This window comes from Citrobacter sp. CK194, from assembly GCF_030333395.1.
GTDB classification, from domain to species: domain Bacteria; phylum Pseudomonadota; class Gammaproteobacteria; order Enterobacterales; family Enterobacteriaceae; genus Citrobacter_B; species Citrobacter_B koseri.
In genome coordinates this window covers 1-56,625 of sequence record NZ_JAOWGA010000017.1, presented here as the reverse complement: position 1 = coordinate 56,625, position 56,625 = coordinate 1, and the positions used below count along the sequence as shown (strand labels likewise).

Genomic DNA, 56,625 nt, shown 5'->3' with positions numbered 1-56,625 from the left:
AAAAGGAAGATGTATGAAATCGGGCCGTTTTATCGGCGTTATGTCTGGAACCAGCCTTGATGGCGTCGATGTTGTGCTGGCGGCAATTGATGAAACGATGGTCGCACAGCAGGCGAGCCTGACCTGGCCCATCCCCGTTCATCTTAAACAAGCCATTCTGGATATTTGCCAGGGGCAACAACTCACGCTTTCCCAGTTTGGCCAGTTGGATACGCAGCTCGGGCAGCTTTTTGCCGACGCGGTGAACGCGCTACTGGCGCAGGAAAAACTGCGGCCGCGGGATATTGTCGCCATCGGCTGTCATGGTCAGACGGTCTGGCATGAACCTACCGGCGCTGCGCCGCATACCTTACAAATCGGTGATAACAACCAAATTGTCGCGCGAACCGGGATAACGGTTGTCGGTGATTTTCGTCGTCGCGATATTGCGCTGGGCGGGCAAGGCGCGCCGTTGGTTCCCGCGTTTCACCAGGCGTTGCTGGCGCACCCGACAGAGCGTCGGATGGTGCTGAACATTGGCGGTATCGCCAACCTGTCTTTGCTCATACCGGGTCAACCGGTAAGAGGATACGATACCGGGCCAGGCAATATGCTCATGGATGCCTGGATCTGGCGGCAGTGCGGTAAGCCTTATGATAAAGACGCGCAATGGGCCAGCGAAGGAAAAGTGATAATTCCGCTGCTGCAAAATATGTTGAGCGATCCCTATTTTTCAGCGCCCGCGCCGAAAAGCACCGGGCGTGAGTATTTCAACTACGGCTGGATAGAACGCCACCTTTCGGCCTTTCCTGGCCTCGCTCCCCGTGATATTCAGGTAACGCTGGCTGAGCTGACCGCAGTGACAATTTCTGAACAGGTTCTGTTAAGCGGCGGCTGCGAGCGGCTGATGGTGTGCGGCGGCGGGAGTCGTAACCCTTTGCTGATGGCGCGTCTGGCCGGGTTGCTGCCGGGTACGGAAGTTACCAGCACGGATGAAGCCGGGATCAGTGGCGATGATATGGAAGCGCTGGCGTTTGCCTGGCTGGCGTGGCGCACGCTCGCCGGGTTGCCGGGGAACCTCCCTTCGGTGACGGGGGCCACAGAATCCAGCATTCTGGGGGCCATTTTCCCGGCGAACCCACGAACTCAGAGTTAACTGAATTTTTCCGGGCCTGTCTGCCGTTAAACTGAAAGGGTTAGGAAGGGCGTATTTGCCCTTCGGACCAGGAAAGTCTTCGGGATATGTCTATGAAAAAACTGCTCATTGTATGTCTGCCTGTGCTCCTGAGCGGTTGTAGCGTCTACAACCAATTGCTTGAGCGTATGCAAACGGACACGCTGGAATATCAGTGTGATGAAAAACCGCTTACCGTAAAAATGAACAATACCCGGCAAGAGGTGAATTTTGTTTACGACAATAAACTGCTGAACCTCAAACAGGGCATGTCTGCGTCGGGAGCACGTTACACGGACGGCATCTACGTCTTTTGGTCAAAAGGCGATGGCGCAACGGTCTATAAACGCGACAGAATTGTGCTGAATAACTGCCAGTTACAAAACCCGAAGCGTTGAGATTTTCACCTGGGCGGCGCACAATAGCGCCACCCACTGACAATCCGTAGCGAACACCATGTCTGATAACGACGAATTGCAGCAAATCGCGCATCTGCGCCGTGAATACACCAGAGGCGGCCTGCGTCGCCACGATCTTCCCGCTGAACCGTTAACCCTTTTCGAACGCTGGCTGGGTCAGGCATGTGATGCCAGACTGGCGGACCCGACCGCGATGGTGGTCGCCACCGTCGATGAAAACGGCCAGCCTTATCAACGCATTGTGCTGCTTAAACATTACGATGAAAAAGGGATGGTGTTTTACACCAACCTGGGCAGCCGTAAGGCGCATCACCTCGAAAATAATCCGCGTATCAGTCTGTTGTTCCCGTGGCATATGCTGGAACGGCAGGTGATGGTGACTGGCAAAGCGGAACGCCTTTCCACGCTTGAAGTGGTGAAATACTTCCACAGCCGCCCGCGCGACAGCCAGATTGGCGCCTGGGTGTCTAAACAATCCAGCCGAATCTCTGCGCGCGGCATTCTGGAAAGCAAGTTCCTTGAGCTGAAGCAGAAGTTCCAGCAAGGGGAAGTCCCGTTGCCCAGCTTCTGGGGCGGATTCCGCGTCAATATTGAACAGATGGAGTTCTGGCAGGGCGGCGAACACCGTTTACACGACCGCTTTTTATACCAGCGCGAAAACAACGCGTGGAAAATTGACCGGCTTGCTCCTTAAACCCCGAAATTTGTTGTGTTAAGCGCTAGCGCTGCGTGCGTCAGCGCTTTATTCTATATACCTTTCGCGTCTGGCGAAAAGTCGTGTACCGGCAAAGGTGCAGTCGTTTTATACATGGAGATTTTGATGGCAAGCAGTAACTTGATTAAACAATTGCAAGAGCGGGGGCTGGTGGCCCAGGTAACGGACGAGGAAGCGTTAGCAGAGCGACTGGCGCAAGGCCCGATCGCGCTCTATTGCGGCTTCGACCCTACCGCTGACAGCTTGCATTTGGGGCATCTTGTTCCATTGTTATGCCTGAAACGCTTCCAGCAGGCGGGTCACAAGCCTGTTGCGCTGGTAGGCGGCGCGACCGGTCTGATTGGCGACCCGAGCTTTAAAGCCGCTGAGCGTAAACTGAACACCGAAGATACTGTGCAGGAGTGGGTGGATAAAATCCGCAAGCAGGTTGCACCGTTCCTCGATTTTGACTGTGGTGACAATTCCGCCATTGCCGCGAATAACTACGACTGGTTTGGCGGCATGAATGTGCTGACCTTCCTGCGCGACATCGGCAAGCACTTCTCCGTCAATCAGATGATCAACAAAGAAGCGGTGAAGCAACGTCTGAACCGTGACGATCAGGGCATCTCCTTTACCGAGTTCTCCTATAACCTGTTGCAGGGTTATGACTTTGCCTGCCTGAATAAACTGCACGGCGTTACGCTGCAAATCGGCGGCTCTGACCAGTGGGGCAACATCACCTCCGGTATCGATCTGACCCGTCGTCTGCATCAGAACCAGGTGTTCGGCCTGACCGTACCGCTGATCACCAAAGCGGATGGCACCAAGTTCGGTAAAACCGAAGGCGGCGCGGTATGGCTGGATCCGAAAAAGACCAGTCCGTACAAGTTCTACCAGTTCTGGATCAACACCGCAGATGCTGACGTGTACCGCTTCCTGAAATTCTTCACCTTCATGGACATTGCCGAGATCAATGCGCTGGAAGAAGAAGATAAGAACAGCGGTAAAGCGCCGCGTGCCCAGTATGTGCTGGCAGAGCAGGTCACGCGCCTGGTGCATGGCGAAGAAGGTCTGGTTGCGGCGAAACGTATCACTGAAAGCCTGTTCAACGGTAATCTGAGCGATCTCAGCGAAGCCGATTTCGAACAACTGGCTCAGGATGGCGTGCCGATGATCGAGATGGAAAAAGGTGCCGATCTGATGCAGGCGCTGGTGGATTCCGAACTGCAACCGTCTCGTGGTCAGGCGCGTAAAACCATCGCCTCTAATGCGGTGACCATCAACGGTGAAAAACAGTCAGACCCGGAATATTTCTTCCAGGACAGCGACATTTTATTCGGGCGCTACACGCTGTTGCGCCGCGGTAAAAAGAATTACTGTCTGATTTGCTGGAAATAATAAAAAGTCAGCAGGGGCGTGGGAAACCACGCCCCTTTATTATTTTAGGGTTATGGTAAACATGAAGAATATCCTCGCCATCCAGTCGCATGTTGTGTTCGGCCATGCGGGCAACAGTGCTGCTGAATTTCCGATGCGCCGTCTTGGCGCGAATGTCTGGCCGCTCAACACCGTTCAGTTTTCTAACCACACGCAGTATGGCAAATGGACAGGGTGTGTTATGCCGCCCGAACATTTGACTGAAATTGTTCAGGGTATTGCGGATATCGATAAACTTCAGACGTGCGATGCGGTTCTTAGCGGCTATCTGGGTTCCGCAGAGCAGGGTGAGCATATTCTGGGGATTGTTCGTAAAGTAAAAGCGGCGAATCCACAGGCGAAATATTTCTGCGATCCGGTCATGGGGCATCCTGAAAAAGGGTGCATCGTGGCGCCTGGCGTCGCTGAGTTCCACGTTCGCCATGCGCTCCCGGCCAGCGACATTATCGCGCCCAATCTGGTGGAGCTGGAAATTCTCTGTGAACATGCGGTCAATAATGTTAATGAAGCTGTACTGGCTGCCAGGGAACTGATTGTGGAAGGGCCGCAAGTCGTGCTGGTTAAACATCTTGCCCGGGCAGGATACAGCCCCGACCGCTTTGAGATGTTGCTGGTGACGGCGGATGAAGCCTGGCATATTAGCCGTCCGCTTGTTGATTTCGGGATGCGTCAGCCGGTGGGTGTCGGGGATGTGACCAGCGGTTTGTTGCTGGTAAAACTGTTGCAGGGCGCAACGTTGCAGCAAGCGCTTGAACACGTTACTGCGGCGGTATATGAAATTATGATCGCCACGAAAAATATGCAGGAATACGAGTTGCAGGTGGTGGCCGCGCAGGATCGCATTGCTAAACCTGAACACTATTTCAGCGCGACGCAGCTGTGAGTTTTACCGAAACGCCAGGTGGCGCTAACGCTTACCGGGCCTACGGGGTGTTTTACAGGCCGGATAAGGCGTAGCTGCCATCCGGCAAAGCGCCCGGTGGCGCTAACGCTTACCGGGCCTACGGGCTGTTTTACAGGCCGGATAAGGCGCAGCCGCCATCCGGCGCAACAACCATTAATTCAAACCTTCCGCCTTCAGCGCCGCCGCCACGCAGGGGCGTTCAGCGACCCGCGCCATATAAACGTCGATATGGCTTAATCCTTCCATATTCAGCTTCACTGCTTTCGCCCAACGCAACACGGTAAAAAGGTAGGCATCTGCGATCGTGAAACGCTGGCCGCAAAGACACTGGCCTTCCTGGAGCGCGTCATTCACATAGCGCAATTTTTTCTCCAGCTGTGCACGGACAATCGGTTTATATTCCTCTGGCGTATCCGGGCGGAAGAGTGGCGTAAAACCTTTGTGTAGCTCCGTGGCAATATAGTTGAGCCATTCCAGCGTTTTGTAGCGGGAGATGGTGCCTGTCGGTGCCAACAGCTGACGATCGGGCACGCTATCCGCCAGATATTGCATAATCGCAACGCCTTCGGTCAGTAAGGTGCCATCGTCCAGCAGCAGAGCCGGAACCTGTCCTTTTGGGTTTACCGCGAAATAATCATCGCCGTTTTCCAGACGCTTTTTCGCCAGATCAACGCCATCCAGCGTGAAATCAATACCGCTTTCCCGCAGGGTGATGTGAGAAGCAAGAGAACAGGCGCCCGGTTTGTAGAACAGTTTCATCGGTAACTCCTTTTTGCTGAGGTTTAACGTATGGTAGTGCGGCATCAGGCAAAAAAAAAGCCGCTAACGCACGTTAGCGGCCTGAATATCAGTTTCCCTGAAAATTACGCGGTAGCGGTTTTGGCTGCCTTCGCGTTTTCTTCATCATCCTGAGTCATACGATTCAGTTTCGGCGCGGTGATAAGCATCAGCGCGGCGATAACCGCAGTGGCGACACCGATTTGCAGGAATACGCGACCGTAAACTTCCAGAGACATCAGCGGGTCAGTAACGTTTTCCGGCACCGCCATCATGCCAGCCACGTAGCCACCAATCAGGTTGGCGCCCGCCGTAGTCAGGAACCAGCTACCCATGATGAAGCCCATCAGACGCTGCGGAACCAGTTGGGCAACCATTGCCAGACCCAGACCGGAGATCATCAGTTCACCGATACTTTGCAGACCGTAGCTGAGGATGAGCCAGTTAACAGACACAATGCCTGCATCTGTAGCGAATTTCGCGCCCAGCGGCAGAACGAGGAACGCGCCAGAGCACAGAACCATACCGATAGCGAATTTGGTCGGCATCGGCAGCGTATCACCCATCTTGTTATAGATGGCCGCCAGAATCGGGCTACCAATGATGATCCAGAACGGGTTCAGCGCCTGATACTGCTCCGGTTCAACCGCGATACCGAGGATAGTGTGTTCAACGTTACGGATTGCGAAGAAGTTCAGTGACGTCGGCATCTGGCTGTACAGCACAAAGAAGATAATCGCTTCCAGCATCAGGATGAATGCGACGATCATTTTACGACGTGCCGCGCCCTGCATCGCGAACGCTTCTTTACCAAAGATAATCACGATACCCAGAGCGATCACGCCCAGAACCATACGTGCAATGCCCTGGTTGTGCAGCAGCCAGGTCGCGATAGCGATCAGCACGATAACGCCTGCGATAGTCGCCAGCAATTTACCGAAATGTACCGCTTCGAAGTCTGGTTTTGAGCCGTAATCTTTAACCCAACTGCGGCAGAACAGGAAGTTAACCACCGTGATGAGCATACCGACGAAGCTCAGGGCAAACGCCACGCTCCAGCCGAATTTTGCGGCAAGCCACGGCGTCGCCAGCATAGAGAAGAAGGAACCGATGTTGATGGACATGTAGTACATGGTGAATGCACCGTCCAGACGCGGGTCATCTTTGGCATAGCAGGTCGACAGCAGAGAAGACGGGTTCGCTTTGAACAGACCGTTACCTACGGCGATGGTCGCCATACCCATATAGACGATCGCAACATCATGACCGGACCAGGCGACCAGGCCATAACCAATCGCCAGTACGATAGCACCCAGCAGAATGACGCGTTTGGTGCCCAGAACTTTATCCCCTAACCAGCCGCCAATGGCGACCAGACCATACACCAGGGCGCTAAAGGAAGAGAAAAGGGTGATGGAATCCGCTTCTGACATACCCAGTTGTTTAACCAGGTAGACGGCCATAATTCCTTGCAGGCCGTAATAACCAAAACGCTCCCATAACTCAATAGAGAAAATGAGATAGAACGATTTCGGTTGTTTGAAAGCGTTCAAACTGACGCTTTCAGTTGGTTTATTGTTTGCAGTAGACACTTTTACCTCTTTTTTTACATCCCATATTAACGGGGGTGTTCTGGCGCGTGATGAGTCAAGTTCATCCGTCCGATTGTTATAGTGGGAGGGGAAACGGCAAGTAATGTTCACTATCTTTCCCTTCCATACAAGGGGTTTGTAATACTCTGTTACATATATCTTGCATGGTGGAATCATCGGGACTGAGAAATGTTATGTAGCGTTAAATTTCTTCATTTGTAAAATGGCAGTTTTTTACACTACAGGGAGGGGCGATAAAGCGGATGGTGGCGATATGTTCTGCTATTTTAGGTTTAAAGTAGTGATATAGGCCATTATCTGAAAAATAGCCAGTGTAATGTTTTGTATTGAAAAGGCATCATCAGGTCATCTGGTTGTAATTTTAACCGTATTTGATAAAAAATTTTACACGAAGTTATCAACGTGATCTGGATCACGTATAGATAGAAATTTCAGTTTCTAAAAAAACGATTAACCTGGTGAAGTGTTAAATCAAAAGAACATTGCATTAAGAAAGCGAAGCGGGCCGGTATCATAGTCGGGTAAACAGGTGAGCCGAAGTGGATAACAAATTGTTATGCGTCGGGGCGTACGGCGTCGCCCCTGGCGCATCAGATATCGACTTTCTCTTTGTATTCGCAAAGATCTTCAATAATGCAGGAGCCGCAGCGTGGTTTACGGGCAATGCAGGTGTAGCGGCCATGCAGAATTAACCAGTGGTGGCAATCGACTTTAAATTCCGCTGGAACGACCTTGAGCAGTTTTTCTTCCACCTGCTCGACGTTTTTACCGGGGGCGAACTGTGTCCGGTTACAGACGCGGAAAATATGCGTATCGACGGCGATAGTTGGCCAGCCAAATGCGGTATTGAGCACCACGTTGGCTGTTTTACGCCCGACGCCGGGCAGCGCTTCCAGAGCCGCCCGATCCTCTGGAACCTCGCCATTGTGCAGTTCAAGCAACATCCGGCAGGTCTTAATCACATTCTCCGCTTTGCTGTTGAACAGGCCGATAGTCTTGATATACGACTTTACGCCCTCGACGCCAAGCTCCAGCATGGCCGCCGGGGTATTGGCGACGGGATAAAGCTTTGCGGTCGCTTTATTCACGCTGACGTCCGTGGCCTGTGCTGACAGCAATACGGCGATGAGTAACTCAAACGGCGAGGTGAAATTTAACTCCGTTGTGGGGTGCGGATTGTTGTCACGCAGGCGCGTTAATATTTCCAGTCGTTTTGTTTTGTTCATCACACATTCCCTGTTTCACCTGACGGAAGCTCCGCGGCAACGGCTTCGGCGCGGCGTTTTTTCATTTTCTCGTCAATAAGGTACTTCACGGCCAGCATCAGCCCCAGGCCAATAAAAGCGCCGGGCGGCAGCATCGCCAGCAGGAAAGGCGAGTCGGTATGAAAAATCTCCACGCGCAGCACTTTCGCCCAGTCGCCCAGCAGACCGTCAGCGCCATCAAACAACGTGCCATTGCCGATGATTTCACGCATGGAGCCGAGGACAAACATGGCGCCGGTCGCTCCCATGCCAATGGAAAAACCGTCCAGCGCGGACAGCGCCGGGCCTTTTTTCGCGGCAAAAGCCTCTGCGCGCCCCACAACGATGCAGTTGGTCACAATCAGCGGAATGAAGATCCCCAGCGACTGATACAAACCGAAGGCATAAGCGTTGATTAGCATCTGTACTGCACTGACCACGGACGCGATGATCATTACGTAGATTGGGATGCGGATTTCCGCTGGCGTCCAGCGGCGCAGGGCGGAAATTGTCAGGTTGGTCAGCGTCAACACCAGCGTGGTGGCGAGGCCGAGGCCTAATGCGTTCGTGGCGGTGGAGGTCACTGCCAGTAGCGGGCACATACCAAGCAGCTGTACAAGCGCTGAGTTGTTTTTCCACAAGCCCTGAACGATAACGTCTTTAATTTCGCTCATGGTTTATTCTCCACAGGCGGTAAGTTGAGGAAGTTGCGCCGGTAAGGTCTGCGCGTACAGGCCCGCACGTTTCACCGCGTTGACCACTGCCCGAGGGGTAATGGTTGCGCCGGTAAACTGGTCAAAATCACCGCCGTCTTTTTTCACGGCCCAGTGAGCATCGTTCTCAGCGCCGATCGTCTTCCCGCTGAAGTGGGTGATCCAGTCGGATAAGCGCAGCTCAATTTTATCGCCCAGGCCAGGCGTCTCATGATGTTCTGTCACGCGTGTACCCAGCACTGTACCGCTGAAATCAGCGCCAACCAGGAGCTGTATGGCGCCAGAATAGCCGTCCGGCGCCGTGGCTTCAAGAATGGCGGCGACGGGCTTATCGTCCTGACGGGCGATATAGATGCGGTGCGTACCTTTGCCCAGCGCCGGAGCATTCACCAGAAAGCAGCTGTCCTGCAAGGTATTATTGTAGCGATCGGCAGGCAGAACCTGATCAAATAACGCTTTTTGCTGGAGAACCGCCTGCTCGGCAATCGTCGATTTAGTGACCAGGTTAATGGCCGCCGTCAGTCCCGTCGAGCCTGCGGCAAACAGCGCCAGCGTGATACCGTGTTTACGAATCGTTTTCAGCATGGGGTGTCCTTAGCGATGCCCGTAGACGCGAGGTCGGGTGTAGTAATCAATCAAAGGCACCGTGATATTCGCCAACAGTACGGCGAACGCCACACCGTCCGGGTATCCCCCGAAACTGCGAATCAACCACACTAACAAACCCGCCAGCGCGCCAAAAATCAGACGACCACGATTGGTTGTCGAGGCGGTGACAGGATCGGTCAGAATAAAGAACGCGCCCAGCATTGTCGCGCCAGAGAGCAGATGCAACTGCGGAGACGCCAGTGAATCCCCGGCGAATGCCCATCCCAGAGTGGAGCAGACAGCCAGCGTCACTAAAAAGCTGACCGGAATGTGCCAGCGGATCGCTTTTTGCCAGAGCAGCCACACGCCGCCAATAAGCCAGGCGATGTTTACCCACTGCCAGCCCGCACCGGCCAGCATGCCGCTGTAGATGGGGTACTGCATAATCTGTTCAACAGCGTGCCCGGCATGTAACGAGGTTTTGAACGTATCGAGCGGCGTAGCCTGGCTGATGCCGTCAATGCCCATGCGTAACGTATTCATGTCGCCACCGCTGGCGGTGTGTCCGGTGAAGATGACCTGCAACGCATCCAGAAGGCCTGGCGCCGTTGCGGCGATGTCATGCGGCGGGAGCCAGCTTGTCATCTGTACCGGGAATGAAATCAACAGAACGACATAACCAATCATCGCTGGGTTGAATGGGTTTTGCCCCAGACCGCCGTAAAGCTGCTTGGCGATAATGACGGCAAATACGGTGCCCAATACCACCATCCACCACGGGGCGAGAGGCGGTATGCTCACAGCGAGCAGTAAACCGGTCAGCAATGCTGAATTGTCTTTTAAGATAGCGGCGATCGGCTGTTTACGCAGTTGAAGCACGGCGGCTTCTGCGGCCAGCGCGCTGACTGCGGCCAGTATAATCTGGAACAATGTGCCCCAACCGAAAAACCATAGCTGGGTGGCAATCCCCGGCAGCGCGGCGATTAACACCAGCATCATGATACGCGATGTCTGGCGCTGGTTATGGGTATAAGGCGAGCTTGCGATTCTGAATACCATTTATTCCTCGTTAACAACCTGCTGCTGTGCTGCTTTTTTTGCCTGAACGCGGGCAATCGCCGCTGCGACGGCGGCTTTACGCGGGTCGACCGGTTCGGCGGGTTCCGCAGCGGCCTGCTGTTCCTGCTTACGCGCTTTGGCGCGGGCAATTGCTGCTTCGACAGCGGCTTTGCGCGGGTCGACCGGTTCGGCGGGTTCCGCAGCGGCCTGCTGTTCCTGCTTACGCGCTTTGGCGCGGGCGATTGCCGCTTCGACGGCAGCTTTACGCGGGTCGACCGGTTCGGTAGGTTCCGCAGCGGCCTGCTGTTCCTGCTTGCGCGCTTTGGCGCGGGCGATTGCCGCTTCGACAGCGGCTTTGCGCGGGTCGACCGGCTCGGCGGGTTCCGCAGCGGCGTTCTCCGCCTGTCTGGCGCGCGCCTGCGCTTTACGCGCTTCACGGGCAGCAATAACCGCGCTGTTATCCGGCTTCTCTCCCGCGTTGATGACAACAGGCTGAGTCGCCTGTGCCTGTTTCTCTTTTACGCGCGCCAGCGCTGCGGCGATGGCATCCTGATCTTTTGCCGCAGGTTGTGCGGCCGCATTTTTATGGCGCTCAAGGCGTGCGGCTTTCTCACGCTCCAGTCGCGCCTGTCTGGCCTCAAAACGCGCTTTCGCTTCAGCCGCGCGTTTTTCTTCTTGCGCGATCGCGTAAATCTCCGCTTTTTCCTGACGGAAATACTGCACAAGCGGAATGCTGCTGGGGCATACCCAGGCGCAAGCGCCGCACTCAATGCAGTCGGCAATGTTATGCGCGGTGGCTTTATCGTGCTGTTGGCCTTTGCTGAACCAGTACAACTGCTGGGGCAACAAATCGGCGGGACAGGCATCGGCACAGGCGCTACAGCGGATACAACCTTGCTCTTCCGGCGTTTCGCCCATTTCCGTAGCGGAAGGCGCGAGAAGGCAGTTAGTGATCTTCACAACGGGAACATCAAGCCAGGGCAGGGTAAAGCCCATCAGCGGGCCGCCCATAATCACCATTTGATCGGCTGAAGAACAGAAGCCCGCATCATTAAGCAGGTGGCTGACAGGCGTCCCCAGCCTGGCCCAGACGTTACCGGGACGGCTGACGGACTCTCCGGTCAAGGTCACAACGCGCTCGGTGATCGGTTCCCCGTCAATCACTGCGCGTTTGACGGCATAAGCCGTACCAACGTTTTGCATCAGCACGCCGATATCAGAAGAGCGGCCACCGTGCGGAACCTGTTTCCCGGTCAGGATCTGGGTAAGTTGTTTTGCGCCGCCGGAAGGGTATTTCGTTGGGATAACGCGTAACGCGATATCATGCGCATCGGCCAGAACGGCACGCAGCATTGAAATGGCCTGCGGCTTGTTATCTTCGATGCCTATCAGGACCTCACGCGGTTGCAGAATATGGGCAAGGATACGGATGCCTTCCACCACCTGCGCGGCGCAATCCTGCATTAAGCGGTCATCAGCGGTGATATAGGGTTCACACTCCGCCGCGTTGATGATCAGTGTTTCAATCTTATCGCCGCCGCCCTGTAATTTGACGCCGGTCGGGAACCCCGCGCCGCCGAGCCCGGCAACGCCGAACTGGTGAATCCGGGTAATTAGCTCTCCGCAGCTGCGGCGCTGATAATCCGCCCAACCGTCGCGTTCGATCCAGCGATCTTCGCCATCGGCATCAATCATCACGCTAAGCTCAGCCAGGGCTGACGGGTGCGCGGTAGAGTGGGGCGCAATCGCGATAACCTTCCCGGACGTCGGCGCATGGACGGGCAGCATGCGGCCGCGACCTCGGGTCAGCGGCTGGCCTCGCAGGACGCGATCGCCCACGTTAACGCACAGCTCTCCCTCAGCGCCAATATGCTGCTTAAGAGGAATGATAAAGCGCGGCGCCAGTGGAACCTGTCGCAGAGGCGTACCGTTTGACTGGGTTTTCATTTCCGGCGGATGAATGCCGCCATCGAAATCCCAGATTTTATCTTTTCTGAATGCAGAGAATAACTTAAGCATGTTGTTCCACGGGAATGATACGAACGGGGATGGTGTTCAAATCCCACTTCCAACTGTCAGGTGTTTCCGCTACCGGGCGTAATTCAATGCATTGCGTCGGGCACGGGTCAACGCACAGATTACAGCCAGTGCAGAGATCGCTCATGACCGTATGCATCGCGCGCGTGGCGCCCACAATGGCATCCACCGGGCATGCCTGAATACATTTAGTGCAGCCGATGCAATTGTTTTCATCAATGACCGCCAGCATACGCACTGGCGCAACTTCTTGTTCATCACCATCGATAGGTTGCGGATCGACGTTCAGTAACGTTGCGATTTTCAACATCACCGCTTCGCCGCCCGGCGCACAGCGGTTAATTTTTTCACCCTGACTACCGATGGCTTCAGCATAAGGGCGGCAGCCAGGATAGCCGCACTGCCCACACTGGCTCTGCGGTAAAATTTCGTCGATTTTTTCGACAACGGGATCGTCTTCCACGGCAAACCGGCGGGAGGCGTACCCCAGGATGGCGCCGAATGCCAGGCCCAGCAGGCTCACGGCGACTACGGCAATCCAGATAGCATTCATTACAACTTCACCAAACCACTAAAGCCCATAAAGGCCAGAGACATTAAACCTGCGGTAATCAGCGCAATCGCGTTACCGCGAAAAGGGGCAGGGACGTCTGCCACGGCGAGGCGCTCGCGAATCGCCGCGAACAGCACCATCACCAGAGAGAAGCCGACGGCGGCGGAAAAACCGTACAACGCCGACTGCAAAAAATTATGACCGAGGTTAATGTTCAACAGCGCCACGCCAAGCACCGCGCAGTTGGTGGTGATGAGCGGCAGGAAGATCCCCAGCAGACGGTACAATGCCGGACTGGTTTTACGCACCACCATCTCAGTAAATTGCACTACCACCGCGATGACCAGAATAAACGCCAGCGTTCGCAGGTAGATGAGATCGAGCGGAATCAAAATCCAGGTGTCAATCAGCCAGGCGCAGATAGACGCCAGCGTCATCACAAACGTGGTGGCGAGCCCCATACCCATTGCGGTTTCCAGCTTTTTGGAAACCCCCATAAACGGGCAGAGACCCAGAAACTTGACCAGTACAAAGTTATTGACCAGTACAGTTCCGACAAAGAGCAGCAGGTAATCAGTCATTTTTCGGCCTGAAATAAAAAAGCCGCCTATTATCTGTCAATCTACAGCAGGCGACAACAGGTTAACTGTAAGGGTATTACGGGTTCACAAACGTTGCTTTAACGCGCGCCGAGCGTTTGAAATAGGGTACGATCAGCGCGGCCGCCAGTAACGGGAACAACAGCTGGCGAACCGCAAACGCGTCTGAGACTGGCGAAAAGGCAAAGGCTTTAATTGCCAGCAAGACCGACACCAGCAGCCAGATAATATAATGTTTAGGCACGCAGTGGCGGCGCTTGAAGAAGGCGATGGTCAACCATAAGGTGTAATACCACATTGCGATGGCGGTAATAAACGAAACGCCCCACAACAACAGGTTGCCGGTACTTTGCTCACTGAGCATATGGAATGTCTGCGGCGTAGCCAGCGCAGTAGCATAGAGCAATAACGCGAGCGAGGCGCTCAGCAACGCGACTAACAGCCAGGCCAGTGGGCCAAGCAACCAGCCCCCGATGCGTTGTGCCGGTGTTGTGGTCATATCTTCTCCAGATTTGCCAGCGCGAACAGGCAGACTATTTCATTTTGGGGCCAGTATTATAAAGCTTTTAACGCCGATCGCTACTTTCTTTATTGTACGTAATGCCAGACTGATTTTGGCACCTGACCGACATCATACAGACGACCGCCCGAGACCAGCTCCGCGCGACGATGATCTGCTGCGCGATACATATTGATGATCTCCCGATCGTCAGAGAGGGTGTAGTTAAGGTGATCAAACAGTTTTTCCAGGCTCTCAAGCGAACTGATTTTGCGGAATTTTAATAAATAATCCAGAACTGTCATAAATAGCGATCCATATTAAACAAATAACACCAACGGAGTAGTGAATATAAAAATAAACAAAACGACACCGAAAAGAATAATCGGCGCGCAAGGGTAAATAAGCGTATTCTTACGTGTCATGAATCAGGCGAGCAGAGCACCTGCCGGAAGGGTAACGCGCTTCATGACAACTGGCAATAAGCGTGCGGCCAGCAGACGGCATATTTCGCTTTTTTTGCCGCTTTTCATCTTTTCCTGATTTTTCTGGCTGTAAACCGAAACCATTTCTGACGATATGCCGCTATGCCGCAACTGGCCAGGACACGCTTATTTTTTCTGAACGGAGGCCGTCGGTTCAGGGGGCTGGTAATTATCGATATGGCTGGCGACGCCTAAGAGGATCACTGAGACAACGAGAACAATCCAACCGGTTAATTCAATAAGGCGATTCATTACTGACGACATTTTTTTGCTTTGATTTATCCATAAACACAGGATGCAAATGTTACTCATCAATAAATAAGACGGCAAGGGTGTCGGGAACGATTTCAGCGACTTTTTCGCAGCAGGAGAGCCCAAAGTCACTGGTGTTTGACTTAAGTTAAGCAACAACCTTTATAACCTGGCGGTTATTAAACTATTGTGAGTGGTTAAGGGATAGTGTGAAATGACTCCGTTCTGACATGAGAGGCAAAGACATGAGTGACAACATCCGGGTAGGGCTAATTGGTTATGGTTATGCCAGCAAGACTTTCCATGCGCCCTTAATCGTGGGGACGCCGGGTCTGGAACTGGCGGCGGTTTCCAGTAGTGATGAAACAAAAGTGAAGGCGGACTGGCCTTCTGTGGCGGTTGTCTCAGAGCCTAAGCATCTTTTTAACGATCCGAATATCGACCTTATCGTCATTCCTACGCCCAACGACACCCATTTTCCGCTGGCGAAAGCCGCGCTTGAAGCGGGAAAACATGTGGTTGTGGATAAACCCTTTACCGTGACACTGTCACAAGCCCGTGAGCTCGACGCCCTGGCGCGCAGCCTGGGACGCGTGCTTTCTGTGTTCCATAACCGCCGTTGGGACAGTGATTTCCTGACGCTGAAAGGATTACTGGCCGATGGCGTTCTGGGGGAAGTGGCTTACTTTGAATCCCATTTCGACCGTTTCCGCCCGCAGGTCCGCGATCGCTGGCGCGAACAGGGCGGCCCTGGCAGCGGTATCTGGTACGATCTGGCGCCGCATCTGCTGGATCAGGCGATCAATCTGTTCGGTTTGCCGGTCAGCATGACGGTGGATCTGGCGCAGCTTCGTCCTGGCGCGCAGTCGACGGATTATTTCCACGCGATATTATCCTACCCGCAGCGTCGGGTGATTCTGCACGGTACGATGCTGGCGGCGGCAGAATCAGCACGTTATATCGTGCATGGCTCGCGCGGCAGTTACGTGAAATATGGCCTCGATCCACAAGAGGAGCGGTTGAAAAACGGTGAGCGACTGCCGCAGGAAGACTGGGGTTACGACATGCGTGACGGCGTGTTGACGCGCGTGGAAGGCGAAGACCGTGTGGAAGAGACCTGGTTGACGGTGCCGGGTAATTATCCGGCTTATTATGCGGGCATCCGTGACGCGCTGAATGGCAACGGTGAAAACCCGGTTCCGGCGAGCCAGGCGATCCAGATTATGGAGTTGATTGAGCTGGGGATTGAATCAGCGAAGCATCGCTCTACGCTGTGCCTCGCGTGATAACGGTATACTCTTCTGGCGCCGGGTGTTGCCGGATGGCGGCGTAAACGCCTTATCCGGCCTACGGTTGAGTAGTTGTAGGCCTGATAAGCGCAGCGCCATCAGGCGCCGGGTGTTGCCGGACGGCGGCGTAAACGTCTTATCCGGCCTACAGTTGTGCAGTTGCAGGCCTGATAAGCGCAGCGCCATCAGGCGTAGGTGTTGCCGGATGGCGGCGTAAACGTCTTATCCGGCCTACGGTTGTGCAGTTGTAGGCCTGATAAGCGCAGCGCCATCAGGCGTAGGTGTTGCCGGATGGCGGCGTAAACGCCTTATCCGGCCTACGGTTGTGTCGTTACAGGCCTGATAAGCGCAGCGCCATCAGGCGTTGCGTGCTTAAACCGCAGCGACTTTCTCACGCAATGCGCGTTTTTCCGCTTCGCTTAAAAACGCCATTTCCAGACCATTGATCTGCGCCTGACGAATCTGCTCGCGGGTTAATCCTGCCGCCGGCGCCGCTACCGTGTATTCGTGAATAATATCCACACCCTGTACCGCGGGATCATCCGTATTCAAACTTGCCAGCACGCCATGCTCAAGGAACGTTTTCAGCGGATGCGCAGCCAGCGAGGCAACGGTGCTGGTCTGGATATTAGACGTCAGACAGGATTCGATACCGATTTGCTGTTCGACCAGAAAATCCATCAGCGCGCGATCTTCCACGGCCTTCACGCCATGACCGATACGCTCGGCACCCAGTTCGCGAATGGCCTGCCAGATGCTCTCCGGTCCCGCTGCTTCGCCAGCATGTACGGTAATATGCCAGCCCGCATCACGCGCGCGGTTAAAGTGAGAGAGGAACAGACTGCCCGGGAAGCCAAGTTCATCGCCCGCTAAGTCAAGCGCGGTAATATGATCGCGGTGCGCCAGCAGCGCTTCCAGTTCCTGCTGACAGGCAGCCTCGCCGAAAGTACGGCTCATGATGCCGATCAGACGAGCTTCAACGCCAAAAGTCTGGCACCCTTCACGTACGCCAGCGATGACCGCTTCGACCACGCCTGCCACAGGCAACTGGTGCGTCATCGCCATATAACCCGGAGAAAAACGCAGTTCGACATAATGCAGGCCGTTGCGGGCGGCATCTTCAATATTTTCAAAGGCCACGCGACGACAGGCATCCAGCGACGCCAGAACTTTAACGCCCCAGTCGAGCTTTGCCAGAAAACTGACCAGGTCAGGCTCCGTTGAGGTGATCTGCACATGCGGAATGAGCGCGTCAAGCGTTTGTGCCGGAAGGGCTAAATTGAACTGGCGGCCAAGATCAAGAATAGTTTGGGCACGAATGTTGCCATCAAGGTGGCGATGAACGTCAGTTAACGGAAGGGAAGTATCAATCATGGTCGCACTCTTTTTTAATATAAAAGTGCTCGCCATTATAAAAATAAAACAGGCGTAAAATCTATGTTGCGCAATAAATAATTTTATTGCGCAATCATTGTCAGCGTATAGCGCGGATCGCGTTGATCAGGCTGTTAACGCCTTTTTCGAGTTTCGAACGTGGACAACCGGCATTTAGACGAACAAACCCGCGACCTTCTTCGCCATAAGTATACCCGGGCATGATGGCCACTTTCTGCTGATGAATCAGCGCATCCTGTAAGGCGTGGTCGTCAATATTCAGTGCGCGCAGATCAATCCAGGCCAGATAGGTCGATTGCGGAACCTGCCAGTTTAGCGTCGGGAACGCGGTGTTTAACGCATGCGCGATATAATTCAGGTTATCAGCAAGATACTCGCGCAGGGCATCCAGCCACGGCGCGCCCTGTTGATAAGCGGCAATGTGCGCGCTAAGCGCCAGAACGGCGGGTGACGACAGCCCGTCACGCCCCTTCAATACGCTGAGGTAACGATTGCGGCTTTCCTCATCGCCGATGAGCCCGTAGGCGCCGGTCAGCGCCGGAATGTTGAAGCTTTTTGACCCGGAGGTCAGCAGCGCCCAACGACCACGCGCCACATTGCTCCAGGGGATATGCGGCTGCGCGCCCCATACCATATCCATGTGGATTTCATCGGAGATGACCCGCACGCCGTGACGATGGCATAGCTCAGCCATCGTCTCCAGTTCATTGCGCGTCCATACCTTTCCGGTAGGGTTCTGCGGGCTGCACAGCAGGAGAATTTTACTCTCTGGCCGGGCGAGCACCGCTTCCAGCGCGGCCATATCGCAGTGCCAGCCGTCCGCGTTTTTCTGTAGCGCAACCGGCATAACGGTACGCTGGTTGCCTTCGATGGCGTTATAGAACGCATCGTAAGCGGGGGTGTGAATCACCACCCCTTCACCGACGGATGACCACTGGCGGATCAGCTCCGATACCATGTAGATCACGGAGGGGCCGTACACGATCGACTGCGGGTCGACCGTGGAGTGATGACGGGTTGCGAACCAGTGGGCGATCGCCCCTAAAAACTCATCGTTTTTCCAGCGGCTGTAACCCAGCACGCCGTGCGCCAGACGTTGGTTGATGGCCTCCAGGATGCACGGCGCGGTAGCGAAATCCATATCCGAGATCGTAAACGGGAGCAGGTCAGGGGCGCCAAAGCGATCGGCGACATAATCCCACTGCGTACACCACGTACCGTGACGATCCACCACCTTTGAAAAATCGAACATATCGTTGTCCTTATGCCTCAACCGTGTTCATCAGACCTGCCATTTCATCCTTAACGGACTGTACCTGAGGGCCAATAACCACCTGTAAGTTATGTTGATTCAGCTGTACTACGCCGATAGCGCGATTGTCCTTCAGCGCCTGTACATTCACAAGCGACATATCCTTCACCGACAGGCGCAGACGGGTAATGCAGTTATCCAGGCTGACAATATTTTCACTGCCGCCAAGCGCGGCCAGAATCGCCGGGACGTTATAGCCTGATTTCCCTGGCGCGCCCGCCATGACTTTTTCAATATTGCTGGCGATTTCGGTATCGCGGCCCGGCGTTTTCAGATTAAAGCGCGTAATGGCGAAACGGAAGATGACGTAGTACACCGCGAACCAGATGGCGGCGACCACCGGAACCAGATACCACTTGGTTGACAGACCGTGCAGGATCCCGAATACCACAAAGTCGATGATGTTGCCGTCGGTGTTGCCGATGGTGACGCCGAGGATCGCCATGATGGTGAATCCCAGACCTGTCAGCAGGGCGTGAATCACATACAGCACAGGCGCGACGAACAGGAACAGGAATTCCAGCGGCTCTGTGGTACCGCCAACGACACAGGCGATAAGGCCAGAAATCAGCAGCCCCTTAATTTTGTGACGATTTTCAGGACGCGCGCAGTGGTACATCGCCAACGCAGCGCCCGGCAAGCCGCCGAGGAAGGCAGGCATTTTACCCTGAGACAGGAAGCGGGTCGCACTTTCAGAGAAGCCGTGCGTTGTCGGGCAGCTCAGCTGCGCCTGGAAAATGGTCAACGCGCCGCTCACGCTATGGCCGCAGACTTCCTGCGTACCACCCGCTTCGGTAAAGCGAATTAACGCGACCAGAATGTGGTGCAGGCCGAACGGCAGCAGCAGGCGCTCACCCGTACCAAAGATCATCGGACCGAAATCACCCGCGCTATTGATAATGTGGCCCAGACCGCTGATGCCCATTGCAAAAACAGGCCATACCAGCGGAATGACCAGCCCGACCAGTCCCATCACTACGGAAGAGACGATCGGCACGAAACGCGTACCGCCAAAGAAAGCCAGCGCATCGGGCAGACGAATATTGTGGAAACGCTCATGCAGCATCCAGACAACGATACCGGCGATCACCGCCCCCAGAATCCCCGTGTCGATAGACTGAATCCCGAGGATATTCTGTACGTTATTGGCTTTCAGAATGGCGGCGTCAGTCGTCGGCAGAATGCCTTTCGCCGTTAACCAGAAGTTCACGGCAAGGTTCATTACGGCGTAACCGACGAAACCGGCAAACGCGGCGACGCCTTTGTTTTCACGCGCCAGACCGAGCGGAATCGCGATACAAAACATCACCGGGAGGAAGCTAAAAGCGAACGAGCCGACTTTACTCATCCAGGTAAAGATGGCCTGTAGCACCGGGTTGCCCAGCGCCGGGAGCAGGGTGACGACATCGTGGCTGCTTAACGAGCTGCCGATCCCCAGCATGATCCCGCAGAAAGAGAGCAGCGCCACGGGCAGCATAAACGTTTTACCCAACTGCTGGAAAAATTCCCATAATGTTATTTTTGGTGTTGTCTTCGTCGTCATCTAACGACTCCTCGTGAAAAAGAAGGCTGTGGTCAATTATTTGAACGAGAAGATAAAACGTTTTACCTAATTTTAGTGCGGCGTAAATCACATTATCGAACGATAATAAAGCGTATAAATATAAGTGATTGATAAAACGTTTTATCTGTCACGTTATCAGGGAGCTTTCTTTTTTCATGGCTATAGCCAAAAAAACCACCATCCATGATGTCGCGTTGGCGGCTGGCGTTTCCGTCAGTACCGTCTCATTAGTGCTCAGTGGCAAAGGGCGGATTTCGTCAGCCACCGGCGAGCGGGTTAACGCGGCGATTGAACAGTTGGGCTTTGTGCGTAACCGCCAGGCATCGGCGCTTCGCGGTGGGCAGAGCGGCGTCATTGGGCTGATTGTGCGCGATCTGTCTGCGCCTTTTTATGCGGAACTCACGGCCGGGTTGACAGAGGCGCTGGAAGCGCAGGGGCGCATGGTCTTTTTGTTGCACGGCGGTCAGGATGGCGAACAGCTGAGTCAGCGTTTCGCTATGCTCCTTAATCAGGGTGTGGATGGCGTGGTGATCGCCGGAGCGGCGGGTAACAGCGATGCGCTCCGGGAACGGGCAGAAGAAAAAGGGATTCCGGTGGTGTTTGCCTCGCGCGCCAGTTATCTGGAAGAGGTGGATACTGTCCGGCCGGATAACATGCAGGCGGCGCAGCTACTGACGGAACATCTGATTCGCCTTGGGCATCAGCGGATCGCGTGGCTGGGAGGGCAAAGCTCCTCATTAACGCGCGCGGAGCGCGTCGGCGGCTATTGCGCGACGCTGCTGAAGTTTGGGTTGCCTTTTCACAGCGACTGGGTGCTGGAGTGCACATCCAGCCAGAAGCAGGCCGCCGAAGCCATTACCGCATTACTGCGGCATAACCCGACCATCAGCGCAGTGGTGTGCTACAACGAAACCATTGCGATGGGAGCATGGTTTGGCCTGATGAAAGCGGGGCGGCAGAGTGGTGAAATTGGCGTTGATCGCTATTTTGAACAACAGATCTCGCTGGCGGCGTTTGCTGATGTGGCGGAAAACGCGCTGGACGATCTGCCGATCATCTGGGCCAGCATGCCAGCCCGCGAAATTGGCTATACCCTTGCGGAGCGCATCCTGCAACGGATTGGTCATGAAGAGAGCCATTCGCGCAGCCAGACCATTTCCGCTCGTCTGGTGACGCAAAAATAGCGTGGCGGGACAGGTGTTTGAATGGCGGCCCGACGGGAAAATCCCGCCGGGCGCGGGACGTACAGAAAACTTACTGCTGAGGAATCGCCGGAGCGTCCGGCACGGAGAGCGCAGGCATACCAAACATGCCGACAAACTCTTCCAGCGTCATTTTTTGCCCGTTGAGCGTTACCTGACCATTAGCATACTGTAGGTTGGTGGCAATGGTATTATCCTGCAACGTGGTGATGCGGAACATTTGCCCCATCGCGGCTAACCCTTTGACTTGTTGATTCGCCAGCTTATCGGCATCTTCCTGCTGATAACCTTCCAGTCTGGCGACCTGGGTCATAAACTCAACGGCCATATCCATCGGGATCGTCAGCTTCGCATCGAGAGATTTAACGGAACGATCCACTTCCTGAGTCAGCGTTTGCGGTTCTTCAGTGGTCGCGGCCGGATCTTTCAGGAACAAGGAGAGGTTCAGCGCGGTCTCGCCTTTAGCGTTTTTCCAGCTTAACGGCGCGACGGTAATCACCGGTTCGCCCTTCATCAGCAGCGGCAGGGCGCCAAAGAACGCTTCGGTCACTTTCTCCTGATAAAGTTCAGGATTTTGCACCACCTCGGGTTGCGTCATCAGCGCCTGAGTCTGAGCGTTATACTGGCGGCTAAACTGGTGCCAGGCTTCACCATCGATCTGTCCCACTTTCAGCGTCAGCTTGCCGCTACCCAGATCCTGATTCTGCACTTTAAGGCTGTTCAGCGAGTAATCCAGCTGGCTATTGATGGTTTTGCCGTCGTTGACGAGATCGGACTTACCGTCGATCACCATGCCTTCCAGCACGGCCATCTCTTTACCTTCTACCGATACCGTCATTTTTTCCAGCGACAGCGTCTGGTTGCCAATACGCTCGCCGAAGCTGGCCAGGGTGCTGGAACCGTCGGTTTTCAGGTTATTAAAAGTAATCTGGACTTTCTGGTTATATTCGTTGACGGCATCCACCAGGCCGCTTTGCGCTTCGCCTGACAGTGAAACAACATTGCCGTCTTTATCGGCATTCAGTTGAAATTCCCCGCCGCTAAAGGCGACTTTTTCACCGTTATTTTCATAATTCAACGGCTTGAGGGAGATATCTGAGCGGGTATCGCCGCCATAACCAATCCGGGAATTAATCTCGACCGGCGTCTCGCCCTTTGCGATATCAAACAACGGTCTGGTGACGTCGTTGTTGGCCAGGGTCGTCTTCACTGAGGCCATCGCAGGGATAAGGTTGAACGATTTCAACTGTGCGAACGGGAAAGGGCCATGATCCACCGCTTCGTTCAGTACGACGCTTTGTCCTGGCTTCAGCCAGGGGTTTTCCTTGCCTTCGACAGGCTTCGCCACCAGCTGTAACTGGCTGCTGAAAATGCCGCGCTGGTAGTTTTGATAGCTCAGCTCAATGGCGGCTTCAGGCGCCGTGCGTTTAAGCTGCTCATTTGCCTGATTCACCATCTGTGCGAGATGCGTTTCCAGTTTTTTCCCGGTGTACCAGGCCCCGCCTGTCCAGACCACGCCCAGGGCGACGATCACACCTGTAGCTACCAGCGATTTTTTCATATCGATTATCCATAAAAATGAAACCAGGCGGATTAAACCGCCTGGAGAAGTTGTGAGCCTTTAACTAGCTTAGCAAGAGTTGTTAAAAAATTCAGTATGTTGCTACAGCTTGTTGTAAACCCTGGCCAAACGGCCCACGCCGCTGGCGTTGACCGGAGACTCATCAGCGCCGATAAACGCGGATTCACCGGGTTTCAGCACCAGACGCTGCTCGCCCTTGCTCAGCACCGCTTCGCCTTCCACGCAGAACAGAATGGCGGCGCTCTGCTGGCTGATGGCCGTTTCCTGAGCGGAGAGGTCATGCAGCGAAAACGCGAAATCTTCCACCGGAATCGGGAAGTCCAGTTCCGCACCGTGTTTTACCGGCGTTGTCAGCAGCTGATCGGCTGGTTTGGCAACGAATTTGACGTTCGCGACCAGCTCAGGAATGTCGATATATTTCGGCGTCAGCCCGGCGCGCAGGACGTTATCGGAGTTCGCCATCACTTCCAGCGCCACACCCTGCAAATAGGCATGAGGCGTTTCGGCAAACAGGAACATGGCTTCGCCAGGGTTCAGCTTGACCACGTTCAGCAGCAGTGGAGAGAAAAGGCCGCTGTCATCCGGGTAAAATTCGGATATGACGCGGATCGTCTGCCACGGTTCACCCTGTTGGTTGTTCAGCGCCGCTTTCAGCACCGCCAGCGCGCGGGATTTTTCATCGCCCTGCATATTGAGCAGGCTGGCGAACAGTTGGCTCAGGCGTTCGGCATTCGGCTCTTGCAGGAAGTGGGCAATGGCGGTATGCGCGCCGGAAACAGGTTGCAGCAGGGAGACAATCTCAGAGAACTCGCGGAATGCGTTCATCGCCAGGAAAGGCGTCAGGGCAAAGACCAGTTCAGGCTTGTGGTTCGGATCTTTATAGTTACGCTCGGCGGCATCCATCGGAATACCGGCCGCATTCTCTTTCGCGAAACCAATTTCTGAGTTGTGTTTATTCGGATGAACCTGGATGGAAAGCGGCTGCGCGGCACACAGCACTTTAAACAGGAAGGGCAGCTCGCCAAAACGTTTTGCGACAGATTCGCCCAGCAGTGTGGCTTTATCGTGCTCAATCACGTCGCGTAACGAGACGGCTTTCCCGTCAGCGCCTTCAATTCGGGAGCTGCTCTTGGGATGGGCGCCCATCCAGAGCTCGGCCATTGGCTGCTGAGACGGATTCGCGATGCCGTAGAGTTCCGTTAACGCAGTTTTACTACCCCATGCATAGTTTTGCACTGAGTTGATGAGTTTTTGCATTATCAAGCCCTGTTTCAATATGGAAATTAATTCGCGTATTAAACCAAGAAACCCGCGGGAAGTAACCTCTGCGCGCAAAAAGTCGTACTTGTCTCAGTTTTTGTTAAAAAATTGTGTAGGATAGTGTAACTCGCTTTTTACACCCTGACGCATTCGGGTTGCAGGACAATAACATGTCTGCCGCTGGAGGCGTGACGGGTAAGCAGGGCAATGGAACATCTGCCCAGAGAATAACCAGACCGAGCAGTAAGTGAGAGAACAATGTCGAACAAACCCTTCCATTATCAGGCTCCTTTTCCCCTCAAAAAGGACGATACCGAATATTACCTGCTGACCAGTGAACACGTTTCCGTTGCCGAATTTGAAGGGCAGGAAGTGCTTAAGGTCGCTCCTGAAGCGCTGACGCTGATGGCGCGTCAGGCATTCCACGATGCTTCCTTTATGCTGCGCCCTGCGCATCAACAGCAGGTCGCTGATATCCTGCGCGACCCGGACGCCAGCGAAAACGATAAATATGTCGCGCTGCAATTCCTGCGCAATTCGGACATTGCCGCAAAAGGGATTTTACCAACCTGCCAGGACACCGGTACGGCCATTATCGTTGGTAAAAAAGGCCAGCGCGTCTGGACCGGCGGCGGTGATGAGGCTGCGCTGGCGCACGGCGTTTATAACACTTACATCGAAGATAACCTGCGCTATTCGCAAAATGCCCCGCTGGATATGTATAAAGAGGTCAATACCGGCACCAACCTGCCCGCGCAGATTGATCTCTACAGCGTTGATGGCGATGAATACAAATTCCTGTGTATCGCCAAAGGCGGCGGTTCCGCCAACAAAACCTATCTGTATCAGGAAACCAAAGCGCTGCTGACTCCGGGCAAACTGAAAAATTACCTGGTCGATAAAATGCGCACACTGGGGACGGCGGCCTGTCCTCCGTATCACATCGCCTTCGTGATCGGCGGGACGTCGGCGGAAGCAACGCTGAAAACGGTTAAGCTGGCCTCCGCAAAATACTATGACGAACTGCCGACGGAAGGGAACGAACACGGTCAGGCATTCCGCGACGTGGAGCTGGAAAAAGAGTTGCTGACGGAAGCGCAGAATCTCGGGTTAGGCGCTCAGTTCGGCGGTAAATATTTTGCCCATGATATCCGCGTCATTCGTTTACCGCGTCACGGCGCGTCCTGTCCGGTCGGGATGGGCGTCTCCTGCTCTGCGGATCGCAACATTAAAGCGAAGATCAACCGCAAAGGTATCTGGATCGAGAAACTGGAACATAATCCGGGTAAATATATTCCTGAAGAATTGCGCCAGGCAGGCGAAGGCGAGGCGGTTCGCGTTGACCTCAACCAGCCAATGAAAGCGATCCTGCAACAGTTGTCGCAGTATCCGGTTTCGACTCGTCTGTCGCTGAACGGGACGATTATTGTGGGGCGTGATATCGCGCACGCCAAACTGAAAGAACGGATGGACCGTGGCGAAGGGTTGCCGCAGTATGTTAAAGATCATCCGATCTACTACGCGGGACCGGCAAAAACGCCTGAAGGATACGCGTCCGGTTCGCTGGGGCCAACGACCGCAGGACGTATGGACTCTTACGTCGATCAGCTTCAGTCGCAGGGCGGCAGTATGATTATGCTGGCCAAAGGCAACCGTAGCCAACAGGTGACCGATGCCTGCCATAAACACGGCGGCTTCTATCTGGGCAGCATTGGCGGGCCTGCCGCCGTGCTGGCGCAGGGCAGCATCAGGAGTCTGGAATGCGTGGAATACCCTGAACTGGGGATGGAAGCGATCTGGAAAATTGAAGTGGAAGATTTTCCGGCCTTTATCCTGGTGGATGACAAAGGCAATGATTTCTTCCAGCAAATTCAGACTTCGCAGTGCACGCGCTGCGTGAAGTAAGACAATAAAAAGGTACATTTGCAGGCCGGGTAAGGCGCTGTGCCGCCCGGCATTTCAGAAGCGCACAAAGCGCCATGCAGTATTTATGAAGCAATCAATACTTAATCCTGACAGGTGTGTGAGCATGTCCTCAACTTCATTGTTAACAAGGAGAAAGTAATGACGACGGTACGCTGCGAGAAAGATTCGATGGGCGGGATTGATGTTCCGGCAGATAAACTTTGGGGAGCGCAAACCCAACGATCGCTGGAGCATTTTCGTATCTCCACGGAGAAAATGCCCGTCTCGCTGATCCATGCGCTGGCGCTGACCAAGCGTGCGGCAGCCAAAGTTAACGAGGACTTAGGGCTGCTGTCGGCGGAAAAAGCCTCCGCCATTATGCAGGCGGCTGATGAAGTGCTGGCCGATAAACATCCCGACGAATTTCCGCTGGCGATCTGGCAGACCGGGTCGGGCACGCAAAGCAACATGAACATGAACGAAGTACTGGCGAACCGCGCGAGCGAACTGCTGGGCGGCGTTCGCGGCATGGAGCGCAAAGTTCACCCGAACGATGACGTCAATAAAAGCCAAAGTTCGAACGACGTTTTCCCGACCGCGATGCACGTTGCGGCGCTGCTGGCGCTACGCAAGCATCTCATCCCGCAGCTTAATGTCCTGACTGATACGCTGCGCAAAAAGTCCCATGCGTTTGCCGACATTGTGAAAATTGGCCGCACGCACTTGCAGGATGCGACGCCGCTGACGCTCGGTCAGGAAATTTCCGGCTGGGTGGCGATGCTGGAGCACAATCTCAAACATATTGAAAATAGCCTGCCGCATGTGGCGGAGCTGGCGTTGGGCGGCACGGCGGTGGGCACAGGGTTGAACACCCATCCTGAATATGCCCGCCGCGTGGCGGATGAGCTGGCGGTGATCACCTGCGCGCCATTTGTGACGGCGCCGAACAAGTTTGAAGCGCTGGCGACCTGTGATGCGCTGGTTCATGCGCACGGCGCGCTAAAAGGGCTGGCGGCGTCGCTGATGAAAATTGCCAATGACGTTCGCTGGCTGGCTTCTGGCCCTCGATGCGGCATTGGTGAAATTGCCATTCCTGAGAACGAGCCGGGCAGTTCGATTATGCCAGGCAAAGTGAACCCGACCCAGTGCGAGGCGCTGACCATGCTCTGCTGTCAGGTGATAGGCAACGATGTGGCTATCAATATGGGCGGGGCGTCGGGAAACTTTGAGCTTAACGTCTATCGCCCGATGGTTATCCATAATTTCCTGCAATCGGTACGCCTGCTGGCGGATGGGATGGAAAGCTTTAATGCGCACTGTGCGGTCGGTATTGAGCCAAACCGTGAGCGTATTAATCAACTGCTCAATGAATCGCTGATGCTGGTCACCGCGCTCAACACGCACATCGGCTATGACAAAGCGGCGGAGATCGCCAAAAAAGCGCACAAGGAAGGGCTGACCTTAAAAGCCTCCGCCCTGGCGCTGGGGTATCTCACTGAAGCCGAGTTTGATAGCTGGGTGCGCCCGGAACTGATGGTGGGCAGCATGAAGCCCGGCCGTTAATCCGCCACATACAGGTGCAACCGGGGGATGATAAGTCGCAACGGTTGCGCCTGAGGCTTAAAGCGGTGCTGAACATTGTCCGCATCGTAATTCAGTAGTTCGCCGATATCCGGCACGGTCATGCCTTTATCGGTATTGATCAGCGCGATAAGCGGCGTCGGGCAGGCGTGTTGAACCTGTTTCTGCTGCCCTTTGTACCAGACGCGGGCAATCGGCTGTACCTTCACCGGTCTTTTAATCTTCAGCCGCGCCTGTTGCGGCAGGGCGGCGATATCCTGATATTCGCGCTCCAGCCTGGCCTGCCACTCTTCGCGCGTCCAGGGATGCACGCTGCGCGGTGTGTTCAGGCTTTTCTCCAGTTGCGCCAGCACCTCATCCCGGCGCAGATTCTTAATAATGTGCTTGTTGGCCCAGCCAAAACGGAGGGTGGCGGGATTCTTGATCACCGTTAACGTGCGGTAGGCATTCAACGTGATAAGACCGGGCAGATGGCGATGCACCCACTCAAAACGTGCCGCTGACGGCAATCCTGATTCCACCGTCACAATACGCTCAAATGTCGTTTTTAACTGATTGATGTGCTGGATCTGGTTTTCCAGCGCGACCTGCGTGGCATCATCAACCTGATAGCACAATACGCCGGGCAGGCGAACCGCCGCTTTGCTGCTGCGATTTTCAGACTGTTGCTGAATAAACAGGTGGCGATAGTGGCGCAGCGCCAGCGATTCGGCCTCTTTTCCCAGATGCTGCTCCACCGCAATGGTCGCCAGAGGGTTGTGCTCCGCCTCTTTGGTTACTTCGGGAAGGGAGAAGACGCGGGCAATCAGCAGCGGTTGCTGTTCGAGATTTTCTGTCAGGGTTGCCAGCGCGTGTTCTGTCTGGCGAAAAGTACCATTCAGGCGTTCGACAAGATCGTAACGGGCCATATCACCACCATTTCAGTGTCGCAGAAAGAAGGATATTAGTTACAACATACTTACTGTATATCACATCATACCCGCCCTGACCATCGTGCGCTATGCGTCAGGCAGGGGGAAATTCGGGGATGTTGTGCCAGACGGGCCAGTTGAAGGTGAATCTGGCGCCGCCCAGTTCACTTTCGCGACAGTTTACCGTTCCGCCCATCGCCAGGGCGATGGAGCGCACGATGGCTAATCCCAGCCCGCAGCCTCCGGTAGCGCGGTCGCGGCTGGGATCGAGGCGCACAAAGGGTTCGAACACATGTTCGCGCGCGTCTGGCGCGATGCCGGGGCCGTCGTCTTCAACAATCAGGGTCGCCTGATTGCCGCTTAATAACAGGCTGGCCTGAACGGTGGAATGGGAATAACGCAGCGCGTTATTGAGCAGATTATCCAGCACACGCTCCATTAGCCGCATATCCAGCGCGCCGTAATCGCCAGGCGTAAGATGGCTGAGCCGCACCGTGCGTCCGGGGTTGACGCTCTGTACGTCTTCCAGGTGGCTCGCCAGCCACACGGGGAGGTCGGGAACGGTGAGCGTTAACGCAGTCTGCGGCCTGTCCAGCCGCGCATAGGTCAGTAACTCTTCGATTAACGCTTCCAGTTGGCCGATATCGCGATTCAGCGCCTGCGACTCCTGTGCGCTGAGATTTTCACTCATCTCCAGCCGGTAACGCAGACGCACCAGCGGTGTACGCAGTTCGTGGGCGATGCCGTCAATAAGCTGTTTTTTACTGGCGATCAGCGCGTTGATGTTATCTGCCATCTGGTTAAAGGCAATGCCGAGACGTTCAAAACTGGAACCGTTGTCAAAGTGAAGGCGCTCTGCGAGGTGCCCTTCGCCAAAACGCTGAGCGGCGGCCTCCAGGCGCAGCATCTCCTGCCAGTGCGGGCGCATCCAGATAAACACCGGAAAGGCGAGGGAGATGGCGATAAAGGCCATCAGCGCGATATCCAGTAGCCGCATCTGGTGAAGAAAATAGAGATAAGGAACTGGCCCGACGGCCAGCACGTAATGGCTGCGGGGGATGCGCTGGATAAACGTATACTGATCGTCCAGCGCGACGATGTCGCCTTCGCGCAGACGCTGTGTGGTAAGCGCGTCGAGTTTGTATTTATTGAGCGGCTCTACGCGCAAATCGAAAGAGAGATTAAGATCCATCTCTTTGAGGGTTTTCCCCCAGTCGCGCGGAGGGATCTCCCGCAATTCGCTGCGCATTAAATACAGCGAGCTTTTCATCAAATCATCCAGCGACTGTCTGCCTGCGCGTTCTGCGGTGAACTTATACACCAGCCCGACCAACAGGGTCATGACCAGAAAGCAGACAAACAGCAGCAGATAAAACTGAACGAACAGTTTTTTCATTGATGCACCCGGTTAATCACGCTGACTCTCTTCCCACGCATGGGGGGCAAACAGATACCCTTTGTTGCGAACCGTTTTGATTCGATAGGGCTCGGTGGCGTTATCCTGCAATTTCTTACGCAGCCTTGAGATAGCGACATCCACGCTGCGGTCCATGCCGTCGTAGCTGACGCCGCGCAAGTTTTTCAGCAGCGCGTCGCGATCCATAATCTGCCCGGCATGGGTTGCCAGTTCCCAGAGTAATTCGAAATCGGCGGTGGAAAGCGAAACCGGTTCGCCGGAGAGCGCGACTGAACGATTGACCGGGTCAATAATCAACGCGCCAAAACGCAGCGTTTTATGCGGGGTCATCGCCGTATCCTGAATGCCTTTTGCCTGCGCGCTGAGTTCATTCTGCCGTAAATGCAGGCGCAGACGGGCGAGGAGCACGGCAGGGGGCGTGGTTTTCAGGATGTAGTCACAGGCGCCCATTTCCAGCGCCAGGATGTGGTTCATGTCGCTGTCCAGTGAGGTCAGCAGGACAATCGGCCCTTGCCAGCGGCCTCGCAAATCGCGGCAAATGGTCATACCGTCTTTGCCCGGCAGCATGATATCCAGTAACACCAGCTCGGGTTGCGTGCGAAGGATCGTCTCTTCAGCCAGATCGCCGCGAGGTTCAATCAGCACCTCAATATCGTGTTTCGCCAGATAAGCGGCAATCAGCGAGCCAACTTCAGGGTCATCCTCAACAAATACGATGGTGTTCATAACGTTCATTACGCGGAGAAAACGCCAACATACACCGCCTCCGTTTTCCCTTCCATTAATCTTTTCTAAACGAGAGCGCTTCCGTTATGCTACAGCCTCAATGTTATTGATGTGTTAAGGCATCGAAATGGGACTCGTGATAAAAGCCGCACTGGGTGCGCTGGTGGTGGTATTGATTGGTTTGCTGGCAAAAACAAAAAATTACTATATCGCCGGATTAATTCCGCTTTTTCCGACATTTGCACTGATTGCCCACTATATTGTCGCCAGCGAGCGCGGAATTGACGCGTTACGCACGACCATTGTATTCAGTATGTGGTCGATCATCCCTTATTTTGTCTACCTCGCCACGCTTTGGTATTTCACCGGTTTTCTGCGTTTGCCCGTTGCGCTCGGCGGGGCGGTGGTGTGCTGGGGCCTGAGCGCATGGCTGCTGATATTTTGCTGGATCAAACTGCATTAACGCAGGTGCCGGCCGCCATCCACGGCGAAACTGCGGCCGGTAACGAAGCAACTGGTGAGAAGGTAATCCACCAGGTCGATTACCTCTTTCTCGCCGGGCGCTGTCTTCATCAGGGATTTATTGAGCGCCTGCTGACGGTACTCGGCGTCGTCGTTTTCGTTAAACAGGATCAGCGACGGGGCGATGGCGTTGACTTTCACTTCCGGGGCCAGTTTGCGGGCAAAGGAGCGGGTCATATTATCCAGCGCTGCTTTACTGGCGGCATAGGCGATGTGTTTGTCGCTGCCGCGTTCCACAACATAGTCCGTAAAATGGATGATATCGGTGGCCGCATGTCCGTGGCCGCGCAACAGTCTTTCCAGCGCATGGTTTAACAGATAGGGCGTATTGACGTGAATCTGCATCATGCATGCCAGCACGTCAGAGAGCGGGGTGCCAGGCGTCTCGGCCATCCAGGCGCTGGCGTTATGCAAAATAGCCCGCAGGCCTGGCGTATGGGTCTTTATCTTCTCAGCAAATGCCAGGACGCCGTCATCGGTGGAAAAATCGGCCTGAATGCACAGCGCGCCCGCTTGCGTCAGGCCGTCGATGGCCGGATAGTGCGTCCGGTAGCTGACAATCACCGGCTGTTTTTGATTGAGAAAGTGCCACGCGAGCGCGAGACCGATGCGGCGGCCTCCTCCCGTGATAAGGATGGGCAAGGGCTGGTTTTTACCCATTGTAGTCTCCTTTGGCATCAAACAATGGGGCGACGATTACCCCACCAACATCCACGTAGCCGGAACAGCGGCGATGAGTAGCAGACCGATCAACATCACTTCCTGACGATTCAGGACATTATCGTGTGTATGCGTCTTGCGTGCGTAGAGGAAAACTAGCAATCCCGGCGCATACAGTACCACCGACAGCAACAGGTGCATCGGGCCGGACGCATACAATAACCATAAGCCATAAATGCAGGCCCCGACACCTACCGCCTGATGAAGAGGGCGCGCAGCGATTTTCAGCAGGAACGCGCCGACCAGGAAATAGGGTACCAGAATCATCTCTGAAGCAATCGTCAACAGCGTGTTGTAGTCCGAACCTGTGAGCCAGATCAGCACCAGACAGATCTGAACGCACGCGTTGGTGAGCCACAGCGAAGCCGATGGCGCGCCTTGCGCATTCTGGCGGGCGAAAATGCGCGGGAAGGCTTTATGCGTTGAGGCCAGAAACGGCACTTCCGCCGCCATAATGGTCCAGCTCAGATAAGCGCCGCAGACTGAAACGATAAGACCCGCCGCGATAATGATTTCGCCCCACGGCCCCATCATTTTCACCATCAAACCCGCCATTGACGGATTGCGAATCTCCGCCAGTTCCGGGCGGGCGACGACGCCTAAAGAGAGCAGCGTCACCAGCAGGTAGACGCCCAATGCGGCGAGAACCGCCAGCAGCGTCGCACGTCCGACATCACGCTTATTTCTCGCCCGGGCGGAGACGACAACCGCGCCTTCCACGCCGATAAACACCCACAGCGTGATGAGCATCGTGTTTTTAACCTGCTCCCAGACGGGAACGCCCAGCGCCAGACCGGTGAAATCCAGGCTGAACGTATCGAGCTTAAACATGATGATAGCCAGGACGATGAACAACCCCAGCGGCAACAGCTTCGCCAGCGTTGCGACCAGGTTGATGCTGGCAGCGGTTTGCACACCGCGCAGCACCAGGAAGTGCACCACCCAAAGCAGTACCGACGCGCCGATGATGGACTGCCAGGTGTTGCCGTCGCCAAACAGGCGGAGTTCCGGCGTATCGGTAAAGAAGCTCAGGGCAGAAAAAACGATAACCAGATAAGAGACGTTGGCGATAACGGCACAGAGCCAGTATCCCCAGGCGGAGCAGAAACCGATCAGTTCGCCGAAACCTTCGCGCGCGTAGGTGAAAATCCCGCCATCCAGTTCCGGGCGAACGCGCGTCAGGATCAGCATAGCGAAAGCCAGCAGCAGTATCCCGACGCCCGTAATCGCCCAGCCAATCAGCAGCGCTGCCGGGCTGGCCACCGCCGCCATGTTCTGTGGCAGACTAAACACACCTGCGCCAAGCATTGAGCTTAAAACCAGCGCGGTCAGCGCGCTCAGTCCCAGTTTCTTTTCCATCGGTATCCAGTTATAAAAACGAGAGTGGGAGAATAATTATTTTGGCAAAACGCATAAAAATGGTGAAAGCCACTAAGGCGCGGGATTTTACGGAGAGAAGAGACCGCATGCAATGATCTCTGAAACATTTGTGACTAAAAATGCTAAAGGCGGGTAGATTTCACATAGGGCAGCATCGTATTGGCGCCTGATGGCGCTACGCTCATCAGGCCTACTAACACGTAGGCCGGATAAGATGCCTGGTCTCGCCATCTGGCGTTATGACAACACCGGATGGCGGGAGCGTACTTTACTTATACAGGTCGGCGCTGATCGTCATGTTGTTACCACGTTCCTGCCACTGGCGGGTAATGTGATAATATTTCGCGCCTTTCTTCGCCGCACGCTTGGCAACCTGGTAGGAGACTTCCGTCATGTTGCCGTAGTTGCCGGTGAATTTGATGCTGTCAAACGGCACCATCATCGCAGCGGTCGCTTTGTTCAGCTCTTCGACTTTCGTTCCATCAGGCAGAGTGACAGTGTAACGTCCACCTTTTGAGGATTGCGTTTCGAAGAAGCGTCCGACTTCAGCGCTTGGAGAAGCGGTCGTCGCGACGCCCGGAATCTCCACTTTCTTCGCTGCTTCACCGCCGGCGGCCAGCGCTGCACGACCCGCATCGGAATCAGCAGGAATAACGTCCGGGCTCTGGACGACGCGTTTCTTCGCATCTTCTTTATAGATAAACGCGGTAATACGCTGGTTGCCGCCCTGGTTGGCATCGACCTGACGCACAATGTAGAACGAGTAGGCGCCTTTTGCTTTTGCTGCTTTGGTGATGGCGTCATTCACTTCCGGCTGGCTACGGTAGAAACCCTGCACCGTTACGGTGTCGTAAGGTTCCAGCAGCACGGCCTGATCTTTCGGTAATTCGACGATACCGTTAATTACACGGTTTTGAGGCGTGTCGGATTTTGGCGCGTCTGATTTATAAACGTCAGCCACGACACGCCAGTTACCGCTGTTGCCAAAATCGGACGTATCAACAACATAAAAAGAGGCTGCACCTTCTTTATCTGCGCGGCGGGATACGGCATTTACCGCATCGCCAATGGCATTAAAACGCCCGGTGACCACAATGCGGTCATAAGGTTTTAGTGCTGCCGCTTGCTCCGGCGTCAGTTCTGTCGCTGCATTTACGGAAAAAGCAGTCGCAGAAAGCAGTGCGGACGCCAGGAGAGTGTTCTTAAGCTTCATAAAAATAATCCTTCGCCTTGCGCAAACCAGGTACTGGTATTGTTATTGACTAGAAACGTGGCTGATTATTGCATTTAAACCCTGCAAATGTCTGCGTCATTTTTCACTCATCGTACCGCCTGAAGTGACAAGAATGATAACATTTGGTGATATGTCTAAAAAACAGGCGCTTGACCGGCAAAACTGATAAAGCATACGCATTTTATAAGTTAATTTAATGTTAAACGATTGAATGTCGATGGCGCTAAATCATGTTTTGCCGCTTCGCTTGAGCGAATTATCGGTCACTGAAGGCGATTTCAAGGTCATTATTCCTGTTTGTGGGCTGAATCGTTCATATTTTGCAAATTTCATAATAAATACTGTTTTTTGGCGCTAGATCACAGGCGCTATTTTCAGTAGGTTATAGAGAGTTTGTTACTGTTTTATTTTTCCGGGGTAGCACTTACCTCTTACGCAGGCGTGCGTATGCATCCTGCGATCACTGACAAACCATCATCAAAAAAACCGATGGAAGGGAACATTATGCGAATTGGCATACCAAAAGAGCGGTTAACCAATGAAACCCGAGTCGCAGCAACGCCAAAAACGGTTGAGCAACTGCTGAAACTGGGTTTTACCGTCGCGGTTGAAAGCGGCGCGGGTCAACTGGCAAGTTTTGACGATAAGGCATTTACAGAAGCGGGCGCAGAAATTGTAGAGGGAAATGCGGTCTGGCAGTCAGAGATCATCCTGAAGGTCAATGCGCCGGAAGACGATGAAATTCCTTTACTGAATGCGGGCACGACGCTGGTGAGTTTCCTCTGGCCGGCGCAGAATCCTGAGCTATTGCAAAAACTCGCGGAACGCAATGTAACCGTGATGGCGATGGACTCCGTGCCGCGTATTTCGCGTGCGCAGTCGCTGGATGCCCTGAGCTCAATGGCCAACATCGCCGGTTATCGCGCGATTGTGGAAGCCGCACATGAATTTGGTCGTTTCTTTACCGGGCAAATTACCGCTGCGGGCAAAGTGCCGCCAGCGAAAGTGATGGTGATTGGCGCGGGCGTCGCAGGTCTGGCGGCCATTGGCGCGGCAAACAGCCTTGGCGCCATTGTACGTGCGTTTGATACCCGTCCAGAGGTAAAAGAGCAGGTTCAGAGTATGGGCGCTGAATTCCTCGAACTGGATTTTAAAGAGGAAGCGGGCAGCGGCGATGGCTATGCCAAAGTGATGTCCGAAGCGTTTATTAAAGCGGAAATGGAACTCTTTGCCGCGCAGGCGAAAGAGGTCGATATTATCGTCACGACCGCGCTAATTCCGGGTAAACCTGCGCCGACGCTGATCACGCGCGAGATGGTTGATTCCATGAAGTCCGGCAGCGTGATTGTCGATCTGGCCGCGCAAAACGGCGGTAACTGTGAATACACCGTCGCCGGTCAGGTGACCACGACCGACAATGGCGTGAAGGTTATCGGTTACACCGATCTGCCGGGCCGTCTGCCGACGCAATCCTCCCAGCTTTACGGCACCAACCTGGTCAACTTGCTCAAACTGCTGTGCAAAGAGAAAGACGGCAATATCGACGTCGATTTTGACGATGTGGTTGTGCGCGGCGTAACGGTCGTGCGTGACGGTGAAATTACCTGGCCCGCGCCGCCGATTCAGGTGTCTGCTCAGCCGCAGGCTGCGCCGCAAGCGGCTCCAGCGCCGAAAGAAGCGGAAAAACCGGCTTCACCGTGGCGTAAATATGCGCTGATGGCGCTGGCGATCATTCTGTTTGGCTGGCTGGCTGACGTGGCACCGAAAGAGTTCCTCGGCCACTTCACCGTTTTCGCACTTGCTTGCGTGGTGGGTTACTACGTGGTGTGGAACGTTTCGCACGCGCTGCATACGCCGTTGATGTCTGTGACTAACGCCATCTCAGGGATTATCGTTGTCGGGGCATTGTTACAGATTGGCCAGGGAGGCTGGGTGAGTTTCCTGAGCTTTATCGCGGTGCTTATCGCCAGCATTAATATTTTCGGTGGCTTCACCGTGACTCAGCGTATGCTGAAAATGTTCAGGAAAAACTAAGGGGTAACACATGTCTGGAGGATTAGTTACAGCTGCATACATTGTTGCCGCGATCCTGTTTATCTTCAGTCTGGCCGGGCTCTCTAAGCATGAGACGTCCCGACAGGGTAACAACTTTGGTATCGCCGGGATGGCGATTGCGCTGGTGGCGACGATCTTTGGCCCGGATACCGGCAACGTTGCCTGGATTCTGGTGGCGATGATTATTGGTGGGGCGATCGGTATCCGTCTGGCGAAACGCGTTGAAATGACCGAAATGCCGGAGCTGGTGGCGATTCTGCACAGCTTTGTCGGCCTGGCGGCGGTGCTGGTGGGCTTTAACAGCTACCTGTACCACGAGGCGGGTCTGGAACCGATTCTGGTGAATATTCACCTGACGGAAGTGTTCCTCGGCATCTTCATTGGCGCGGTTACCTTCACCGGTTCCGTGGTGGCGTTTGGCAAGCTGTGCGGTAAGATTTCGTCCAAACCGCTGATGCTGCCGAATCGTCACAAAATGAACCTGGCGGCGCTGGTGGTTTCTTTCCTGCTGCTGGTGGTGTTTGTTCGTACCGAAAGCGTTGGCTTGCAGGTTCTGGCGCTGCTGGTGATGACCATTATTGCTCTGGCTTTCGGCTGGCACCTGGTGGCGTCCATTGGCGGGGCGGATATGCCGGTTGTGGTATCCATGCTGAACTCCTATTCCGGTTGGGCAGCGGCGGCGGCAGGCTTTATGCTGGGCAACGACCTGCTGATCGTCACCGGCGCGCTGGTTGGTTCTTCGGGTGCGATTCTGTCTTACATCATGTGTAAGGCGATGAACCGCTCTTTCATCAGCGTTATCGCGGGTGGTTTCGGCAGCGATGGATCTTCTACTGGCGACGATCAGGTCGCGGGCGAGCACCGTGAGATCACGGCGGAAGACACGGCTGACATGCTGAAAAATTCGCACTCGGTCATCATTACCCCTGGCTATGGCATGGCGGTTGCGCAGGCGCAGTACCCGGTGGCGGAAATCACCGAGAAACTGCGCGCGCGCGGTATCAAGGTGCGTTTTGGCATCCACCCGGTTGCAGGGCGCCTGCCTGGTCACATGAACGTACTGCTGGCGGAAGCGAAAGTGCCGTATGACATCGTGCTGGAAATGGACGAAATCAACGACGACTTCGCTGACACCGATACGGTGCTGGTTATCGGCGCGAACGACACGGTGAACCCGGCTGCGCAGGACGATCCGCGTAGCCCGATTGCCGGTATGCCGGTTCTGGAAGTCTGGAAAGCGCAAAACGTTATCGTGTTTAAACGCTCGATGAATACCGGTTATGCCGGGGTGCAGAACCCGCTGTTCTTTAAAGACAACACGCATATGCTGTTTGGCGATGCGAAAGCCAGCGTGGATGCGATTCTGAAAGCGCTTTAATCTTTACCGGCGCGAGTTATAAAACGGCCTCTCAGGAGGCCGTTTTTGCATCTGAAGAGATCAGGTTTTATTCAAATCACTGAGCAGGACGGCAATGCTTTGCCCGCCGGAGGTTTGCTCCAGCGCGATTTTAACGATGATCGTCAACGGCACGGAAAGCAGCATGCCGACAGGGCCTAATAACCACCCCCAGAAGATCAGGGAGAGAAAAACCACCAGCGTGGAAAGGCCTAATCCACGCCCCATGATGCGGGGCTCAAGGATGTTCCCGAACACCAGATTGATAATCAGATACCCCGTCAGCACCACCAGCGCGTCATAAAGGCCGCTGAACACCAGAACCTGCGCAATAGGCGGGATTGCGGCCAGAACCGAGCCAATATTGGGGATGTAGTTAAGCGCGAAGGCCAGCAGTCCCCAGACGAATGCGAAACGAACTTCCAGCAGCGCCAGCATTCCCCAGACCACAACGCCCGTGATAATGCTGATCGCCGTTTTCAGCACCAGATAATGCGACACGCTGTCGATTGCGCGCTGAATCGCGGCCATACCTTCAACCGGCCTGGCCATCATCTGCTGGAGTTTACCGGGCAACTGCGGAACTTCCAGCAGCATAAAGACCACGGTTAACAAAAGCAGGAAAATGGATGACATGGCGTTAGACAACTGCGCCAGCAAATTCGTCACCAGCGTCATGGCGGCGTTAGGGTCGATATATTTCACCAGCTCATCCACCGAGACGCCGATGCCCAGGCGCTGTAGCCACGGTTCAATGTTTTTCAGCGGCACAACCAATGATGAGCGGTATTGCGGCAGCGTGCGGGCTAACTCATTTAGCGATGTGCCGAGATAGGCCAGCAGCAACACCATGCCCATCACGATAATCCCGATCAGTATCGATACGGCCAAAACGCGCGGGATGCGAAGCCTGACCATGCGCTGCACCAGCGGACTCAGTACCACCGCAATAAATAACGCCAGAATAAACGGCACAATAATATCGGCAGCGAAGCGAATACCGGTGAGAATGATGACCAGCATTCCCAGCATGATTACGAGTTTCAGGCCGTTAAGCGTGATGATCGGTTTTGCCATGATAATTCCTGAATTTTTGTTCTTACTCTTTATAATAATGTGATTTTTGTCGGGCTGTGCTAACAAAAATCAAACGGCGCGGGTAAAGAAGTGAAAAGGTTTTGAGTTAATTCTAAGGCTGTGGTACAAATCAGACGTGTTTAACTACCGAGGACAATTTTCATCCGCGATGACGAGAAGCAACACTGCGGATAATTGTAATATTATGGACAATATGTTCAGGACGTTTTTTTCTACACAGACCGTACTTCTTCGCACTTCTTCCTCTTTCCTGCTTGCTGGTGAGCAGCACTGGCGCAACGCGCTTTAGTCCCTTACTTCTGCCTGAGCTGGCGTTACGCGCCTGGCTAATTCATTTTATTTTTTGGTTTGCTGCATGCGGCAGGCCCGAAGGACTATATTCTCAAGCAGGAGAAGCACCATGTTTTACTGGATTTTATTAGCCCTTGCCATTGCGGCTGAAATTACCGGAACGCTGTCGATGAAATGGGCAAGCGTAAGCAATGGCAACACGGGTTTTATTTTAATGCTGGTCATGATTACGCTGTCGTATATTTTTCTCTCTTTTGCCGTAAAAAAAATTGCGCTTGGCGTGGCGTATGCCTTGTGGGAAGGCATCGGTATTTTATTTATTACGCTGTTTAGCGTGCTGTTATTTGACGAAGCCTTATCGGCCATGAAAATTGCGGGTCTGGTTACGCTGGTATTCGGGATTGCGCTGATCAAATCGGGTACGCGCAAGCCAGTAAACGCCGCGAAGGAGGCGACGCATGCCGCAGTTTGAGTGGGTTCATGCCGCGTGGCTGGCGATGGCGATCGTTCTGGAAATCGTCGCTAACGTGTTCCTGAAGTTTTCTGACGGCTTTCGTCGCAAGTTCTATGGCATTCTGTCGCTGGCCGCAGTGCTGGCGGCCTTCAGCGCGCTCTCTCAGGCGGTGAAAGGCATTGATCTTTCGGTGGCATATGCGTTGTGGGGCGGATTTGGTATCGCCGCCACGCTGGCAGCCGGGTGGGTGCTTTTTGGACAGCGTCTGAACAACAAAGGCTGGGTAGGCGTGGTATTGCTGCTTATCGGCATGATCATGATAAAACTGGCCTGACAGCTATGCTGCCCGTTACGGCGGGCAGCGCACGGGAACCATCATCTATTCCTGAGCCAGCGCTTCCAGCTTGTCGCGAAAGCCGGTGACGGAAATCGCGCGGTTGTCAGCCCGCCAGCGATCTTTTGCCGCCGGAGCGGAACTTTGTACGCCAATCAACTGCCAGCCAGCGTCGGTATGCAGCATTAACGGAGAACCGCTGTCGCCGGGCAGCGTGTCGCACTGGTGAGAGAGCACCGCGTTTTGCGCCCAGCCGGTAATCAGGCAATCCTGATGCGAGTAAAGCGTATCAAGATGATCTTCCGGGTAACCTGACTGCGTCACTTTGCGGTCGGCGGTTTTCAGGGCAGCGGTTAGCGCGGCTTTATCGCCTTCAAATAAGGGCAGTGGGGTAATGCCGGACGGCGGATAACGCAACACAATCAAACCAAAATCCCACGGCGCGGCGGCCGGAGGGACAATCCAGCCATCGCCATCAGGCTTTAAGCGCTTTCCCAGCGACGGATCGACCCGACCTTCAATACCGTGAATTTCATAACGCCAGAGACCTTTTTGCGATACGAAACGCAAAGCCACGGCTTTATCTGGCTTTCCCTTCGGCGGCGTTAACAAGCAGTGTCCGGCGGTGAGCGCCAGATGAGATGAAATGAGCGTGGCGGTACACAGGTTGCCGCTGGCGGTTTCCAGTTGACCAATAGCGTCCCACGGCGACTGCGTCGGATCTTCAACCTTGACCCGATCGTCATGGTCAAAAAATAACGTTTTGGTTTCACGGGTATCCGTGGTGGTATCTGCCTCATCCGCATGAGCAACAACAGGGGAAAGACAAATTACGCCCAGTAATACCGCAATGGTTTTATGCATATCACACTCTGTGTGGGTAATTATGATTATTAAAAGCAAACCCTCAGTGAATACTATAGACGTGACGGCAGGAAAGTGGGAGTAAAATCAGATAACTACATTCAGGAAATATAAAAATGCGTGGCAATAAGGGCGCATAATATAAGCATGGTGAGAATCAACTCAAAGCGGTAACGAAACACGTTAACCCTCCGAAGAAACGGCGCTAAACCCGATGATTTAGCGCCGTGTGTTATGGCGCGGGGGAGCGCCATAGAACTCGCCAGTGCCTTATGCCGCCGGTTTAGCTGCCGGTTTAGCCGCAGTATGTTTTACCGCTTTTTTGGTGTGTTTTTTCGCTGCCTGCGCTTTTTGTTCAGGCGCTTTCTGAGTCGCTGCTGCTTTGTGGTGTTTTTTGTGATGCGTGGTTTTTGCCGGTGCGGTTTTAGCGGGTGCCGCAGCCGGAGCCGTCGTGGACGTTGCCGTTTCAGCAGCAAATGCAGCAGAAGACAGACCCATAGCAGCGGCAACAACCAGAGCTAATACTTTTTTCATTCTGATACCCTCGATTTGGTTTTTTATTCAACCCCACTGCGGGGCCGGTGAAATCACTATATCGCTGTAAATCGAGGGCTTCCGTGAGTCATTGGTATCGGCGTGTAACGGTATGTACAACCGGCCCGACAGATTGACGCTATCGGGCAAACAAGAGATATCATGACAAATAGCGTGATTCCAGATGCGCCCGGAAGTAACGGCTGCTCAACGGTTCTCCGGTGGCCTGAGCGATCAGCTGCGCGGTAGTAAAGCGACTGCCGTGCTGCCAGATATTTTGTCGCAGCCAGTCAAACAAGGCGCTGAGATCGCCTTGCGCAATCTGATTATGCAGATCCGGCAATGCGCTATGGGCGGCGCTAAACAGCTGGGCGGCATACATGGCGCCCAGCGAATAAGACGGGAAGTAGCCAAAGCCGCCGTCGGTCCAGTGGATGTCCTGCATACAGCCGTTACGGTAATCTCCCGCGGTTGACAGCCCCAGCCAGGCCTGCATTTTTTCATCCCACAGTGCGGGAATATCATCCACTTCGATGTCGCCGTTAATCAGCGCCTGTTCAATGTCATAGCGCAAGATAACATGGGCAGGATAACTCACTTCGTCGGCATCCACGCGGATAAAGCCCGGTTTCACCCGCTGATTCCAGGCAATGAAATTCGCTTCTTCAAAAGCGGGCTGATCGCCAAAATGACGTTTAACGGCGGGAATGAGCCGTTTGAGGAACGCCGTGCTGCGACCCAGTTGCATCTCGAAAAATAGGCTCTGGGATTCATGGATGGCCGTGGAGCGGGCAAACGCGATCGGCTGACCCTGCCAGGCGTGGGGCAGATTCTGTTCATAGCGGGCGTGCCCCGTTTCGTGGATCACGCCAAAGAGCGCGCTGAGTAATTCATTTTCATCATAGCGCGTGGTGATGCGCACATCTTCCGGCACGCCGCCGCAGAACGGGTGGGCGCTGATGTCCAGCCGACCGGCGTTAAAATCAAACCCTAACTGCGACATGGTTTCCAGTCCCAGTTCACGCTGTAGCGCCGTCGGGAACGGGCCGACCGGCGCAATCAGCGGCTGATGCGACTGTTTTGACACCGCGCGGTTTAACAGATCGGGAAGCCAGGTTTTGACATCAGCAAACAGAACATCCAGTTGGGCGCTGGTCATATCGGGCTCAAAAATATCCAGCAGGGCATCGTAGGGCGAACATCCTTTAGCTTCGGCGCGAAGTTTTGCCTCTTCACGGCTGTATTTCACAACCACTTTCAGATTCTGCGCAAATCCTTGCCAGTCATTCGCCGGACGCTGACTCCGCCAGGCGTGTTCACACCGGCTCCCCGCCAGCGATTTCGCCTCCACCAGTGACTCAGGCAGCAGGGCCGCCTGATGGTGCCGCCTCGCCATTTCACGCAGGTTCGCCTGCTCAACATCGTTCAAATCTTCCTGCCCGGCGGCGGCTATCCACTGCGCAACCTTCGGGTCAGTCAGTAACTGATGTTCCAGCACGTTCAGCTCGGCCAGCGCTTCGCCTCGCGCGGTGCTTCCACCGGGAGGCATCATGGTGAACATATCCCAACTGGCGATAGCGGAGAGATGCGAAAAGCGGGAGAGGCGCTGGAAAGTGCGGGTGAGTTGTTGGTAGTGGTTCTTGTTGGACATTGTTGTGTTCCCGTCGTGTTCTGCGAATGTGAGGAGTTTACCCTGATTCATACATGTTTATGCGCTGATGGCAACGATGGCAGAAATGTTGGTAGGTTGTAAGTGATAATGATACTTCTTATCATAAATGGCGGTGTCGTGAAGCACACTGGTGAAATATTAACAGGGAACAGGGATGCAACAGGAAATCAATAACGCCTATATTGTCAGGACAAAAGCAGTGTCAGGCTGTTTTTCTATGTTTATGCTGATGTTTGGTATTACATTTACGCCACTGTTTTTTACCCGCAGTGCGCAATTAATGGAAAGTGGGTTACTTTTACCGCTGATGTTTGTGCTGGAGTTTCTTATTCTGGTCCCGCTGTATTATCTCTTTTTTAGAAAAAGAGACGGTCTGGGAAAAGGCACATTGAGCGCAAAGTGGTTTGTTATTTTGTTTGGCGCCATTCTGATTATCCAGTTTCTTTTACCTGCTATGTTGGGGATGAGAAAAACAGAAGCGTGGGTCATGACGCAGGTTTCATTGCATAACTACGCTTTCTGGCTGACCAACCTGTCACTGATTTTTCTCGTCCCGGTCTACGAGGAAATCGTCTTCAGAGGGTGTCTGTTCAACGCCTTTCAGTACTGGTTCAATGATAAGGTGTGGGCGACGTCGCTTGTCGTTTCAACGCTGTTTGCGCTGATGCATACGCAATACGCCGATATCAGAACATTATTGATGTTATTTTTAATATCGCAGGTGCTTATTGTCGCCAGAGTCAAATCTAAAGGGTTATTAATGCCTGTTACCCTGCATATATTAATGAATGCGACGGTGATCGGGATACAATATGGCGTTCAGGTCTTATTATCCTCCGGGTGATATTTACGGCATTCGGAAGCGATATCGTCAGTGTTGCCCACCATTACAGGTAGTTTTATCTTCCGGTCTCGCTTTTGGGTATCGCGCGGGGTAAAGTCAAACCTCAACAATAAAAATAAATACACACAGCATGATGAATCCAATTATCTGGGTTATCTTTGCTCTTCTGGCACTGGATGCCGTCAGGGAATTGATGGGGGCTTCTTCCATCCTGGGATTGTGGTAATCCAAAGCGCTGGTTGAGCTGTAAAGAATGCCCGGGCTCGACCCGGGCTTCTCTTTATCAAACGTGCAGACGATGATGCAGGCGGGAGCCAACCAGCAGCGCCAGAAGCAACATCAGCGCGATAAACCCGCCCACACCGTTCCAGCCATAGCTGTGCCAGAATACCCCGCCTAACGTCCCGGCAATGCTGGAACCCAGGTAATAGCTGAAGAGATACAGGGAAGATGCCTGGCCTTTGGCGCGTTTCGCGCGTGGGCCAATCCAGCTGCTTGCCACCGAATGCGCGGCAAAGAATCCGGCGGAGAAGAGCAGCATTCCGGCAAAAATCAGCCATAGCGACGTGAACAGCGTCATTAATAGCCCGAACAACATCACGCCGGTTGAGAACAACATCACCGGGCCGCGACCATAACGCGTCGTCATGGCGCCTGCTTTAGGCGAGCTCCAGGTGCCCGTCAGGTAAGCCACCGATAAAAGCCCCACAATGGCCTGGCTGAGTTCCCAGGGCGAAAGCATCAACCGATAGCCGATATAGTTAAATAGCGTGACAAACGACCCCATTAACAAAAAGCCTTCTGCGAATAACAGCGGCAGGCCCCTGTCGCGCCAGTGAAGGCGGAAGTTGATGAACAGCGTTTTGGGGCGTAATGAAGTCGGTCGGAAATGGCGGGATTCCGGCAAGATTTTCCAGAACATCAATGCGGACGCCAGCGCGAAACAGCCGATCGCCGCCAGTGCGATGCGCCAGTTAAAAAAGTCGGTAAATACGCCGCTGATCAGACGCCCGCTCATGCCGCCAATCGAGTTGCCGCTAATGTACAACCCCATTGAGAAGGCGACGAAACTAGGATGGATCTCTTCACTTAAATAGGTCATGCCTACCGCAGCGACGCCGCTCAACGACAGGCCTATCAGCGCGCGCATGATTAAAATGCCATGCCAGCTGGTCATCATGGTGGAAAGCAGCGTACAGCAGGAGGCCAGCAGCAGCGCCGTCACCATTACAGGTTTGCGGCCGATCGCGTCGGACAACGGGCCGGTAAACAGCAGCCCGATGGCTAACATGCCGGTGGAGATGGAAAGCGAGATACTGCTGCTGGCGGGAGAGACGCCAAATTCATGGGACAACACAGGCAGTATCGGTTGTACGCAATAGAGAAGGGCGAACGTCGCCAGCCCGGCGGAGAATAGCGCCAGCGTAACGCGCATAAACTGGGATGTACCACGTTTTATATATTGAACCGGCTGGGAAATAATATGTTCATCAACATCGCTCGCCGTTGCGGTGTCGACAGCAGTAATACGACTCACTTGAAATCCTTGCTCAACATCCCCGTGATTATGGTGACGGGTATGACCTCAGTGCTAAGAGTAGGAAAATCAAAATATTCTGTCTAATATATTAATAATCTCAAATAATATTTATAAAATATGAATATTGAACTTCGTCATCTACGTTACTTTGTGGCGGTTGCGGAAGAGTTGCATTTTGGCCGGGCGGCTGCGCGGCTGAACATCTCTCAACCTCCGCTAAGCCAGCAGATCCAGACCCTTGAACAGCAGATTGGCGCGCGGCTGCTGGCGCGAACCAACCGGAGCGTTGCGCTGACGGCGGCGGGTAAGCAGTTTCTGGCAGACAGTCGGCAGATCCTTGGGCTGGTGAATGAGGCCGCCGCCCGCGCGGAACGCTTGCATCAGGGGGAGACCGGCGAGCTGCGCATTGGCTTCACCTCATCCGCGCCGTTTATTAAAGCCGTCTCGGATACGCTGTCTCTGTTTCGCCAGGACTACCCGGATGTGCATATGCAGACCCGTGAAATGAATACCCGCGAGCAGATTGCGCCGCTTAATGAAGGCGCGCTGGATATGGGGTTACTGCGCAATACCTCATTGCCGGATACGCTGGACTGGGAAGTGATTCTGCATGAACCATTGCTGGCGATGATCCCCCGTGAACATCCGCTGGCGCAAAAGCCGGTCGTGACGCTGGCGGAGCTGGCGAAAGAACCGTTTGTCTTTTTTGATCCGCATGTCGGAACGGGGTTGTATGACGATATTCTCGGCCTGATGCGCCGTTACCACCTCACTCCGGCGATCACTCAGGAGGTTGGAGAGGCGATGACGATTATCGGGCTGGTAGCCGCAGGATTGGGGGTATCGATCCTGCCCGCCTCGTTTAAACGGGTACAGCTTGATGAAATGCGTTGGGTGCCCATTGCCGAAGCGGACGCCGTGTCGGAAATGTGGCTGGTATGGCCGAAACATCATGAACAAAGTCACGCTGCGCAACGATTTCGCCATCAACTTTTAACGGCCGCAAAGCGCGCTTAATTTAGTTTAAAAAGGGATGAAAATGTGCAGTAAATCACACGGCTAAGTAAAAAGTTGACGACAACTATTGAAGTCATTCACCATAGCCCACAGATTATTTCGGAGCGCGAAAATAAAGGGAGTCAGAGGTGGTTGCTGATAGTCAGCCAGGGCATATCGATCAAATCAAGCAGACCAATGCTGGCGCGGTATATCGCCTGATTGATCAGCTGGGCCCCGTGTCGCGAATTGATCTTTCTCGTCTGGCGCAACTGGCGCCTGCCAGTATCACTAAAATTGTTCGCGAAATGCTCGAAGCGCATTTAGTTCAGGAGCTGGAGATCAAAGAGGCAGGAAGCCGTGGTCGCCCGGCGGTCGGGCTGGTGGTGGAAACCGAGGCCTGGCACTATTTGTCTATTCGTATCAGCCGTGGCGAGATTTTTCTCGCCCTGCGCGACCTGAGCAGCAAACTGGTGGTGGAGGAGTGCCTTGAGCTACCGCTGGTTTCTGAGACTCCGCTGCTTGAACGCATCATTTTTATGGTCGATCAGTTTTTTATCCGTCACCAGCAAAAACTCGAACGCCTGACCTCTATCGCCATCACCTTACCCGGTATTATTGATACTGAGAATGGCATTGTGCACCGCATGCCGTTTTACGACGATGTCAAAGAGATGCCGCTGGGGGAAACCCTCGAACACCACACCGGCGTACCGGTCTATATTCAGCATGATATCAGCGCCTGGACGATGGCCGAGGCGCTTTTTGGCGCATCGCGCGGCGCGCGTGATGTTATTCAGGTGGTGATTGATCACAACGTTGGGGCTGGCGTGATTACCGACGGCCACTTACTGCATGCGGGCAGCAGCAGTCTGGTGGAGATCGGCCATACGCAGGTCGACCCCTACGGTAAACGTTGTTACTGCGGGAACCACGGCTGTCTGGAAACGATCGCCAGCGTGGACAGCGTGCTTGAACTGGCGCAGCTGCGACTCAATCAGTCGATGAGTTCTTCGCTGCACGGGCAGCCGCTGACGGTAGATTCGCTGTGCCAGGCGGCGGTGCAGGGGGATTTGCTGGCGAAAGATATCATTAGCGGCGTCGGGATGCATGTTGGCCGCATTCTGGCGATCATGGTGAATTTATTTAATCCGCAAAAAATTCTGATCGGTTCGCCGCTGAGCAAAGCGGCGGAAATCCTTTTTCCGGCAATTGCGGACAGCATCCGTCAACAGGCGCTGCCGGCGTATAGCAAGCATATCGCCGTCGAAAGCACGCAGTTTTCCAATCAAGGGACAATGGCGGGCGCCGCACTGGTAAAAGACGCGATGTATAACGGTTCTTTGTTGATTCGTCTATTACAGGGTTAACATTTTTTAACTGTCGTACGAAAATTTGCGCTAACGCAAGCTGATCGCGATTGTCATACCTTAGACTTTCTCCACTGTATTATTTTCCTGGCTTATATTTTCGAAGCATAACGGTGGAGTTAGTGATGCTGAAGCGTTTCTTTATTACAGGTACAGACACTTCTGTTGGGAAGACAGTGGTTTCCCGCGCATTACTACAAGCGTTAGCGTCAGGGAACAAAAGCGTCGCAGGTTATAAACCCGTTGCGAAAGGCAGCAAAGAGACGCCGGAAGGCATGCGCAATAAAGATGCGCTGGTGTTGCAGAGCGTCTCTTCTATTGAGCTGCCTTATGAGGCGATCAATCCGATTGCGCTGAGCGAAGACGAAAGCAGCGTGGCGCATAGCTGTCCGATCAATTACACCCTGTTATCTAACGGGCTTGCCAGCCTGAGCGAAAAGGTTGACCACGTCGTGGTGGAAGGCACCGGCGGCTGGCGCAGCCTGATGAACGACCTGCGTCCGTTATCTGAATGGGTCGTGCAGGAGCAGTTACCGGTGTTGATGGTTGTGGGGATTCAGGAAGGCTGCATTAACCATGCGCTGCTGACCGCACAGGCTATCGCCAATGACGGATTACCGCTGATCGGCTGGGTGGCGAACCGCATCAATCCCGGACTGGCGCATTATGCCGAAATCATTGATGTGTTAAGCAAAAAACTGCCTGCGCCGCTGATTGGCGAACTGCCTTATTTGCCGCGTGCCGAACAACGCGAGCTGGGGCAATATATCCGTCTGTCAATGCTCGGCAGTGTGCTGTCGGTAGACCGAGTCCTCGCGTAACGTTCGCGATAAGACCGACGCCACTACGCAGGCAATCAGTAATCCGGGGAGTAGTCGATACTCCCCGGTCATTTCACAGATCATCAGCGTCGACATCATCGGCGCGTGTGTTGTTGCCGCCAGCAGCGTCGCCATTCCTGTTAATCCCAGCAATATTGCCATCTCATCCGCTCCCGGAAGCCAGAATCCCCACATCCGACCGTATAACATACCAATCGACAAGCCGATGAACAGCGTGGGGGTAAAGACGCCGCCGGGCGCACCGGAACCGCTGCTGGCGAGTACGGCGAGTAATTTGCAGATGAAGATCCCGGCGATCACGGAGAGCAGCGGCGGGGAGAGCAAAAATGACTGCACGACGCTGTAGCCATTTCCCCAGACGGCCGGCGTCAGCAGGGATAGTAAGCCAACGATGAATCCGCCCAGCGCCAGTTGCCACGGAGGCGATAATTTCAGCCGAATAAAACCGTTATGAGTGGTGGTCATTAACCACATAAACAGCGGTCCGCAGACGCCAGCCACCAGCCCGGTGCTGATAATCATCGCATATTCCCGCACATGTAAATCCAGTGACAGGTGAACCGTATAGAGCAGGGCATTACCGCCGCTGAGCAAATGGGTGGTCAGTAATGCCACGACGGCGGAAATCACAACGGGGCCCAGCGACGCCAGCATCAGCGTGCCAAACAGGATTTCCGCGATAAAGAGGCTGCCCGCCAGCGGGGCGTGATACGCGCTGGCCATCCCTGCCGCAGCGCCGCAGGCGATCCACAATTTCCACTCTTCACGCGGGGTGCAACGCTGAGCAAAACAGGATGCCGCCAGCGCTGCCAGTAAGATCATGGCCCCTTCGCGCCCGATGGCGCTACCGCTGGCGACGACCAGCAGCGAAGCAAGGGACTTCACCAGACTTGCCCCGTAATCGAATTGCCCATCTGTTTGCAGGGCTTCCATGTAGTCGGTGGGGGCATGGGGGCGTTGTTGATTCATTTTCTGCCAGCCCCAGAGCAGCGCACCTGCCGCGAGGCCGCCCACGGCGGGGGTGATCAGTCGTCGCCAGGGAGAAAGGTTTATCGCGGCATTCACCAGGCTTCCCGTATCGTTACGTAAAAAAAGCCATTCCAGCACCAGCATGGCGTGACGAAACCCGGCTACCGCCAGTGCGGCAAGGATGCCAATTATTGTCGCGATTAACAGGCGGCGAAACATCGCTCGCAGGTCAGGGTATGTATGTAGGCGGTGCATGGGCAGACCACACAGGCATTTTCAGGAGTGTCTATTTTGCGGGTAAACAGCGCGGGACGCAAAAGCACTGCGTGCGCAGGGGGAACTGCCCGATGGCGCTTCGCTTACCGGCCCGACAAGAATGTGCTCCGTAGGCCAGGTAAAGCGTAGCTGCCATCCGGCGTTTAGCTACTTTCGTGAATATTCAGCGCCCGACGGGTGCGGCCTGAACTGAGATAATCGGCAATGTAATCCTGCGAGATTTCGCCGTTATAGCGTCCTTCCTCATCGACAATGGGCATCCAGCTGGTGTTACTCTCGTACAGTTTCGACAGCACAATACGCAGGTTGTCTTCCGCTTTTCCGGTGACGCGAAACGGGTGGATTATATCCGCGCAGGTGCCGTTGGCGTTTCTGGCTTCACGACGCTTCACAAAGCCAAGCGGCTTGCCGTCGCTGTCGACAACGGTGATCGCGCGAATATCATTATCGTCCATGATGCCGAACGCCTCTGCCAGCGAGGTGGCGGTGCGGGCGGTCAGGGTGGGTTGCTGGTCGGTTACGTCGCCCGCCGAAACCAGCAGAAGACGTTTTAGCGTACGATCCTGACCGACAAATGAGCCGACGAATTCATTCGCCGGTTTTGCCAGCAATTCATCCGGGCTGGCGCACTGTATAATGCGGCCCTGGCGGAATACAGCAATCCTGTCGCCCAGTTTCAGCGCTTCATCGATATCATGGCTGACCAGCATCACCGTCTTTTTCAGCGCCCGCTGCATATCAAGAAACTGATTCTGAATCACCTCGCGGTTAATCGGGTCCACCGCACCGAAAGGTTCATCCATCAACAGCACCGGGGGATCGGCCGCCAGCGCGCGGATCACGCCGATGCGCTGTTGTTGACCGCCAGACATCTCTTTCGGGTAGCGATGCAGAAACTTTTTCGCATCCATTGCCACCATGTCCATTAACTCTTCCGCACGACGTTTGCAGCGGGTTTTATCCCAGCCCAGCATACGCGGGACAACCGTGATGTTCTCTTCGATGGTCATGTTGGGAAACAGGCCAATTTGCTGGATCACGTAGCCAATGTTGCGCCGTAGCGTGACGGTATCCATCGCACTGGTGTTTTGTCCGTTAATGAAAATATTGCCGCTGCTGGGCGCGATCAGCCGGTTGATCATCTTCAGGGTGGTGGTCTTGCCGCAGCCTGACGGCCCAAGCAGCACGCACATTTCACCTTCCGGCACGTTCAGATTGATGTTATCAACGGCGTTAAGCGGTTGGCCATTCTTCTGTGAAAAGCGTTTGGTGAGGTTTTCCAGTTTTATCATTATCGTATCCCCTTAGGTGTCAGTACGACTTGCAGGCGATGCAGCAACCAGTCGAGCACAATGGCCAACAGACAAATCATCAGCGCACCGGCGATTAACATGCGGATGTCACTCCCGCCGATGCCGTTCAGTAACAGTAACCCCAGGCCGCCAGCGCCAATAACGGCGGCGATGGCCATCACGCCGATATTCATGACGACGGCAGTGCGAATCCCGCCAAAAATCACCGGCAGGGCCATCGGAATTTCTACCCAGCGCAGACGCTGCCAGAACGTCATGCCAATTCCGCGTCCCGCTTCGCGCAAGCCCGGCGGTAAACTGTCGAGCGCGGTGTGCGTGTTGCGCACAATCGGCAGCAGTGAGTAAAGAAAAACGGCGGTAATTGCGGGAAGGGCGCCAATCCCCTGACCGATCAGCGAAAACAGCGGGATCATCAAACCAAATAATGCGATGGAGGGGATAGTGAGCAGCAGCGTCGCCGCCCCTAACACCGGCGTAGCCAGCCATTTATGACGAACAATCAGAATGCCCAGCGGCACGCCAATGATAATCGCCAGACCGACGGCCAGCGCAACCAGCCACAAATGCTGAAGAGTGAGGCTCGTCAGATAACCCGCGTTATCCATCATGTAATGAATCGTATCCATAAGCGCTCCTTACAGCAGACCTTTTTGTTGCAGGAATGTGCGCGCAACCTGCTGGGGGGACTGGTGATCGATGTCGACCTGCGCATTAAGCGTCGAGATGACGTCGTTATTGAGCAGCCCGGAAAGGGTATTCAGCGCATCATCCAGCCCCGGATGGGTATCCAGTATCTCTTTACGGACGACAGGCGTGACAGCGTAACCTGGGAAGAAGCCTTTATCATCTTCCAGCACCTTGAGGTCAAAACCCTTCACCCGGCCATCCGTGGTGTACACCAGACCGGCGTCCACAAAGCCGTCGCGCACGGCGTTATAGACCAGACCCGGGTCCATTTGCCGAATCTGCGGACGGTCAAGCTGCATCTGGTAGGCATCCTGCAACGGCTTCATCCCGTCGCTGCGCCCGGAAAACTCAAGGTCGAGACCTAACATCCAGTTATTGTCAGGGTCGGTCTGGCGGATGTGTTCGATTTTCGCCACCATTTCCGACAGGGTGTTGATGTTCTCTGCTTCGGCGCGTTTGCGCTGCATGGCGAACGCGTAGGTGTTATTCATATTCGCCGGGTTTAGCCATACCAGTCCGAGCTTCGCATCCAGGCGTTTGACGGTATCGTAGGATTCCTGCGGGCTCATCCGTTTATCAATGTGGTTAAAAATGATCAGGGACGTGCCGGTGTATTCCCAGGTGATATCAATCTGCTTATTCACCATGGCATTACGTGAAATCACCGCCGCAATGTTGGTGCGCGGCTGAACCTGAAAACCCTTTTTTTGCAGGTATTGCACGGTCATGGCGGAAAGGATGTGTTGTTCGGTAAAACCTTTGGTTGCAAGGATCAACGGGGCCGCCTGAGCCTGTCCGGTAACGAGCAACGCGGCGGCAAGCCATCCCAGCAGATGTTTTTTTAATGTCATTCAGCGCTCCTTATTCTTATCGTTGTATCAGGCCGTATGCGGACTGAGGATGCGGCCAAGCAGGGCAAGCAGGCTGTCGAGAATCAGCGCCACCAGAGCGGTTGCCGTTGCGCCCAGAATCAGCGTCGGGAAGTCATTGAGGTAAATGCCGGGGAAAATCAGCTCGCCGTAGCTGCTGGCCCCAATCAGGAACGCCAGCGGGGCCGTACCCACATTAATCGCCGTCGCGATCCGAATCCCTGCAAGCATCACCGGCCAGGCATTGGGCAGCTCAACCTGACGCAGACGCTGCCATTTCGTCATACCGATGCCGTTCGCGGCTTCAATCAGGGAGGCGGGAACAGAACAGAGCCCGGCGTAGGTATTGCGCACAACAGGAAGGAGCGAGGCGAGGAACAGCGCGAAAATCGCTGGAACGTCGCCAATGCCGATGATCACCATCGCCAGTGCCAGCACGGCCAGAGGCGGCAGAGTATTGCCTACATTAAAGAGCTGCATTACGTATTCGGCGAATCCTTTGGCTGCCGGACGGCTCAGTAAAATGCCGCTGGGAATACCGATAACTAAGGCGAAGAACATGGAGGTAAAGACGAGGAGTAAATGCTGTTTGCCCAAATAAAGCAGATCAACCTGACGCGCTTTAATGGTTTCCAGACCCACTCCCCAAACCAGCAGCGCCAGCACAAGAGCGATCGCGCCAGTAAACCCGAGCACGCGTTTTAACGTAAAAGTGTGCATTGCGGTGTGTCTCCCTGTTTGCATGCGTTATGGCAACGAAAGAGACGTTGCGTGTTGTTATGCCATGTAGCGGCAGGGTGTTTTGAGCTATAGCAACACGTCGGGAAGGATTCCAGCGAGACAGGTATTTAAATTAGCAGGCTATGCATGCCCGTTGCTCATTTGCCCTTACAGGGCTAAGGATGTGCGCGAATGTGAAGAATTGTCTTAAAAATGGAAAGTTAAAGTGACGTTGTCACTTATAGGTAAGGAGAAACAACCGGTTTTTGACGATAAAGGCAGGGCGCGCCCTGCCTGAAAAAGCGTTAGCGAAACAGCGGTTTTACGGCGACAGGGATCAGTAACTGAGACTGCCACTGCGCCAGCGTTTGCTGTGCCAGCTCACCTGCCGCCTGGTAAAATGGATGGTTTGCGCCTTCGATGAAAACCGCCAGGAAGCGCGCAGACCACGGTAACAGATGCCAGGCCAGCAGTTGTTCGCATTCGCTATGACGGCCATTTTCCGCAAGCCAGGCAGCCAACAGCAGCAGGGAACCAAAATGATCTTCCGGTTCATTTTGCTGGATCTCAAACTGGATGCCGTTGTCCCGCATCCACTGGCGTAATGCCAGCGTAGACTCGCCAAACAACACGCTTTCACGGTCCAGCCAGACCGACCCCCAGGGAGGCGACGGAAGCGCCCAGGGACCGACAAACAGACGTTGCCAGGCTTGCGGGAGCGGCTCCTCGATGTCGGCCTGAAAAACCGCCGCAATCGGCGCCAGAACCTCCGGTGAAAGTGGCCACTGCGCCTGCCAGCCGTCGGTTTTTAACGCTGAAACCAACGGGGCGGCTTCGGTACTGTCTGGCGCATAATAAAACAACGCGCCCAGCACGCGTGCAGCCATAGAAAAATCGTCACGTTGTGAAAAAGAAGTCATGAAACCATCCTGAAAGGTGCGGGTTTCCCCGCACGCGTAAGTTAACCTGCAACGGCCATTCCGACTGTCATATGCAGGCCGTAAAACAATCCGCGACCTATGATTTCGCCGCCAAGCACCAGGATTAACCCCAGTAACAATCCGGCGACGTGCGGTTCTTTGCGGCGCACTAACGGGCATATCCAGCAACCCAGCCCGGCAGCAAGCAGCACTACGCGCCAGACCTGTAAGCGGCCATAGTCTGGAACCAGCGCGCTCGCCTGTTGCACGGAGCTGTGGATTGCCCCAAGCGACATGCCTTGCATGATGATTACGGCCGCGCAGACTAACAGCGCCAGCACGCTGATGCTTGCGAACGTCGTGCCGTTGAATCTGGCGCGCGCGGCGCGCAATATCAGCGCCGCAAATAGCGGCCCGCTCAGGAACACCGTCAGGAAGAACGCCAGCGTCGTGTAGCCATTATACCAGGTCGGAACGGTATCGATCTGATAGACCCGCGTCATTGCCCAGACAAATACCACCCCGAGTACCATGCTGACCAGCAGCCAGATTTTGCCCAGTGCTTCCGGCATTTTGCCGAGCACAGCCACCAGCCACCAGAAACCGCCTACGGCAAAAAAGACAGAGCCAGCGGCAATTTCATTACTCAGCGCGGAAGCGCCTACCCGGTTAAGAGAGTTAAACGCGCGGAACGGCGAGCCGAGGTGCATGATCGACGCCAGAAAACCCAGCCCCATGACGACCCATAAAAAGAACATACCGCGCACAATACGCTGTCTGCTGGCCGCATCGTCTTTCGCCGCAAACCAGCCCAGACCGCTGACAATCAATGCGCCGACAACGCATTGACCGAACACCGTAAACAGCACCAGCGGCCATTCATGCCATCCATTTCCCATTTTATACCTCCTTCGGATTTGCCAGATAACCCGTGGTATCCCCGGTCGGGCGGCTGTTGGCGTTGGGTTTAATCACAATGTTCGGTCTGGTGAAGTGCGCGCCCGGCAGCGGCGCAACGGCCGCCAGCGTGCCATGTTTCTTCCGCAGTTCTTCTATCGGGCCAAAGTCCAGCGCGCGCAGCGGGCAGGACTCGACGCAGATCGGTTTTTTGCCGTCGGCAACGCGGTCATGACAACCGTCGCATTTGGTCATGTGGCCTTTGGCGGCGTTGTACTGCGGCGCACCGTACGGGCAGGCCATATGGCAGTAGCGACAGCCGATGCAGACATCCTCATCCACCACCACAAAACCGTCCTCGCGTTTGTGCATCGCGCCGCTCGGGCACACTTTCGTGCAGGCCGGGTCTTCGCAGTGGTTGCAGGAGATGGAGAGATAGTAGGCAAAGACGTTCTGGTGCCAGACGCCGTTATCCTCCTGCCAGTCGCCGCCCGCATATTCATAGATGCGGCGGAAGCTGACGTCCGGGGTTAAATCTTTGTAGTCTTTGCAGGCCAGTTCGCAGGTTTTGCAACCGGTGCAACGACTGGAGTCAATAAAAAATCCATATTGGGTTGTCATCGGTTACTCCTTATACCTTCTCAACCTGAACGAG

The 56,625-nt window shown here is 54.5% G+C and carries 57 protein-coding genes; 20 read left to right on the top strand and 37 right to left on the bottom strand.

The window, feature by feature from the left end:
- Positions 1–13 precede the first annotated feature (13 nt).
- The 5 genes from anmK (at position 14) to pdxY (ending at position 4,589) form a co-directional block, all read left to right on the top strand.
- Positions 14–1,135, top strand: a complete 1,122-nt coding sequence (gene anmK / locus OGX80_RS08590) for an anhydro-N-acetylmuramic acid kinase (protein ID WP_115181678.1) — start codon at positions 14–16, stop codon at positions 1,133–1,135.
- Between the two features lie 86 nt (positions 1,136–1,221).
- Complete coding sequence (gene mliC, locus OGX80_RS08585; RefSeq protein WP_012132523.1) at positions 1,222–1,551, top strand: C-type lysozyme inhibitor; 330 nt, start codon at positions 1,222–1,224, stop codon at positions 1,549–1,551.
- 58 nt (positions 1,552–1,609) lie between these two features.
- A complete protein-coding gene (gene pdxH / locus OGX80_RS08580; RefSeq protein WP_049011113.1) occupies positions 1,610–2,266 on the top strand; it encodes a pyridoxamine 5'-phosphate oxidase in 657 nt (218 codons plus the stop codon).
- A gap of 126 nt (positions 2,267–2,392) precedes the next feature.
- Entirely contained in the window at positions 2,393–3,667 is a 1,275-nt protein-coding gene (gene tyrS, locus OGX80_RS08575) for a tyrosine--tRNA ligase (RefSeq protein WP_024130365.1), read from the top strand.
- Positions 3,668–3,728: 61 nt separating this feature from the next.
- Entirely contained in the window at positions 3,729–4,589 is an 861-nt protein-coding gene (gene pdxY, locus OGX80_RS08570; RefSeq protein ID WP_130028397.1) for a pyridoxal kinase PdxY, read from the top strand.
- Positions 4,590–4,763: 174 nt separating this feature from the next.
- Here the strand turns inward: pdxY and gstA are convergent, their stop codons facing one another.
- The 12 genes from gstA to blr form a co-directional block, all read right to left on the bottom strand.
- Positions 4,764–5,369, bottom strand: coding sequence for a glutathione transferase GstA (gene gstA / locus OGX80_RS08565; protein ID WP_104868707.1), 606 nt, complete (start codon positions 5,367–5,369; stop codon positions 4,764–4,766).
- Positions 5,370–5,473: 104 nt separating this feature from the next.
- Complete coding sequence (dtpA, locus tag OGX80_RS08560) at positions 5,474–6,979, bottom strand: dipeptide/tripeptide permease DtpA (RefSeq protein WP_047457245.1); 1,506 nt, start codon at positions 6,977–6,979, stop codon at positions 5,474–5,476.
- Positions 6,980–7,590: 611 nt separating this feature from the next.
- The gene (nth, locus tag OGX80_RS08555) at positions 7,591–8,226 is read right to left on the bottom strand and encodes an endonuclease III (protein ID WP_049008478.1); all 636 of its coding nucleotides are present in this window, start codon (positions 8,224–8,226) and stop codon (positions 7,591–7,593) included.
- Positions 8,226–8,918 carry an electron transport complex subunit E gene (locus OGX80_RS08550; protein ID WP_012132516.1) on the bottom strand — a complete coding sequence of 231 codons (693 nt, stop codon included), beginning with the start codon at positions 8,916–8,918 and terminating at the stop codon, positions 8,226–8,228. The genes nth and OGX80_RS08550 overlap by 1 nt, the downstream gene beginning before the upstream one ends.
- Positions 8,919–8,921: 3 nt before the next feature.
- Entirely contained in the window at positions 8,922–9,542 is a 621-nt protein-coding gene (rsxG, locus tag OGX80_RS08545; RefSeq protein WP_012132515.1) for an electron transport complex subunit RsxG, read from the bottom strand.
- A gap of 9 nt (positions 9,543–9,551) precedes the next feature.
- Complete coding sequence (gene rsxD / locus OGX80_RS08540) at positions 9,552–10,604, bottom strand: electron transport complex subunit RsxD (RefSeq protein ID WP_012132514.1); 1,053 nt, start codon at positions 10,602–10,604, stop codon at positions 9,552–9,554.
- A complete protein-coding gene (rsxC, locus tag OGX80_RS08535) occupies positions 10,605–12,623 on the bottom strand; it encodes an electron transport complex subunit RsxC (protein ID WP_286471166.1) in 2,019 nt (672 codons plus the stop codon).
- On the bottom strand, positions 12,616–13,194 hold the full coding sequence (rsxB, locus tag OGX80_RS08530) for an electron transport complex subunit RsxB (RefSeq protein ID WP_012132512.1): 579 nt from the start codon (positions 13,192–13,194) through the stop codon (positions 12,616–12,618). The genes rsxC and rsxB overlap by 8 nt, the downstream gene beginning before the upstream one ends.
- Positions 13,194–13,775: an electron transport complex subunit RsxA gene (gene rsxA / locus OGX80_RS08525; protein ID WP_005121199.1), complete on the bottom strand. Its 582-nt coding sequence runs from the start codon at positions 13,773–13,775 to the stop codon at positions 13,194–13,196. Before rsxA ends, rsxB begins: the two co-directional genes overlap by 1 nt.
- Before the next feature lie 76 nt (positions 13,776–13,851).
- Complete coding sequence (locus tag OGX80_RS08520; RefSeq protein WP_012132511.1) at positions 13,852–14,292, bottom strand: DUF2569 domain-containing protein; 441 nt, start codon at positions 14,290–14,292, stop codon at positions 13,852–13,854.
- A gap of 89 nt (positions 14,293–14,381) precedes the next feature.
- Positions 14,382–14,597 (bottom strand): transcription modulator YdgT, encoded by a 216-nt coding sequence (gene ydgT, locus OGX80_RS08515; protein ID WP_115181676.1) that lies wholly within the window; start codon positions 14,595–14,597, stop codon positions 14,382–14,384.
- A gap of 306 nt (positions 14,598–14,903) precedes the next feature.
- Positions 14,904–15,029, bottom strand: coding sequence for a division septum protein Blr (gene blr / locus OGX80_RS08510; protein ID WP_048902389.1), 126 nt, complete (start codon positions 15,027–15,029; stop codon positions 14,904–14,906).
- A gap of 245 nt (positions 15,030–15,274) precedes the next feature.
- Here blr and OGX80_RS08505 point away from each other — a divergent pair, with 245 nt between their 5' ends.
- Positions 15,275–16,315 carry an oxidoreductase gene (locus tag OGX80_RS08505; RefSeq protein ID WP_024130359.1) on the top strand — a complete coding sequence of 347 codons (1,041 nt, stop codon included), beginning with the start codon at positions 15,275–15,277 and terminating at the stop codon, positions 16,313–16,315.
- Positions 16,316–16,690: 375 nt separating this feature from the next.
- On the opposite strand, the gene add is transcribed toward OGX80_RS08505, so the two are convergent.
- The 3 genes from add to malX form a co-directional block, all read right to left on the bottom strand.
- The gene (gene add / locus OGX80_RS08500) at positions 16,691–17,692 is read right to left on the bottom strand and encodes an adenosine deaminase (RefSeq protein WP_115181674.1); all 1,002 of its coding nucleotides are present in this window, start codon (positions 17,690–17,692) and stop codon (positions 16,691–16,693) included.
- A 100-nt stretch (positions 17,693–17,792) separates the two neighbouring features.
- Entirely contained in the window at positions 17,793–18,965 is a 1,173-nt protein-coding gene (locus tag OGX80_RS08495; protein ID WP_115181673.1) for a MalY/PatB family protein, read from the bottom strand.
- Between the two features lie 10 nt (positions 18,966–18,975).
- The gene (malX, locus tag OGX80_RS08490) at positions 18,976–20,568 is read right to left on the bottom strand and encodes a maltose/glucose-specific PTS transporter subunit IIBC (RefSeq protein WP_012132501.1); all 1,593 of its coding nucleotides are present in this window, start codon (positions 20,566–20,568) and stop codon (positions 18,976–18,978) included.
- 176 nt (positions 20,569–20,744) lie between these two features.
- Here malX and OGX80_RS08485 point away from each other — a divergent pair, with 176 nt between their 5' ends.
- Positions 20,745–21,773 (top strand): Mal regulon transcriptional regulator MalI, encoded by a 1,029-nt coding sequence (locus tag OGX80_RS08485; protein WP_115181672.1) that lies wholly within the window; start codon positions 20,745–20,747, stop codon positions 21,771–21,773.
- A 70-nt stretch (positions 21,774–21,843) separates the two neighbouring features.
- Here the strand turns inward: OGX80_RS08485 and OGX80_RS08480 are convergent, their stop codons facing one another.
- Together OGX80_RS08480 and manA are read right to left on the bottom strand one after the other, a co-directional pair.
- The gene (locus OGX80_RS08480; RefSeq protein WP_115181671.1) at positions 21,844–23,352 is read right to left on the bottom strand and encodes a YdgA family protein; all 1,509 of its coding nucleotides are present in this window, start codon (positions 23,350–23,352) and stop codon (positions 21,844–21,846) included.
- Between the two features lie 102 nt (positions 23,353–23,454).
- The gene (gene manA / locus OGX80_RS08475) at positions 23,455–24,630 is read right to left on the bottom strand and encodes a mannose-6-phosphate isomerase (RefSeq protein WP_115181670.1); all 1,176 of its coding nucleotides are present in this window, start codon (positions 24,628–24,630) and stop codon (positions 23,455–23,457) included.
- Positions 24,631–24,891: 261 nt separating this feature from the next.
- Between manA and fumB the strand changes: the two genes are divergently transcribed.
- Entirely contained in the window at positions 24,892–26,538 is a 1,647-nt protein-coding gene (gene fumB / locus OGX80_RS08470) for a class I fumarate hydratase (protein WP_115181669.1), read from the top strand.
- A gap of 159 nt (positions 26,539–26,697) precedes the next feature.
- A complete protein-coding gene (fumC, locus tag OGX80_RS08465; protein ID WP_115181668.1) occupies positions 26,698–28,101 on the top strand; it encodes a class II fumarate hydratase in 1,404 nt (467 codons plus the stop codon).
- Here fumC and tus read toward each other — a convergent pair.
- From tus to rstA, 3 genes are all read right to left on the bottom strand, one after another.
- Positions 28,098–29,027, bottom strand: a complete 930-nt coding sequence (gene tus / locus OGX80_RS08460) for a DNA replication terminus site-binding protein (protein ID WP_115181667.1) — start codon at positions 29,025–29,027, stop codon at positions 28,098–28,100. The two genes, fumC and tus, sit on opposite strands and share 4 nt — an antisense overlap.
- 97 nt (positions 29,028–29,124) lie before the next feature.
- Positions 29,125–30,426, bottom strand: coding sequence for a two-component system sensor histidine kinase RstB (rstB, locus tag OGX80_RS08455; RefSeq protein WP_114848514.1), 1,302 nt, complete (start codon positions 30,424–30,426; stop codon positions 29,125–29,127).
- A 12-nt stretch (positions 30,427–30,438) separates the two neighbouring features.
- A complete protein-coding gene (gene rstA, locus OGX80_RS08450) occupies positions 30,439–31,173 on the bottom strand; it encodes a two-component system response regulator RstA (protein ID WP_047463690.1) in 735 nt (244 codons plus the stop codon).
- 127 nt (positions 31,174–31,300) lie between these two features.
- On the opposite strand from rstA, the gene OGX80_RS08445 reads away from it, so the two are divergent.
- Positions 31,301–31,636 (top strand): GlpM family protein, encoded by a 336-nt coding sequence (locus tag OGX80_RS08445; protein ID WP_012132490.1) that lies wholly within the window; start codon positions 31,301–31,303, stop codon positions 31,634–31,636.
- On the opposite strand, the gene folM is transcribed toward OGX80_RS08445, so the two are convergent.
- The 3 genes from folM to ydgH form a co-directional block, all read right to left on the bottom strand.
- On the bottom strand, positions 31,633–32,355 hold the full coding sequence (folM, locus tag OGX80_RS08440) for a dihydromonapterin reductase (protein WP_115181666.1): 723 nt from the start codon (positions 32,353–32,355) through the stop codon (positions 31,633–31,635). The two genes, OGX80_RS08445 and folM, sit on opposite strands and share 4 nt — an antisense overlap.
- Before the next feature lie 36 nt (positions 32,356–32,391).
- Entirely contained in the window at positions 32,392–33,774 is a 1,383-nt protein-coding gene (locus OGX80_RS08435; RefSeq protein WP_012132487.1) for an amino acid permease, read from the bottom strand.
- A 289-nt stretch (positions 33,775–34,063) separates the two neighbouring features.
- Entirely contained in the window at positions 34,064–35,008 is a 945-nt protein-coding gene (ydgH, locus tag OGX80_RS08430; protein WP_115181665.1) for a DUF1471 family protein YdgH, read from the bottom strand.
- A 525-nt stretch (positions 35,009–35,533) separates the two neighbouring features.
- On the opposite strand from ydgH, the gene pntA reads away from it, so the two are divergent.
- On the top strand, positions 35,534–37,063 hold the full coding sequence (pntA, locus tag OGX80_RS08425) for a Re/Si-specific NAD(P)(+) transhydrogenase subunit alpha (RefSeq protein ID WP_071258296.1): 1,530 nt from the start codon (positions 35,534–35,536) through the stop codon (positions 37,061–37,063).
- A 10-nt stretch (positions 37,064–37,073) separates the two neighbouring features.
- Entirely contained in the window at positions 37,074–38,462 is a 1,389-nt protein-coding gene (pntB, locus tag OGX80_RS08420; protein WP_012132483.1) for a Re/Si-specific NAD(P)(+) transhydrogenase subunit beta, read from the top strand.
- A 60-nt stretch (positions 38,463–38,522) separates the two neighbouring features.
- Here pntB and OGX80_RS08415 read toward each other — a convergent pair whose 3' ends face one another.
- A complete protein-coding gene (locus OGX80_RS08415) occupies positions 38,523–39,557 on the bottom strand; it encodes an AI-2E family transporter (RefSeq protein WP_047457210.1) in 1,035 nt (344 codons plus the stop codon).
- Between the two features lie 136 nt (positions 39,558–39,693).
- Here OGX80_RS08415 and OGX80_RS22405 point away from each other — a divergent pair, with 136 nt between their 5' ends.
- From OGX80_RS22405 to mdtI, 3 genes are all read left to right on the top strand, one after another.
- A complete protein-coding gene (locus OGX80_RS22405) occupies positions 39,694–39,867 on the top strand; it encodes a protein YdgV (protein ID WP_012132481.1) in 174 nt (57 codons plus the stop codon).
- Between the two features lie 111 nt (positions 39,868–39,978).
- Positions 39,979–40,341: a multidrug/spermidine efflux SMR transporter subunit MdtJ gene (gene mdtJ, locus OGX80_RS08410; RefSeq protein ID WP_012132479.1), complete on the top strand. Its 363-nt coding sequence runs from the start codon at positions 39,979–39,981 to the stop codon at positions 40,339–40,341.
- A complete protein-coding gene (gene mdtI, locus OGX80_RS08405; RefSeq protein WP_012132478.1) occupies positions 40,328–40,657 on the top strand; it encodes a multidrug/spermidine efflux SMR transporter subunit MdtI in 330 nt (109 codons plus the stop codon). The genes mdtJ and mdtI overlap by 14 nt, the downstream gene beginning before the upstream one ends.
- Positions 40,658–40,702: 45 nt before the next feature.
- Here the strand turns inward: mdtI and OGX80_RS08400 are convergent, their stop codons facing one another.
- The 4 genes from OGX80_RS08400 to OGX80_RS08390 form a co-directional block, all read right to left on the bottom strand.
- Positions 40,703–41,521, bottom strand: coding sequence for a trypsin-like serine peptidase (locus OGX80_RS08400; RefSeq protein WP_110494281.1), 819 nt, complete (start codon positions 41,519–41,521; stop codon positions 40,703–40,705).
- Between the two features lie 101 nt (positions 41,522–41,622).
- Complete coding sequence (ydgU, locus tag OGX80_RS22400; RefSeq protein ID WP_455549893.1) at positions 41,623–41,703, bottom strand: small membrane protein YdgU; 81 nt, start codon at positions 41,701–41,703, stop codon at positions 41,623–41,625.
- A gap of 88 nt (positions 41,704–41,791) precedes the next feature.
- Positions 41,792–42,055 (bottom strand): acid resistance repetitive basic protein Asr, encoded by a 264-nt coding sequence (asr, locus tag OGX80_RS08395; RefSeq protein WP_047457204.1) that lies wholly within the window; start codon positions 42,053–42,055, stop codon positions 41,792–41,794.
- Positions 42,056–42,215: 160 nt separating this feature from the next.
- The gene (locus OGX80_RS08390) at positions 42,216–43,706 is read right to left on the bottom strand and encodes a carboxypeptidase M32 (RefSeq protein ID WP_115181664.1); all 1,491 of its coding nucleotides are present in this window, start codon (positions 43,704–43,706) and stop codon (positions 42,216–42,218) included.
- Positions 43,707–43,881: 175 nt separating this feature from the next.
- On the opposite strand from OGX80_RS08390, the gene OGX80_RS08385 reads away from it, so the two are divergent.
- Complete coding sequence (locus tag OGX80_RS08385; protein ID WP_058669085.1) at positions 43,882–44,571, top strand: CPBP family intramembrane glutamic endopeptidase; 690 nt, start codon at positions 43,882–43,884, stop codon at positions 44,569–44,571.
- A gap of 130 nt (positions 44,572–44,701) precedes the next feature.
- Positions 44,702–44,797 carry a KPN_01571 family protein gene (locus OGX80_RS08380; protein WP_233609019.1) on the top strand — a complete coding sequence of 32 codons (96 nt, stop codon included), beginning with the start codon at positions 44,702–44,704 and terminating at the stop codon, positions 44,795–44,797.
- A gap of 57 nt (positions 44,798–44,854) precedes the next feature.
- Here OGX80_RS08380 and ynfM read toward each other — a convergent pair whose 3' ends face one another.
- A complete protein-coding gene (gene ynfM, locus OGX80_RS08375; protein ID WP_012132469.1) occupies positions 44,855–46,108 on the bottom strand; it encodes a multidrug efflux MFS transporter YnfM/SxtP(Kp) in 1,254 nt (417 codons plus the stop codon).
- A gap of 120 nt (positions 46,109–46,228) precedes the next feature.
- Here ynfM and ynfL point away from each other — a divergent pair, with 120 nt between their 5' ends.
- From ynfL to bioD, 3 genes are all read left to right on the top strand, one after another.
- Positions 46,229–47,128, top strand: coding sequence for a multidrug efflux transcriptional activator YnfL/SxtR(Kp) (gene ynfL, locus OGX80_RS08370; RefSeq protein ID WP_012132468.1), 900 nt, complete (start codon positions 46,229–46,231; stop codon positions 47,126–47,128).
- A 128-nt stretch (positions 47,129–47,256) separates the two neighbouring features.
- Complete coding sequence (gene mlc / locus OGX80_RS08365; RefSeq protein ID WP_012132466.1) at positions 47,257–48,477, top strand: sugar metabolism global transcriptional regulator Mlc; 1,221 nt, start codon at positions 47,257–47,259, stop codon at positions 48,475–48,477.
- Positions 48,478–48,602: 125 nt separating this feature from the next.
- Positions 48,603–49,298: a dethiobiotin synthase gene (gene bioD, locus OGX80_RS08360; RefSeq protein WP_024130350.1), complete on the top strand. Its 696-nt coding sequence runs from the start codon at positions 48,603–48,605 to the stop codon at positions 49,296–49,298.
- Here the strand turns inward: bioD and clcB are convergent.
- The 8 genes from clcB to dmsB all read right to left on the bottom strand — a co-directional run bounded on the left by clcB (position 49,254) and on the right by dmsB (position 56,591).
- On the bottom strand, positions 49,254–50,543 hold the full coding sequence (gene clcB, locus OGX80_RS08355; protein WP_115181663.1) for a voltage-gated ClC-type chloride channel ClcB: 1,290 nt from the start codon (positions 50,541–50,543) through the stop codon (positions 49,254–49,256). The two genes, bioD and clcB, sit on opposite strands and share 45 nt — an antisense overlap.
- A 164-nt stretch (positions 50,544–50,707) precedes the next feature.
- Positions 50,708–51,856: an osmoprotectant ABC transporter ATP-binding protein OsmV gene (gene osmV, locus OGX80_RS08350; protein ID WP_047457187.1), complete on the bottom strand. Its 1,149-nt coding sequence runs from the start codon at positions 51,854–51,856 to the stop codon at positions 50,708–50,710.
- Positions 51,856–52,503 carry an osmoprotectant ABC transporter permease OsmW gene (osmW, locus tag OGX80_RS08345; protein ID WP_012132461.1) on the bottom strand — a complete coding sequence of 216 codons (648 nt, stop codon included), beginning with the start codon at positions 52,501–52,503 and terminating at the stop codon, positions 51,856–51,858. Before osmW ends, osmV begins: the two co-directional genes overlap by 1 nt.
- A 9-nt stretch (positions 52,504–52,512) precedes the next feature.
- The gene (osmX, locus tag OGX80_RS08340; RefSeq protein WP_115181662.1) at positions 52,513–53,415 is read right to left on the bottom strand and encodes an osmoprotectant ABC transporter substrate-binding protein OsmX; all 903 of its coding nucleotides are present in this window, start codon (positions 53,413–53,415) and stop codon (positions 52,513–52,515) included.
- Positions 53,416–53,442: 27 nt separating this feature from the next.
- Positions 53,443–54,153, bottom strand: coding sequence for an osmoprotectant ABC transporter permease OsmY (gene osmY / locus OGX80_RS08335; RefSeq protein WP_012132459.1), 711 nt, complete (start codon positions 54,151–54,153; stop codon positions 53,443–53,445).
- A gap of 305 nt (positions 54,154–54,458) precedes the next feature.
- Entirely contained in the window at positions 54,459–55,073 is a 615-nt protein-coding gene (gene dmsD, locus OGX80_RS08330) for a Tat proofreading chaperone DmsD (protein WP_024130349.1), read from the bottom strand.
- A 41-nt stretch (positions 55,074–55,114) separates the two neighbouring features.
- Positions 55,115–55,972 carry a dimethyl sulfoxide reductase anchor subunit family protein gene (locus OGX80_RS08325; RefSeq protein WP_058669090.1) on the bottom strand — a complete coding sequence of 286 codons (858 nt, stop codon included), beginning with the start codon at positions 55,970–55,972 and terminating at the stop codon, positions 55,115–55,117.
- Position 55,973: 1 nt separating this feature from the next.
- Complete coding sequence (gene dmsB / locus OGX80_RS08320; RefSeq protein WP_012132456.1) at positions 55,974–56,591, bottom strand: dimethylsulfoxide reductase iron-sulfur subunit DmsB; 618 nt, start codon at positions 56,589–56,591, stop codon at positions 55,974–55,976.
- Positions 56,592–56,625: the final 34 nt, after the last annotated feature.

What these genes read in the sequence shown, in the direction of transcription:
- anmK (WP_115181678.1), top strand. Translation starts at nt 14, where the DNA reads ATGAAATCGGGCCGTTTTATCGGCGTTATGTCTGGAACCAGCCTTGAT.
- mliC (WP_012132523.1), top strand. Translation starts at nt 1,222, where the DNA reads ATGTCTATGAAAAAACTGCTCATTGTATGTCTGCCTGTGCTCCTGAGC.
- pdxH (WP_049011113.1), top strand. Translation starts at nt 1,610, where the DNA reads ATGTCTGATAACGACGAATTGCAGCAAATCGCGCATCTGCGCCGTGAA.
- tyrS (WP_024130365.1), top strand. Translation starts at nt 2,393, where the DNA reads ATGGCAAGCAGTAACTTGATTAAACAATTGCAAGAGCGGGGGCTGGTG.
- pdxY (WP_130028397.1), top strand. Translation starts at nt 3,729, where the DNA reads ATGAAGAATATCCTCGCCATCCAGTCGCATGTTGTGTTCGGCCATGCG.
- gstA (WP_104868707.1), bottom strand. Translation starts at nt 5,369, where the DNA reads ATGAAACTGTTCTACAAACCGGGCGCCTGTTCTCTTGCTTCTCACATC.
- nth (WP_049008478.1), bottom strand. Translation starts at nt 8,226, where the DNA reads ATGAACAAAACAAAACGACTGGAAATATTAACGCGCCTGCGTGACAAC.
- OGX80_RS08550 (WP_012132516.1), bottom strand. Translation starts at nt 8,918, where the DNA reads ATGAGCGAAATTAAAGACGTTATCGTTCAGGGCTTGTGGAAAAACAAC.
- rsxG (WP_012132515.1), bottom strand. Translation starts at nt 9,542, where the DNA reads ATGCTGAAAACGATTCGTAAACACGGTATCACGCTGGCGCTGTTTGCC.
- rsxD (WP_012132514.1), bottom strand. Translation starts at nt 10,604, where the DNA reads ATGGTATTCAGAATCGCAAGCTCGCCTTATACCCATAACCAGCGCCAG.
- rsxC (WP_286471166.1), bottom strand. Translation starts at nt 12,623, where the DNA reads ATGCTTAAGTTATTCTCTGCATTCAGAAAAGATAAAATCTGGGATTTC.
- rsxB (WP_012132512.1), bottom strand. Translation starts at nt 13,194, where the DNA reads ATGAATGCTATCTGGATTGCCGTAGTCGCCGTGAGCCTGCTGGGCCTG.
- rsxA (WP_005121199.1), bottom strand. Translation starts at nt 13,775, where the DNA reads ATGACTGATTACCTGCTGCTCTTTGTCGGAACTGTACTGGTCAATAAC.
- OGX80_RS08520 (WP_012132511.1), bottom strand. Translation starts at nt 14,292, where the DNA reads ATGACCACAACACCGGCACAACGCATCGGGGGCTGGTTGCTTGGCCCA.
- ydgT (WP_115181676.1), bottom strand. Translation starts at nt 14,597, where the DNA reads ATGACAGTTCTGGATTATTTATTAAAATTCCGCAAAATCAGTTCGCTT.
- blr (WP_048902389.1), bottom strand. Translation starts at nt 15,029, where the DNA reads ATGAATCGCCTTATTGAATTAACCGGTTGGATTGTTCTCGTTGTCTCA.
- OGX80_RS08505 (WP_024130359.1), top strand. Translation starts at nt 15,275, where the DNA reads ATGAGTGACAACATCCGGGTAGGGCTAATTGGTTATGGTTATGCCAGC.
- add (WP_115181674.1), bottom strand. Translation starts at nt 17,692, where the DNA reads ATGATTGATACTTCCCTTCCGTTAACTGACGTTCATCGCCACCTTGAT.
- OGX80_RS08495 (WP_115181673.1), bottom strand. Translation starts at nt 18,965, where the DNA reads ATGTTCGATTTTTCAAAGGTGGTGGATCGTCACGGTACGTGGTGTACG.
- malX (WP_012132501.1), bottom strand. Translation starts at nt 20,568, where the DNA reads ATGACGACGAAGACAACACCAAAAATAACATTATGGGAATTTTTCCAG.
- OGX80_RS08485 (WP_115181672.1), top strand. Translation starts at nt 20,745, where the DNA reads ATGGCTATAGCCAAAAAAACCACCATCCATGATGTCGCGTTGGCGGCT.
- OGX80_RS08480 (WP_115181671.1), bottom strand. Translation starts at nt 23,352, where the DNA reads ATGAAAAAATCGCTGGTAGCTACAGGTGTGATCGTCGCCCTGGGCGTG.
- manA (WP_115181670.1), bottom strand. Translation starts at nt 24,630, where the DNA reads ATGCAAAAACTCATCAACTCAGTGCAAAACTATGCATGGGGTAGTAAA.
- fumB (WP_115181669.1), top strand. Translation starts at nt 24,892, where the DNA reads ATGTCGAACAAACCCTTCCATTATCAGGCTCCTTTTCCCCTCAAAAAG.
- fumC (WP_115181668.1), top strand. Translation starts at nt 26,698, where the DNA reads ATGACGACGGTACGCTGCGAGAAAGATTCGATGGGCGGGATTGATGTT.
- tus (WP_115181667.1), bottom strand. Translation starts at nt 29,027, where the DNA reads ATGGCCCGTTACGATCTTGTCGAACGCCTGAATGGTACTTTTCGCCAG.
- rstB (WP_114848514.1), bottom strand. Translation starts at nt 30,426, where the DNA reads ATGAAAAAACTGTTCGTTCAGTTTTATCTGCTGCTGTTTGTCTGCTTT.
- rstA (WP_047463690.1), bottom strand. Translation starts at nt 31,173, where the DNA reads ATGAACACCATCGTATTTGTTGAGGATGACCCTGAAGTTGGCTCGCTG.
- OGX80_RS08445 (WP_012132490.1), top strand. Translation starts at nt 31,301, where the DNA reads ATGGGACTCGTGATAAAAGCCGCACTGGGTGCGCTGGTGGTGGTATTG.
- folM (WP_115181666.1), bottom strand. Translation starts at nt 32,355, where the DNA reads ATGGGTAAAAACCAGCCCTTGCCCATCCTTATCACGGGAGGAGGCCGC.
- OGX80_RS08435 (WP_012132487.1), bottom strand. Translation starts at nt 33,774, where the DNA reads ATGGAAAAGAAACTGGGACTGAGCGCGCTGACCGCGCTGGTTTTAAGC.
- ydgH (WP_115181665.1), bottom strand. Translation starts at nt 35,008, where the DNA reads ATGAAGCTTAAGAACACTCTCCTGGCGTCCGCACTGCTTTCTGCGACT.
- pntA (WP_071258296.1), top strand. Translation starts at nt 35,534, where the DNA reads ATGCGAATTGGCATACCAAAAGAGCGGTTAACCAATGAAACCCGAGTC.
- pntB (WP_012132483.1), top strand. Translation starts at nt 37,074, where the DNA reads ATGTCTGGAGGATTAGTTACAGCTGCATACATTGTTGCCGCGATCCTG.
- OGX80_RS08415 (WP_047457210.1), bottom strand. Translation starts at nt 39,557, where the DNA reads ATGGCAAAACCGATCATCACGCTTAACGGCCTGAAACTCGTAATCATG.
- mdtJ (WP_012132479.1), top strand. Translation starts at nt 39,979, where the DNA reads ATGTTTTACTGGATTTTATTAGCCCTTGCCATTGCGGCTGAAATTACC.
- mdtI (WP_012132478.1), top strand. Translation starts at nt 40,328, where the DNA reads ATGCCGCAGTTTGAGTGGGTTCATGCCGCGTGGCTGGCGATGGCGATC.
- OGX80_RS08400 (WP_110494281.1), bottom strand. Translation starts at nt 41,521, where the DNA reads ATGCATAAAACCATTGCGGTATTACTGGGCGTAATTTGTCTTTCCCCT.
- asr (WP_047457204.1), bottom strand. Translation starts at nt 42,055, where the DNA reads ATGAAAAAAGTATTAGCTCTGGTTGTTGCCGCTGCTATGGGTCTGTCT.
- OGX80_RS08390 (WP_115181664.1), bottom strand. Translation starts at nt 43,706, where the DNA reads ATGTCCAACAAGAACCACTACCAACAACTCACCCGCACTTTCCAGCGC.
- OGX80_RS08385 (WP_058669085.1), top strand. Translation starts at nt 43,882, where the DNA reads ATGCAACAGGAAATCAATAACGCCTATATTGTCAGGACAAAAGCAGTG.
- OGX80_RS08380 (WP_233609019.1), top strand. Translation starts at nt 44,702, where the DNA reads ATGATGAATCCAATTATCTGGGTTATCTTTGCTCTTCTGGCACTGGAT.
- ynfL (WP_012132468.1), top strand. Translation starts at nt 46,229, where the DNA reads ATGAATATTGAACTTCGTCATCTACGTTACTTTGTGGCGGTTGCGGAA.
- bioD (WP_024130350.1), top strand. Translation starts at nt 48,603, where the DNA reads ATGCTGAAGCGTTTCTTTATTACAGGTACAGACACTTCTGTTGGGAAG.
- clcB (WP_115181663.1), bottom strand. Translation starts at nt 50,543, where the DNA reads ATGCACCGCCTACATACATACCCTGACCTGCGAGCGATGTTTCGCCGC.
- osmV (WP_047457187.1), bottom strand. Translation starts at nt 51,856, where the DNA reads ATGATAAAACTGGAAAACCTCACCAAACGCTTTTCACAGAAGAATGGC.
- osmW (WP_012132461.1), bottom strand. Translation starts at nt 52,503, where the DNA reads ATGGATACGATTCATTACATGATGGATAACGCGGGTTATCTGACGAGC.
- osmX (WP_115181662.1), bottom strand. Translation starts at nt 53,415, where the DNA reads ATGACATTAAAAAAACATCTGCTGGGATGGCTTGCCGCCGCGTTGCTC.
- osmY (WP_012132459.1), bottom strand. Translation starts at nt 54,153, where the DNA reads ATGCACACTTTTACGTTAAAACGCGTGCTCGGGTTTACTGGCGCGATC.
- dmsD (WP_024130349.1), bottom strand. Translation starts at nt 55,073, where the DNA reads ATGACTTCTTTTTCACAACGTGACGATTTTTCTATGGCTGCACGCGTG.
- OGX80_RS08325 (WP_058669090.1), bottom strand. Translation starts at nt 55,972, where the DNA reads ATGGGAAATGGATGGCATGAATGGCCGCTGGTGCTGTTTACGGTGTTC.
- dmsB (WP_012132456.1), bottom strand. Translation starts at nt 56,591, where the DNA reads ATGACAACCCAATATGGATTTTTTATTGACTCCAGTCGTTGCACCGGT.